Consider the following 56627-nt stretch of genomic DNA (forward strand, 5'->3'; position numbering starts at 1 on the left):
TTACCCGGCCTACGCGTGCTTTTGTAGCCCCGGTAAGCGCAGCGCCACCGGGGAACAAACCACTCAGAAGTCGTAACGCAGACGCACCAGGTTCATGTCGCCCAGGTTGTCGGTGCTGGAGGTGAACACGTGTTCGTAATCCACGCGGAAACCGTAGTCCAGCTGGACGCTGATACCTACGCCGTTGTCGATGCGCTGGTAGTTACGGCCGTTCACGTACTCAATGCGGTCGCCCATGAAGTACGGCTGAATGGATTTCACCGCATACTGACCGACCGGGAATTTGTAACCCGCAAAGTATTCAATACCCCATGCATCACCGGCGAAGTAGTCGTTAACCGACACTTTTTTGGTGGTCATGAAGTTCTGATACCAGCCGCCGCCTGCGGAGAAGGTCCAGTTATCCGGCGTCCAGCTCAGTGCGGTGCCGAGAATGTTCTGGTCGTAGGATTTGCTGTCGCCGTTGTCCGGATTACGCATGTCCGCGCGGGTGTAGTTCCACGCTGCGCCCCAGGTCAGATCGGTGGTCAGGTGGTAATCGATACCCAGTGAACCGCCGCCTTTACGCTTGTAGCGCAGGCCGTTGCCCGGCAGGTATTCGCTGTCTTCAAACAGGTAAGAGGCGTAGATGTCAGCATCGCCCACGGTTTTCTTGTACTTCAGCATCTGGCGTGAACGGTAAGAGCCGTCGTAGTCGCCGTTGATCCCGTTACCCGGCGCCTGACCAATCATGTCGTAGTCCCAGATATCGGTTTTCGCGCCCACCACGTCATAGTACACGCTGTTCTGCTGGCCGAAGGTCAGCGTACCCCAGGTGTCGCTCTTCAGACCGGTGTAGAGCATACGGCGTGAGGTGTCGTGCGCGCCGTCGGCGTAGTGGTTATCCCAGTTAAACTGCGCCGGAATGTTCACACCCAGCTCGTAGTAGGTGATCCAGCTGATGTCATCGAACAGGTAGTAGTCTGCCGCGAAACGGAAACGGGTACCGCCGTCAAAACCGTTACGCTTGTAGCCGTTTTTGCCGTCATCACCGGTCATGTTCTGGAACTGAGGACGGATGCTGCCGCCAACGGTGAAGTTCAGACGGCTCAGCGGGTTTCCCGCCTGCGGATCCTGTTTCAGAAGGGTGATTTCCGCCTGAGATGCGAAAGAAGCCAATGCCACTGCTGCGCCGATCGTTGTCGCCAGCGCTGTTTTTCTTATAGTCATTATTTTTCCTTGATAGACACGCTGCTAAATATTTAGCTGGTGAATATTAACCGGAAAAATTCGGGCTGCGTGGGCGGGTTTTTAATGTTTTGTGCTACTAAATGCATGGGTATTAACGATTAGTGCTATTAATCGATGACACACCAGCAGAAATGCCGGTGCGTCATCATCACGCAAGTAAACTAGCTGACAAACTGGCGGAACAGCGCTTTACCTTTCAACAGCCGCGTACCGAGCCAGCCACCGCACAGGGACAGCAGCACCGCGCCGCAAACGGGCAGCGTTAGCCACAGCCGCCAGTCAGGCTCCCATGGAAAATCAAAGACTTTCGTCTGAAGCACCGCCAGTGCGGTTTCCGCCCCGATGGCCGCCACCAGGCCCGCCACCAGCCCGAGCAGGGCAAATTCGCTCCACAGCGTGGCGCGCAGCAGCCGTTTACTGGCCCCCAGCGTGCGGTAGACCACCAGCTCCTGATGACGCTGACGCATGCCGACCTGCACCTGCGCCAGCAGCAGCAATAGGCCGCAGACGGTCACCAGCACCACCATCACCTCCAGGGCGCGGCTCACCTGTTCCAGCACCTGCCCGACCTGTTTGAGGATCGCGCCGATATCCAGCAGGCTCACCGTCGGAAATTCCCGGTTCAGTTGCGTCAGCATGCCGTTGCCGTTTTCCCAGCGGAAGCTGGTCAGCCAGCTCTGGGGCTGTCCGTCCAGCGCGCCCGGCGGGAAGATGAAGAAGAAATTTGGCCGCAGGCTTTCCCAGTCCACTTTGCGCAGGCTGGTGACTTTGGCGGTGAAATCCTGGGTATCACCGGTAAAGGTCACGCTATCGCCGAGCTTCACGTTCAGGCGTGTCGCCAGCCCCTCCTCCATCGACACTTCCCCCGCTTTCGGCGGCCACGTGCCGGCAACGATCGGGTTATGGTCCGGACGTTTCGCCTGCCAGGTCAGGTTGAGCTCGCGGTTGAGCGATTCATCCTTATTTCCCTCCGTCGACAGGCCGTTGATCTGCGTCAGGCGGGCGCGCACGATCGGATAGAACGATTCCGGAATAATGTGATGCTCAGACAGGAACCCCTTCAGCGGCGTCACCTGTTCGGGAGCAATGTTGATCAGGAAATAGTTCGGGCTTTCCGGCGGAAGCTGCTGCTGCCAGCGATCCAGCAGATCCCCGCGCAGCACCAGCAGAAGCGCCAGCAGCATAAACGACAGCGAAAATGCCGAGAGCTGGCTGAGGGTAGACCACGGCTGGTGCAGCAGTCGGTTAACCGCCAGCCGCACCGGCAGCGATCTCACCGTCAGCTTTTTGAGAAGATTGAGCAATAGCCAGCCCACCACGCCGCACAGCAGCGCCAGCACCACCGCGCCCGCCAGCACCGCCCACAGCAGCGTACTGCCGCCCATCAGCCAGGCCAACAGCCCGACTGCCACCGCAATAATCACCGGCAGATAGAACTTCAGCGGCCAGACGCTGGCCACCACATCCCGGCGCAGCACGCGCAGCGGCTGGGTGGCGAGCAGCAGCCGGTAGGGGCGTAACCCTACCAACAGCGAAATCACCGTCATCGCGCCGATTGCCCATAGCCACGGCCAGAGGCTGGCGGGCGGCAGCGCAGCGGGCAGGACCGGTTTGAGCAGCACCATCAGCAGCTTTTCAAACAGCAGCCCTATCGCCCCGCCGGTCAGAGCCGACAGCGCCAGCACCATCAGCCACTGGCCGACAATCAGCTTGCGCAGCTGTGCCCGGCCCGCGCCGAGAGTTTTGAGGATCGCCACCAGATCGTAACGGCTGCGGCAGTAGTGCCCCATTGCCACGGCAACGGCCGCAATGGCCAGCAGCAGGGTTAACAGCGCCGACAGCAACAGAAACTGCTGAGAACGCTCGAGGGATTTGCCGAGCGCCCCGTCATCCTGCTCCAGCCCGTACCAGCGATGTTCCGGCTTGAGCTGAGGCAGGAGCCATTTTTCATACGCCTCCAGTTGAGCAGGCGTCCCGCCAAACTTATAGCGCCATGTGACGCGGCTACCCGGCTGGACGGCGTTGGTTTTCGCCACATCAGCGGTGTTCATCAGCAGGCGCGGCGCGAGCTGGAACGGATTAAATCCGGAGTCGGGTTCCTGCACCACTTCCCCGGCAATTTTGAGGGTCGCGTCGCCGACGTCGATACTGTCGCCGGGTTTCAGGTTCAGCAGCGCCATCAGACGCGATGCCAGCAGTACCGTACCGGCCGTCGGTTTTAGCCCCGGCGGACTGGTTTGTAAATCACCATACATCGGGTAGATGTCATCCACGGCTTTTACGCTGGCAAGCTGTGGCGTGTCGCCCGCAAAGGTCATGGTCTGGAAGGTGATTTGCTCTCCCACCTTCAGCCCCTCTTTGCGCGCTTCCTCAATCCAGCCCGGCGGCACGGGGCGAGAACTTTGCAGAGCCCGGTCCCCCGCCATAAATTCCCGGCTCTGCTGGCTAAGCCCTTTCTCCATACGATCGCTGACGCTGCCGAGCGCCAGCACGCAGGCCACCGCCAGGCTCAACGCCAGCCAGACAATCAGCAGCGAGGGCGAGCGCCATTCGCGCCAGAACCAGCGGGCAATCATGCTTCCTCCTGAAGAACACCGTTCACCAGCCGCAGGCGACGGTCGCAGCGGGCGGCCAACTGCGGGTCGTGGGTAACCAGAATCAGCGTGGTGCCGTGTTCGCGGTTGAGTGAAAACAGCAGATCGGCAATTTTGTCCCCGGTTTTACGGTCGAGATTGCCCGTGGGCTCATCGGCAAACAGCACTTCCGGGCGCCCGTTAAACGCCCGGGCCAGCGCCACGCGCTGCTGCTCACCGCCGGAAAGCTGCGCCGGAAGGTGGTCGAGACGTTTTCCCAGCCCCAGCTGTTCCAGCAACGCTTTGGCGTGATCGCGGCTTTCGCGGGTATTTTCACCGCGCAGCAGGCCGGGCAGCTCAACGTTTTCCAGCGCGTTGAGGGTTGGGATCAGCATGAATGACTGAAAGACAAACCCGATATGCCGGGCACGCAGCGCGGCGCGCGCCTCTTCATCAAGCGCGTGGAGGGGCTGGCTGACCAGGTTCACTTCCCCGCTGCTGCCATCGTCCAGCCCGGCGAGAATGGCCAGCAGCGTGGACTTACCGGAACCGGATTCGCCAATCAGGGCGATGGTTTCGGCACGTTTGACAACGAGTTCAACTCCGGTGAGGATGGAAAGCTCGTGTTCTCCCTGACCGACGGACTTCTTAAGACGATGAACTTCAACAATGTTTTCCGCTGGCATTTGCCCTTCCTGTTTTTGATGCTGATGACCTTCCGCGCGGCGGCTGCGGACACGTTATTGATTCTGGGCGATAGCCTGAGCGCGGGCTATCGTATGGCCGCCAGTGCGGCCTGGCCCGCCCTGCTCAATGATAAATGGCAGTCCCGGGCGTCTGTCGTTAACGGCAGCATCAGCGGCGATACGTCGCAGCAAGGCTTATCGCGCCTGCCTGCCCTGCTTAAGCAGCATCAACCGCGTTGGGTGCTGGTCGAACTGGGCGGTAATGATGGTTTGCGCGGCTTCCAGCCACAGCAAACGGAGCAAACGCTGCGGACTATTTTGCAGACCATTAAGGCCGCTAACGCCCAGCCGCTGCTGATGCAAATTCGCCTGCCCGCTAACTACGGCCGTCGGTATAATGAGGCGTTTAGCGCGATCTATCCTAAGCTTGCCAAAGAGTTTGATATTCCGCTGCTGCCATTTTTCATGGAAGAGGTCTATCTGAAACCCCAGTGGATGCAGGATGATGGCATTCACCCCAATCGCGATGCCCAGCCGTTCATTGCCGACTGGATGGCAACCCGGCTGGCTCCTTTAGTAAAACATGACTCGTCAAACAGCTGAGAACCTGACAGGTAAAGTTATGCAAAAATCGGTCTTAATAACAGGATGTTCCAGCGGAATTGGCCTTGAAAGCGCCCTTGAACTGAAACGTCAGGGGTTTTGGGTGCTGGCGGCCTGCCGCAAACCCGAAGATGTCGAACGCATGCGAGGGCTGGGATTTACCGGCATTCTGCTGGATCTCGATTCGCCAGAGAGCGTGGAGCAGGCCGCCGATGAGGTTATCGCCCTGACCAACAACCGGCTTTACGGCCTGTTCAACAATGCGGGCTATGGCGTATACGGCCCGCTACAGACCCTCTCACGGGAACAGCTGGAGCAGCAGTTCTCCGCAAACTTTTTTGGGGCGCATCAGCTCACCATGCGCCTTCTCCCCGCCATGCTGCCGCACGGCGAAGGGCGGATTGTCATGACCTCCTCGGTGATGGGCCTGATCTCCACGCCGGGACGCGGGGCTTACGCTGCCAGTAAATATGCGCTTGAAGCCTGGTCCGATGCGTTGCGCATGGAACTGCGCCACAGCGGCATTAAGGTCAGCCTGATTGAACCGGGCCCCATCCGCACCCGCTTTACGGAAAACGTTAACCAGACGCAGGCGGACCAACCGGTCGAAAATCCCGGTATCGCGGCGCGTTTTACGCTTGGGCCAGAAGCCGTGGTTGCCAAAGTGCGCCACGCATTTGAGAGCGATACCCCTAAAATGCGCTATCCGGTGACGCTGGTGACCCATGCCGTCGGCTGGTTGAAACGCCTGCTGCCGGGGCGGATGATGGACAAAATTTTGCAGGGTTGAGTTGAAGCGACGACGCTTACCCCCATGTAAAGAGTAAACCGATAAAAGAGAATGCCGCATGTCCGTACAGAATATCGTCAACATAACTGAAGCTAACCTGCAACAGACACTCGAACAGTCAATGACTACACCGGTGCTGTTCTACTTCTGGTCTGAACGCAGCCAACACTGCCTGCAGCTGACGCCGGTCCTGGAAAGCCTTGCCGCGCAGTACAACGGTCAATTCATTCTGGCGAAGCTGGATTGTGACGCCGAACCGATGGTGGCTTCCCAGTTTGGCCTGCGTGCGATCCCAACCGTCTACCTGTTCCAGAACGGTCAGCCGGTGGATGGCTTCCAGGGGCCGCAGCCGGAAGAGGCGATCCGCGCCCTGCTGGATAAAGTCCTGCCGCGCGAAGAAGAGCTGAAAGCGCAGGAAGCCATGGCGCTGATGCAGGAAGGCAAGTACGACGAGGCGCTGCCGCTGTTAAAAGACGCGTGGCAGCTGTCGAACCAGAACAGCCAGATTGGTCTGCTGCTGGCAGAGACCCAGATTGCGCTGCACCGCCCCGAAGACGCGGAAGCCGTGCTGAAAACGGTGCCGATGCAGGATCAGGACACCCGCTATCAGGGCCTGGTGGCGCAGATTGACCTGCTGAAACAGGCGGCGGATACCCCTGAAATTCAGCAACTTCAGCAGCAGGTTGCGGACAACCCGGCGGATGCCGCGCTGGCAAGCCAGCTGGCGCTTCAGCTTCACCAGGTGGGGCGTAATGAAGAGGCGCTGGAGCTGCTGTTTAGTCACCTTCAGAAGGACCTGGGCGCCGCAGACGGTCAGGCGCGAAAGATGTTCCAGGAGATCCTGGCCGCGCTCGGCACCGGTGACGCGCTGGCGTCTAAGTATCGTCGTCAGCTGTACGCATTGCTTTACTAACAAAAATGCCCGGTGGCGCTAACGCTTGCCGGGCCTACAAAAGCCGATATTACCCCGTCTTTTTCAACTGCGTCACCACCAGCTGGTGGCGCGCATTGTAAAACTTCCGATAGGTCAGATAGCAGGCAATAATCGTCGACAGGCTCGCCGTAGAGAGCAGCATAAACGTCACCATAATCTGGTATTTAATCGCTTTTACCGGATCGATACCGGCAAAAATTAGCCCCGACATCATGCCCGGCAGGCTCACCAGACCCACGGTTTTGGCGGAATCCACCGTTGGGATCAGCGAAGAACGAATGCTGTCGCGGATCAACCGCGCCGAGGCCACCTTTGGTGTCGCTCCCAGGCTTAGCTTCTCCTGAAGCTGTTGCTGTTCACTGCTGAAGCGTTGCCCCAGATTGTTGTAGCATAACCCGACCGCCACCATCGCATTGCCCGCAATCATCCCGGAAATGGGGATCACCTGCATTGGCGTAAACTCTATCGAGCCGGAGAGCACCAGTACCGCCAGCGGTAACGCGGTCCCGGTAGTGATGGCAATAAACGACGAGAGGAACGCTTTATCGATGTATTTACTGCGTTTCTGCGCGTTCCATGCCGCGTTAAAGCAGATAAACAGCACCATCAACAGGGTCAGCACGGCATGATTGACGTTGAAGATGTATTTCAGCACATAGCCGACGATGATGAGCTGAATGACCGCGCGAACGATACTCCACAGAATATCTTTTTCCAGCCCCAGCTTCTCCCGGTAGCTGACCACAATCGCCACCAGCACCAGGACCATCGACAGCGCCAGCGATTCGTTGGTTATGTTATGTTCACCCACGGTGAGCCTCCTCCATTTTCCCGCCCTGCGGCCTGAGCGTGATGACATCATCCGCATGGCTAATTTCGTTTGAATCGTGCGTCACCCACAGCACGGCAATATCCTGTTCACGGACGTAGCGATGAATAATCTCATTGACGTTGCGCTTGTTAGCGTCATCCAGCGCGCTGGTGATTTCATCCAGCAAAAGCACCTTCGGCAGGAATTGCAGGTTACGGATCAGCGAGACGCGCTGCTTTTCCCCGCCTGACAGTTCGGCAGTCGATTTGGTCAGCGTCTCCGGCGGAAGCCCAAAACGGGTCAGATCGTCCGCAAACTTTTTCGGATCGGGCGTTTGGTTGCGGATGTGCCAGGGGAAAACCAGATTGTCGTACACCGTGTCGCCAAACAGGGACGGCGTTTGCACGCAGTATGACACCTGCTGGCGATAGCTTTCCGGTGTAAGCGTGGCGATATCTTTCCCTTCAAACAGGATGGTTCCCTCCGTTGGACTCAGTAGCGAAGCCACGATTTTCAGGAGGGTGCTTTTGCCGCAGCCGGAGGGGCCGGTTATGAGTTTAAATTCGCCCGGAGAGAGACAAAAATCGACGTGCTGAAGGATGGTGTTATCACCCACACGAAAGCCAACATCCCTGATATCCAGAAGATTTTTTTTATTATTCATTCCGATTCCGTTAACCGCTGTGATAAGAACAGCCTTTAGCATAATCCTTTCCGCTACGCTGCGCGAATAGCCTTAACCTATCGCAAGTGTTAAACTTTTTGTTCGGTAATTGTCACCTCTATAACTACAGGAAGTCAGCAACATGACACATATCTTTTATGAGTTCTCTTCCCTGAAGCCTGGTGTTCCAGATGTGGAAACATTAATGGAAGTCATCAATTCTTCTGAACTCACGCGTTTTGTCATGGGTGCAGAGGTGGTCGATTTTGTTAAGAAGGCGCTCATCGTTAACACCACGATCGGAAGCTTTAAAAACTGCTATTTTGCTTTCGATGATGGGGCTTACTTTCTCGAGTTTGACGGCAAGGGTAAATCCAGACGCTTTACTGAGGTGCCGGACTGGTTCGTTTCCCCCGCGGAATTTGCCCGCTCGCAATGGCTGATTAACCATGACCTGGCCGATGTGAAGGCGACAGCGTTTATTGACGTGCTAATGTCCTACCCGCTTAAAGAGCGCCGGGCGCACTGCAATCTGCTGTTTGGTCTGGATCTGCATAAGGTCAATGTGGTTCCGGCGCCTACAGCCCCTGCCGGAAAAATGGGCAATAAAAACGGAAAAACCACCAAGCCTCGCGTCACGGATCTCGGCTCTTTTGAGCTTTTTACCGCGTTCTTTGCACGCATGAAAACCGCCGTCAATGCAAATGAGTTCCCCACCTTACAGGTGCTGACAGGCCAGAAGGATCTTGCAAAAGCGCCGCACAGCTTAAAGCAAGGGATCAGAACCTGGTTTAAGGGGATTACCGGCGATCTGCCGCCGAACAACAAACGTGTCGGAGCGGGCAATGCAGTACTGTTCTGCGCGCCCGTTCGCGAGCAGATCCAGCAGATAGAGGCCATCGGCCTGGAAAAATACTATCAGGGCTTATCGAAAGCCATCGCTGACGCCGGGGATGGGTTTATCACCGACTTCAGCTATACCTGGTCTGAAGAGTAACGCTATGCGCCCCGCTCTCCTGGCGGGGCGTTTTAATTTTACCAGTCCGGTTCCCACCTCTTTACAGGGGCGAAATCCCGCCCGTTAACCGATATACTTACGTTCAACAAATACGCAATTTTTCTCGTTACGGCATGCAAAACAGGAGGTTTTTATGCTCATCGTTGTTCCTGTCCTTATTTTCGTTGCGCTGGTTATCGTGGGCGCAGGCGTCAAAATTGTCCCGCAGGGTTACCAGTGGACCGTCGAACGTTTCGGTCGCTACACCAATACCCTTCAGCCGGGTTTAAGCCTGATCGTCCCCTTCATGGACAGAATTGGGCGTAAAATCAACATGATGGAGCAGGTGCTGGATATTCCTTCCCAGGAAGTCATCTCCAAGGATAACGCCAACGTCACCATCGATGCGGTGTGCTTTATTCAGGTGATTGATGCGCCGAAAGCGGCCTATGAGGTGAGCAACCTGGAGCTGGCGATCGTCAACCTGACGATGACCAACATCCGTACCGTGCTTGGCTCGATGGAGCTGGACGAAATGCTCTCCCAGCGCGACAGCATTAATACCCGCCTGCTGCACATTGTTGATGAAGCCACCAATCCGTGGGGGATCAAAGTGACCCGCATTGAGATCCGCGACGTGCGCCCACCGGCAGAGCTGATTGCTTCCATGAATGCGCAGATGAAGGCCGAGCGTACCAAACGCGCCTATATTCTTGAAGCCGAAGGGGTGCGTCAGGCCGAGATCCTGAAAGCGGAAGGGGAAAAACAGTCGCAGATCCTGAAAGCCGAGGGCGACCGTCAGTCTGCCTTCCTCCAGGCAGAAGCGCGTGAACGTTCGGCAGAAGCGGAAGCCCGCGCGACGCAAATGGTTTCCGAGGCGATTGCCGCCGGGGATATCCAGGCTGTGAACTACTTCGTCGCGCAAAAATATACCGATGCGCTGAAGGAGATCGGCTCTGCGAACAACAGCAAAGTGGTGATGATGCCGCTGGATGCCAGCAGTCTGATGGGATCTATCGCCGGAATTGCCGAGTTGATCAAATACGGCGGAAACGAGCGTAAAAAATGATTGAGCTCATCGTTGCACATCCTCATGCGTTCTGGCTAAGCCTTGGCGGCTTGCTGCTGGCCGCCGAGATGCTTGGCGGCAACGGTTATCTGCTGTGGAGCGGTGTTGCCGCTGTGATTACCGGGCTGGTCGTCTGGCTGCTGCCTGTCGGCTGGGAGTGGCAGGGCGCACTGTTTGCCGTGCTGACGCTGCTGGCCGCCTGGCTGTGGTGGCGCTGGCTGAACAAACGGGTGAAGGCGCAGAAGCCGGTCGACGCGCATCTCAATCAGCGTGGGCAGCAGATCGTGGGTAAACGTTTTACGCTTGATAACGCGCTGATCAACGGACGCGGTCATATGCGCGTGGGGGACAGTTCATGGCCGGTGGTGGCCAATGATGACCTCAGCGCCGGCACGCGGGTTGAGGTCATTGCGGTAGAAGGCATTACCCTGCGGGTTAAAGCCTGTTAGGCGTGGGTTTTACGGTGGCAGCAGCCGGAAAGATTGTCGATAATCGGGCACTCGGCGCTGTCATCTCCCGGGCAGGATTCTGCCAGCTGTAGCAGTTGCTCACGCATCGCCTGTAATTCGATGATATGGCGTTCGATCTCCGCCACTTTTTCCAGCGTACGTTTTTTCACGTCGGCACTGTGGCGTTTCGGATCGTTAAACAGGTTAACCAGCTCGCCGCACTCTTCAAGGTTAAATCCTACCTGTCTTGCCTGGCGCAGTAACGTCAGTTCATCAAGATGCAGCTGCGTATAGCTGCGGTAGCCGTTCTCACTGCGCAACGGTGGCGTCACCAGCCCTTTTTCCTCATAAAAGCGAATCGCTTTGCTGGTTAAGCCGGTTTTTTTCGCAACATCGCTGATATTCACATTTCCCCCTTGACCTTCCCCTTGATGGAAGGTTTAACCTTCATAACAGTTAGCGAAAAGCAGAGTGAAGGTCAACAATTGACCAGAACATTATACGGGAGTTTTGTTATGTCTCACACTATTGACCTGACACTGGACGGCCTCTCCTGCGGCCACTGTGTCAAACGTGTTAAAGAAAGCCTGGAGCAGCGTCCTGATGTGGAAAGCGCTGAGGTGACTATCGATCATGCCGCCGTGACCGGCAGCGCCAGCGCCGACGCGCTGATTGATACCATTAAACAGGCCGGTTACGGGGCGGAGTTAAGCCACCCAAAGGCTAAACCGCTGGCAGAGTCATCATCCCCGTCGGAAGCACTGACAGCGGCCACTCCTGAGCTTCCGGTAGCTGATGATATTGATGACAGCCAACAGCTGCTGATCAACGGCATGAGCTGCGCCAGCTGTGTCTCCCGGGTACAAAACGCCTTACAGGCGGTACCGGGCGTCGCACAGGCACGGGTAAACCTGGCGGAGCGTACTGCGCTGGTGATGGGCAGTGCCTCCGCCGCAGATTTAGTGCAGGCCGTGGAGAAAGCGGGCTACGGGGCGGAGGCCATCGAAGATGATGCCGAGCGCCGCGAGCGCCAGCAGGAAACGGCTGTCGCCACCATGAAGCGCTTCCGCTGGCAGGCGATCGTCGCCCTGCTGGTCGGTATTCCGGTGATGGTGTGGGGCATGATGGGTGACAACATGATGGTCACCGCAGACAACCGCACCCTGTGGCTGGTGATTGGTCTGATTACCCTTGCGGTGATGGTGTTTGCAGGCGGACATTTCTATACCAGCGCCTGGAAGAGCCTGAAAAACCGCACCGCGACGATGGACACGCTGGTCGCGCTCGGGACGGGCGCGGCGTGGCTGTATTCGATGAGCGTTAACGTCTGGCCGCAGTGGTTCCCGATGGAGGCGCGCCATCTCTATTATGAAGCGAGCGCGATGATTATTGGTCTGATTAACTTAGGCCATATGCTCGAAGCCCGCGCGCGTCAGCGCTCGTCGAAAGCGCTGGAAAGATTACTCGATTTAACCCCGCCGACGGCCCGCGTGGTCACCGACGATGGGGAAAAAAACGTTCCTCTCTCAGAGGTGCAACCCGGTATGACGCTGCGTCTCACCACCGGTGACCGCGTGCCCGTCGACGGTGAAATCACCCAGGGCGATGCCTGGCTTGATGAAGCCATGCTGACCGGTGAGCCGATCCCCCAGCAGAAATCTCAGGGCGATGCGGTGCATGCGGGTACGGTGGTACAGGACGGCAGCGTGCTGTTCCGCGCCAGCGCCGTTGGCAGCCATACCACACTGTCACGCATCATTCGGATGGTCCGCCAGGCGCAGAGCAGTAAGCCGGAAATTGGTCAGCTTGCCGATAAAATCTCCGCCATTTTTGTGCCAGTGGTGGTCGGTATTGCCCTGCTGAGCGCGGCAATCTGGTATTTCTTCGGCCCGGCGCCGCAGATTGTCTACACCCTGGTGATCGCCACCACGGTACTGATCATCGCCTGCCCTTGTGCCCTTGGTCTGGCCACGCCGATGTCGATTATCTCTGGCGTCGGACGCGCCGCCGAATTTGGCGTACTGGTCCGTGATGCTGACGCCCTGCAACGGGCAAGCACGCTGGACACCCTCGTCTTTGACAAAACCGGCACGCTCACCGAGGGCAAACCGCAGGTAGTGGCCGTTAATACCATTGGCTGTACGGAGACGGATGCCCTGCGCCTGGCCGCCGCGCTGGAACAAGGCTCCAGTCACCCGCTGGCGCGCGCCATCCTTGAGAAAGCCGGTGATGCCCGCCTGCCGCAGGTAAGCAACTTCCGCACTCTGCGCGGTTTAGGGGTCAGCGGTGAAGCAGAAGGCCATACGCTGCTGCTGGGTAACCAGGCACTGCTAACTGAACACGGTGTTGATACGTCCGCGCTGGACGCTGAGCTGAACGCGCAGGCCTCTCAGGGCGCGACGCCGGTTCTGCTGGCGAAAGATGGTCATGTGGCGGCGCTGCTGGCCGTACGCGATCCGTTACGCCAGGACAGCGTGGATGCCTTGCAACGCCTGCACCACGCGGGCTATCGCCTGGTGATGTTAACCGGTGATAACCCGACTACCGCTAACGCCATCGCCAGAGAAGCCGGGATTGATGAGGTGATAGCCGGCGTACTGCCAGATGGCAAAGCGGACGCCATCAGGAAATTGCAACGTGATGGTCGTCAGGTGGCGATGGTCGGCGACGGCATCAACGACGCCCCGGCGCTGGCGCAGGCTGACGTAGGTATTGCGATGGGCGGCGGGAGCGATGTCGCCATTGAAACCGCGGCGATCACCCTGATGCGCCACAGCCTGATGGGCGTGGCGGATGCGCTGGCGATTTCGAAAGCCACGTTGCGCAACATGAAGCAGAACCTGCTGGGGGCCTTCGTCTATAACTCGCTCGGCATTCCGATTGCCGCCGGGATTTTGTGGCCGCTGACCGGCACCCTGCTGAACCCGGTTGTTGCGGGTGCGGCGATGGCGCTCTCGTCAATTACCGTGGTGAGCAACGCTAACCGTCTGCTGCGGTTTAAACCGAAAGCGTAGAATCCCGGAAGCAGGCCGGGTAAGCGCAGCGCCGCCCGGCTTTCGCCTATTGCGCCCCCCTTCCCCACGCGCTAGCATGAACCTTTCCGTTTATGGAGCGCGTATGGGTCTGTTTAATCGTATAAAAACATCGTTTCGCGCCCTTTTTCCCCGCCGTTATGCCTGGCCCGGTATGGATATTTCGCTTCCGGGTGGGCAGCAACTGCACCTGGTGGGAAGCATTCATATGGGCACGCAGGATATGTCCCCCCTGCCCTCCGGCCTGATTAAACTACTGAAGCGCGCCGACGCGCTGATCGTCGAAGCCGACATCTCCGGCCATGAATCGCCGTTTGCCGGTCTGGAAAGCGACCGCCCCCTGGCTGAACGTCTTAACGAGACGCAGCTGGCTGAGCTTACCCGTCTTGCGGATGAGTCCGGCGTCTCGCTCTCAATGCTCGACACCCTGCCCCTGTGGCAAATTGCCATGGTGCTACAGGCAACCCAGGCGCAGCGCCTGGGGCTGCGCGGCGATTACGGTATCGATTATCAACTGCTGAATGCGGCACGGGCGTGCAACCTGTCCGTCATTGAACTGGAAGGCACGGACAGCCAGATTGCGCTTCTTCGCCAGCTTCCTGATGACGGTAAGATGCTACTGGATGATACCCTGACCCACTGGCACACCAACGCGCGTCTGCTGCAAACGATGATTGGCTGGTGGCTGGATGCGCCGCCCGCAGACGGTAAGCTGGCGTTACCGTCGACGTTCAGTGAATCGTTGTATGATGTGCTGATGAACGCGCGCAACCAGGCGTGGCGGGAGACGCTGTATGCCCTGCCTGCCGGTCGTTATGTTGTCGCGGTTGGCGCGTTGCATTTGTACGGAGAAGGGAATTTGCCGTCGCTGCTGAAATAAAAAAATGGCCAATATTTCTATTGGCCCGTCAAAGAGGAATTTCATCGTTTTTATTATACCGAAGTGACCTTCGGCTACGCCGATTGTCGCTCAAAGTAACCATCACTGCCAATACTATTGCGCAAGATGGTGCTATTTTTTAGACAAACGTCAGGCGTATGCTGCTGGCATGAACCGTCTGTCGTAAGAAGGATAGCCATGACTCCCGCCGTTAAATTACTCGAAAAAAACAAAATTTCTTTCCGGATCCACACCTACGATCACGATCCGAACGAAACCAACTTTGGTGATGAAGTGGTGCGCAAGCTGGGGCTGAACGCGGACCAGGTTTACAAAACGCTGCTGGTCGCGGTGAATGGCGATATGAAGCACCTCGCCGTGGCAGTGACGCCCGTCGCCGGACAGCTTGATCTGAAGAAAGTGGCCAAAGCGCTGGGAGCGAAAAAGGTCGATATGGCAGACCCGATGGTTGCGCAACGCACTACGGGTTATCTGGTCGGCGGGATCAGCCCGCTCGGCCAGAAAAAGCGTCTGCCGACCCTGATCGATGCGCCTTCGCAGGAATTTGAGACGATCTATATTTCTGGCGGCAAACGCGGGCTGGATATCGAACTGGCCGCAGGCGATCTGGCGAAAATGCTGGACGCGAAATTTGCGGATATTGCGCGCAGGGATTGAGAAAATTGCCCGGTGGCGCTGCGCTTACCGGGCCTCCGATTCGAATGTAGGCCGGGTAAGGCGTAGCCGCCACCCGGCACAACACACCCGCACTACTGCCAGCTCACCTCGCCCTTCGGCTCATACGCGTTCACGTCAATCGGTGAATTTTGCTGGATAAACTGCTTTAACACTTCCGCATCAATAAACCCGGTATTTACATAGCCCGGTTTGTTATCGATATGCGGATAGCCGTCGCCGCCGGTGGCGTTAAAGCTTAACGTTGCCAGGCGGTAGGTTTTCGCCGGATCAACAGGTTCGCCTTTGATTTTGAGATCGTTGAGCTTACCGTCCTTCGCGACGAAGCTGACGTTAGCAAACTGCGGATACGCTCCGGAGTCCGGCTTCATCTGCGCCACGGCGGTCAGGTAGTCAATCACCTCTTTCCCGCTCATGTCCGCATACACCACCACGTTGCCAAACGGCTGCACTTTGAGCACGTCTTTATAGGTGATGTTTCCGCCTTCAATGGAATCACGAATACCGCCGCCGCTCATCACGCCGAAATCCGCATTCGTGCGCGCCATCTGCGCGGCCAGCACCAGACGCCCCATGTTGGTTTGTACGAAGCGGACTTTGCTGCGGTCCCCTTCCAGTCGTCCGTTAAGCGTGCCAATCTTCACGTCCAGCTGCGCTTTCCCTTTGCTCTGGAACGGCGTCAGCAGGGAGAGCATCTGCTGGTTTTCAGCGATCTCTGGCGTGTAGAGTACCCGCTCGCTTTTGCCGTCCGGGTAGGTTACTTTCTTCTTCAGGTTGACCGGGATGAGCTGATAGTGCACCAGCTTCATCTCGCCGTTACGGAATTCGAAATCCGCACGGCCTACGTATTTACCCCACTCGTGGGCCTGTACAATCCAGATCCCGTTCTGACGATCCGGCGCGCACGGCGTGCCGGGCACATAATCTACCTGCTTTTTATTCTCAGAAGCCATGCAGACCGGATCCTGCGAATGACCGCCCACAATCATCGCCAGCGAGCCCGCAGGAAGGCTGCGCGCCATCTCCACGTCGCCCGGCGCGTTAGAGCCGTGCTGACCGTTGTCGTAATGCCCCATGTGGGTGGTAGCGATAATCACATCCGGTTTTTCATTCTGCTGCAACTCCTGGATCACCAGCTTCGCTTCGTCCGCCGGTTTACGGAATTCGATGTCGGTGAAAAATTCAGGGTTGCCAATTTTGGCCGTATCGTCGGTGGTTAAGCCGATGACCGCGATCTTCAGATCCTGACGCTTAAACAGCGCCCACGGTTTAAACAGGCGCTCGCCGGTGCTTTTCTGATAAATATTGGCGGAAAGGAACGGAAATTTGGACCACTTTTCCTGCTGGCGCAATACGCTCAGCGGGTTATCAAACTCGTGGTTTCCGACCGCCATCGCGTCGTAACCAATTAAATTCATGCCGCGGAAATCAGGCTCGGCATCCTGCAAATCAGATTCCGGTACGCCGGTATTAATATCCCCGCCCGACAGCAACAGCACGCTGCCGCCCTGAGCCGAGACCTCTTTACGAATGCCGTCCACCAGCGTTTTTTGCGCCGCCAGGCCATATTCACCGTATTCGCTGCGCCAGAAATGGCCGTGATGATCGTTAGTATGCAGAATGGTAATTTTATAGGTTTTATCTTTTTCATACGCCTGCGCGGGCAGGCTTGTCAGCCCCCATGCGGCGATGAGCGCCAGCGCGACGCCACGCTTTATTAACTTCATCTTCTCTCTCCCTGACCCATAGACAAACGCAAAAATTACAGTGACTCACAAGAATAGACAAATAAGTTTTCAGAATTGCGACTTTCTTCAAATGTCACGGACGAGTATGTTAGTCGGATAATAATTACTCCCTGCATCTCTAATTACAAATTGACGTGGTATTTATGGCAATCAGTGAATCAACCCAGCCTGTTCAGGGCGTTCCGGCGTCGCCGCCGAAATCGCGCACTTCCTTCAAAGTATTAGGCGCAATCAGTCTCTCTCATCTGCTCAACGACATGATCCAGTCGCTGATTCTGGCGATCTACCCGCTGTTGCAGTCTGAGTTCTCATTAACCTTCGTGCAGATCGGGATGATTACCCTGACCTTCCAGCTGGCCTCTTCGCTGCTACAGCCGGTGGTGGGCTACTGGACGGACAAATACCCGATGCCATGGTCGCTGCCCATTGGGATGTGCTTCACCCTGAGCGGGCTGGTGCTGCTGGCCATGGCGGGCAGCTTTGAGGCGGTACTGGTTGCCGCGGCGCTGGTAGGAACCGGTTCATCGGTGTTCCATCCGGAATCGTCCCGCGTGGCGCGTATGGCCTCCGGCGGACGCCACGGGCTGGCGCAGTCTCTGTTCCAGGTGGGGGGGAACTTTGGTAGCTCCCTCGGTCCTCTGCTGGCGGCGGTAATTATCGCGCCTTACGGCAAAGGCAACGTGGCGTGGTTTGTGCTGGCCGCGCTGCTGGCGATTGTCGTCCTGGCGCAAATCAGCCGCTGGTATGCCGCGCAGCATCGCGTAAATAAGGGAAAACCTGTCGCGAAGATAACCAATCCCCTTCCGCGCAATAAGGTGATCCTTGCCGTCAGCGTGCTGCTGGTGCTGATTTTCTCGAAATATTTCTATATGGCGAGCATTAGCAGCTATTACACCTTCTATCTGATGCAAAAATTCGGATTATCGGTACAAAACGCCCAGTTCCATCTCTTTGCCTTCCTGTTTGCGGTGGCGGCAGGCACGGTGATTGGCGGCCCTGTGGGAGATAAAATCGGACGTAAATATGTGATTTGGGGCTCTATCCTCGGCGTTGCGCCGTTTACGCTTGTTTTACCGTACGCAACGCTGGAATGGACCGGAATATTGACAGTGATTATAGGTTTTATTCTCGCGTCGGCGTTTTCAGCCATTCTGGTCTATGCGCAGGAGCTGCTGCCGGGACGTATCGGTATGGTTTCCGGTCTCTTTTTCGGTTTTGCCTTTGGCATGGGCGGCCTTGGCGCCGCCGTGTTAGGGATGGTTGCAGACCACACCAGCATCTTCCTGGTCTATAAAATCTGCGCTTTCCTGCCACTTCTGGGGATGTTGACCATATTACTGCCTGACAACCGTCATAAAGCGTAACTACACGGCTGCCAAAGTTAAACTTTGGCAGCCGGATAACCTGATGCCATAAGGATTTCCTCTCCCTCCCCTCAGCAAATTTATCAAAATCTGCCTTTTTTCGTGCTTATTGCCTTTTTATTGTGATTTCAACAATTATTCATAAACATAAGCGTAAAAATTGTCATAAACTATTAATCGGCTTTTTGGTATTTGCACCAAAAATGGATCACCCATCGCGAAAGGAGACGGAATGCACCACGCCACACCGCTTATCACCACCATTGTTGGTGGACTTGTGCTCGCTTTTATCCTCGGCATGATTGCCAACAAACTGCGTATTTCGCCCCTGGTAGGCTATTTGTTAGCGGGCGTGCTGGCAGGACCCTTTACGCCGGGTTTTGTCGCAGATACCAAACTTGCACCGGAGCTGGCGGAACTGGGCGTTATCCTGCTGATGTTTGGCGTCGGACTGCATTTTTCCCTGAAGGATCTGATGGCGGTAAAGTCGATCGCCATACCGGGAGCGATCGCCCAGATAGGGGTGGCGACGCTGCTGGGCATGGCGCTTTCGGCGGTGCTGGGCTGGTCAATCATGACCGGTATCGTATTTGGGCTGTGTCTTTCAACCGCCAGTACCGTGGTGCTGCTGCGCGCGCTTGAAGAGAGGCAGCTGATAGACAGCCAGCGCGGGCAAATCGCGATTGGCTGGCTGATAGTTGAAGATCTGGTGATGGTGTTGACGCTGGTACTGCTGCCCGCCGTCGCCGGGATGATGGAAAAAGAGAATATCGGCTTCGCTTCGCTGGCGCTGGATATGAGCATTACCATCGGTAAGGTTGTGGCGTTTATTGCCATCATGATGCTGGTGGGCCGCCGTCTGGTGCCGTGGATCATGTCCCGCAGCGCCGCCACCGGCTCGCGTGAACTGTTCACGCTTTCGGTCCTTGCGTTGGCGCTGGGCATTGCCTTTGGCGCTGTCGAGCTGTTTGACGTCTCCTTTGCGCTGGGCGCATTCTTCGCCGGGATGGTGCTGAACGAGTCCGAGCTGAGCCACCGTGCCGCGCACGATACTCTGCCACTACGTGATGCGTTCGCGGTGCTGTTCTTTGTCTCCGTCGGGATGCTGTTCGACCCGATGATCCTCATCCAGCAGCCGCTGGCCGTGCTGGGTACGCTGGCAATCATCATCTTTGGTAAGTCCGTTGCCGCCTTCTTCCTGGTGCGGATGTTCGGTCACTCGCCGCGCACGGCGCTGACCATCGCCGCCAGCCTGGCGCAGATTGGCGAGTTCGCCTTTATTCTGGCTGGTCTGGGGATGGCCCTGAACCTGCTGCCACAGGCTGGGCAAAATCTGGTGCTGGCGGGGGCGATCCTCTCCATCATGTTGAACCCGGTATTGTTTGCCCTGCTGGAGAAATATCTCGAGAAGACTGAAACCCTCGAAGAGCTGACGCTGGAAGAGGCGACAGAAGAAGAGAAACAGATCCCGGTGGATATCTGCAACCACGCGCTGCTGGTCGGTTTTGGCCGCGTCGGCAGCCTGCTGGGTGAAAAACTGATGGCTCAGGGCATTCCACTTGTAGTGATTGAAACGTCACGCACCCGCGTCGACGAACTTCGCGAACGCGGCATCCGCGCGGTGCTGGGCAACGCGGCTAACGAAGAGATTATGAATCTGGCGCATCTGGACTGCGCTCGCTGGCTGCTGCTCACTATCCCGAACGGTTACGAGGCTGGCGAGATTGTCGCCACAGCCCGTGAAAAATGCCCGCATGTCGAAATCATAGCCCGCGCCCATTATGATGACGAAGTGGAGTACATTACCGAGCGCGGCGCGAATCAGGTGGTGATGGGTGAGCGTGAGATTGCGAATACGATGCTGACAATGCTGACGAAGCCGCCAGTTGAAGAGGCGGTGACGGGGTAAGTTTTGTGCGGCCTGGTCCCCTCACCCTGGCCCTCTCCCCAAAGGGGAGAGGGTGTTCAAGTTCCCTCTCCCCTTTGGGGAGAGGGCCAGGGTGAGGGGTCTTCTTTTACCTGTCCCAATACGCCTCTTCGAGGCTGTCTTCCCGTTCCGGCAGCCCACGCGTTAAGCGCGGTGAATGCTGGTTCAGCACCTGATAACTCACGCGGTTCGCGTACTTGCACACCTGCGCCAGTGAGGAATAGGTCAGCCAGTTGAAGGTGTGTTTGCTGGAATTCGGCACATTGGTTTTGTGGTAGGCGTTAGCGGTGATGTCGTGCAGCAGCGCGGCCAGCGCACCGTCGCCCGCGCCGTTAGTGTTCATGATCTTCTCGGGGCCACCCATATACGGTGCAATGTGGGAGAAGATACGCAGCGGGTTGATGCAGTCTTTATGACGCATGGCGCGGCTGAACTCGTACTGGTTAAATTCGGCGATAGCGCCCGGCAGCAGCGGGTGCTGGGTTTTCCGCTTGCTCTCTTCTTCCGTGAAGCCCGCCATGTACAGCCCGACCGGCCCGGCGGTGCAGAGCACCAGATCCACCCAGTCCAGCGCCTTATCAGACGCCAGCAGCGGATCGCTTTCGCCGGTCAGCGCTTCGGCTTCTTCTTCATTCATCGCCAGAATCGAGACGTGTTCTTTCAGGAAGGCCTGCCACCACTCCGGGTTGTCGGCAATCACGAATTTGGTGCCCAGCGTCAGAACCACAGGCACGTTGTATTTCTTCGCATACTCAATTGCCTTCATGGTTGCGTCCGGCATTGGTTCGCCCGGCTTGCAGCGCACCAGATAAGACGTCAACACCAGCGCAGACGCGCCCGCGATCACCTCTTCCGGAATACTTTCAGCGCGTAGCTTGTTCATATGGCCGGGGCTGATGGCAAAGGTACGCTCGCCGGAATCGCTTATCAGCGTAAAGCAACGACCAATCGGCCCGTCAACGCCCTGCAAATAGTTCAGATCGGTGCGGCTGGAGGTATTGCACAGGTAGCGGTAGGCGTAGCCACCGATTTCGATATTGCTGCACATCACGCCAAGCAGCACCGAGCGGTCGTCTGCCAGAACGGAGTAGTTGTGCATGGTGTTACCGATGGTGCCGCCAGCAAACTGGTGGGTGATAAGATTTTCGCGCATCAGGTCCTGATACAGCGCTTCGGCAACGTCATCCTCAATCACCAGCGAGTGCCCGGCGCTCAGACCGTAACGTGCGACAAACGCATCATCCACTTTGGCTTCAATGTCCACCAGCGTCTGATCGATACCGACCACCCAGGCAGCGCTGGTTTCGCTTTCCTGCTGAATTTGCTGTAACAGCGGATCGCGGGCATCGACGGGGAAATAGTGTTTGGACTTACGTTTACCGGGAAATTTCATGGTCTGAACTGTGCAAAGAATACGGGCCGGGAATGGTAGCACAAACCCGGCCCGTAACGCGATCAGCGGCGGGTGGTGACCAGTGACACCATCATATCGATGTGTTCAGGGGAGTCGTTAAGCGCAGGAATGTATTCGTATTTCGTTCCGCCGGCCTCCATGAAGAACTCTTTGTTCTGGACGGCAATCTCTTCCAGCGTTTCCAGACAATCCGCCGAGAAGCCCGGCGACATAACCTGAATGTGCTTCACGCCCTTCTCGCCCAGCATTTTTAGCGTTTCATCAGTATACGGGGTCAACCACGGTTCACGACCGAAGCGCGACTGGAAGGTCATCATCACCTTCTCAGGCGGCAGGCCGAGGGCGGAGACCAGCTCGCGGGTGGTATCGCGGCAACGCTGGGGGTAATCGTCCCCTTCGTTCGCGAAACGCTGCGGAATACCGTGATAGGAGAGCAGCAGCAGATCCGGCTCGCCGTGTTTTTCAAACGACGCGCGCGCGCTGCTGGCAAGCGCCTGAATGTACAGCTCGTTATCGGCGTAGTCGCGGATAAAGGTGATGCCCGGTATACGGCGGCGGGTCGCCAGAATGCGTGCCAGTTCGTCCCAGACGGCAGCCACCGTGGAGCACGAATACTGCGGATAAAGGGCCAGCACCACAATGTGTTCAACGCCCTGCGCCAGCAGAGAGTCGACGGCGCTTTCCAGGGATGGCTTACCGTAGCTCATACCGAGCGCAACGGGCATGTCCGGCAGACGGGCGGCCAGCGCCTTCTCCTGACGACGGCTGTAGACCATCAGCGGCGAGCCTTCTTCCATCCACACGGACTGATAGAGCTTTGCTACACGCGGAGAACGAATCGGCAGAATGACACCACGCAGCAGTGGCCACCACAGCAGTCTTGGGGTATCCACGACGCGCGTGTCGCTTAAAAATTGTCGCAGGTAGCGTTTTACCGCCGCTGGAGTAGGTGCTTCTGGGGTGCCCAGATTGGCAAGCAGGATGCCGGTTTTCGCCTGACTCATTCACGCCTCTTAACCATTTGATAGGCTGTCAATTGTAGCGGAAATGCGTTTAAACGAAACCCATTGCTGTAATAGGTAAGATGAGAATTTTTCTCACCCGGGGCTCCGGGTGAGAGAGGTGCGCTTAGCCGAGGATTTTTTCCAGCTCTGCACGTACGTCAGCCACGGCTTTGGTGCCGTCAACTTTCGCGTATTTGGTGTTACCCGCCTGCGCCTCTTTGGAGTAGTAGCCGATCAGCGGTGCGGTCATCTGATGGTATTCCACCAGGCGTTTACGCACGGTTTCTTCCTGGTCGTCTTTACGGGTGGTCAGCTCTTCGCCGGTCACGTCGTCTTTGCCTTCAACCTTAGGCGGGTTGAATTTGATGTGGTAAACGCGGCCAGAGGCAGCGTGCACGCGACGGCCAACGATACGGTCAACGATCAGTTCGTCCGGTACATCGAACTCCAGCACGTAATCCACGTTGATGCCCGCTTCTTTCATGGCGTCAGCCTGAGGAATGGTGCGCGGGAAGCCGTCCAGCAGGAAACCATTGCGGCAGTCTTCCTGAGCAATGCGCTCTTTTACCAGCGCGATAACCAGTTCGTCGGTCACCAGCTTGCCTGCGTCCATGATGTCTTTAGCTTGTTTGCCCAGCTCGGAGCCAGATTTAACAGCGGCACGCAGCATGTCACCAGTAGAGATTTGCGGAATACCGTATTTCTCCATGATGAACTGAGCCTGAGTTCCCTTACCCGCGCCCGGAGCGCCAAGCAGAATAATACGCATTGCGAAAATCCCCTCAAATGTCGATTCAATTTTTCAAAAGCGCTAAACAATACCACCAGAACGGGTATCGCTCAAGGAAGGCGGGGAGGCTGAAACGGTTAACGGGGGGAGATTATTTGGGTGAGTGCGAGAATGCCCCCTCACCCTAACCCTCTCCCCAAGGGGAGAGGGGACGATTATACCCTCTCCCCTTGGGGAGAGGGCCAGGGTGAGGGGTAGGTTTTGTATTACGCCAGCAGCAGCGCATTCACACGTTTAATGAACAGGTTAGGATCTTCCAGGGTGCCGCGCTCGGCCAGCAGGGACTGATCCAGCAGCAGTTCAACCCACTCCGCAAAGCGGGCGTCGTCCTGGGTATCCGCCGCGCGTTTCACCAGCGGATGATCCGGATTAAGCTCAAAGATATATTTCACTTCCGGCACGGCCTGGCCCGCCGCCGCGAACAGTTTCGCCATCTGGGTGCTCATTTCGTCCGCATCGGTGGTGACAATGGCTGGCGTATCGGTCAGACGGTGCGTGAAGCGCACCTCTTTCACGCGGTCGCCCAGCAGGGTTTTCACGCGCTCAACGAACGGCTCCAGCGCCTTCTCGGCTTCCTTCGCGCTGTCGTCCACTTCATCCGCCAGCTTATCGATAGACTCGTCGGCTTTAGCAACGGACTGGAAGGATTTACCGTCGAACTCGGTCAGGTAGTTCATCATCCACTCGTCGATGCGGTCAGACAGCAGCAGCACTTCGATGCCTTTCTTACGCAGCAGCTCCAGATGCGGACTGCTCTTCGCTGCCGCATAGCTGTCGGCGGTGATGTAGTAGATCTTCTCCTGCCCTTCTTTCATGCGGGAGACGTACTCTTCCAGCGATACGGTCTGGGCGGAGGAGTCGTTGTGCGTAGAGGCGAAGCGCAGCAGTTTAGCGATAGCTTCCACGTTCGCGGTGTCTTCCGCCGGGCCTTCTTTCAGCACCAGGCCGAACTGTTTCCAGAAGGTCTGGTATTTTTCCGCATCGTCTTTCGCCAGTTTTTCCAGCATCTGCAACGCTCGCTTGGTCAGGGCGTTACGCAGGTTACGGGTGACGGTGCTGTCCTGGAGAATTTCACGGGAGACGTTCAGCGGCAGATCGTTGGAATCTATCAGGCCACGCACAAAGCGCAGGTAGTTCGGCATGAACTGCTCGGCGTCGTCCATGATGAAGACGCGCTGCACGTACAGCTTCAGGCCGTGCTTGTGATCGCGGTTCCACATGTCCCACGGCGCCTGCGCCGGAATGTACAGCAGGCTGGTGTACTCCTGCTTCCCTTCCACACGGTTGTGGCTCCAGGTCAGCGGGTCGGTAAAGTCGTGGGCGATGTGCTTGTAAAACTCGTTGTACTCGTCGTCTTTAATTTCAGCTTTGTTGCGCGTCCACAGCGCCTGCGCCTTGTTGATTTTCTCCCAGGAAACCACGGTTTCGCCGTCTTTCTCTTCCTGTTTTTCAATCTCCACCGGCAGCGCGATGTGGTCAGAATATTTGCTGATGATGGAGCGTACGCGCCAGTCGTTCAGGAAATCGTCTTCGCCTTCGCGCAGGTGCAGAGTGATTTCGGTGCCGCGATCCGCTTTGGTGATATCATCAACGGTGTATTCGCCTTCCCCTTTGGATTCCCACAGCACGCCGTTTTCGGCGCTGTCGCCCGCGGCGCGGGTGCGCACGGTGACTTTATCCGCCACGATGAATGCCGAGTAGAAGCCTACGCCGAACTGACCGATCAGCTGGCTGTCTTTCGCCTGGTCAGAGCCCATGGACTCGAGGAACGCTTTGGTGCCGGATTTAGCGATGGTGCCGAGATGGTCGATCACCTCGTCGCGGTTCATCCCGATGCCATTATCGGCAATCGTCAGGGTGCGGTTCTCTTTATTAAAAGAGACGCGCACGCGCAGTTCGCCATCGCCTTCGTACAGATCCGGGTTGGACAGCGCACGGAAGCGCAACTTGTCCGCCGCATCGGAGGCGTTGGAAATCAGCTCACGCAGGAAGATTTCTTTGTTGGAATACAGGGAATGGATCATCAGGTGCAGAAGCTGTTTTACTTCTGACTGGAAACCACGGGTTTCTTGTCCTTTCATCTAAGTCGACCTCAACAATGCCATTTAATGGGGTTGTAAAACGTTGAGTGAGAGATGGGGATAAGGGGGGGAATTTTCAAGCGGAGGCCGCGCACGCAGCCTCCGTTTGGTCAGAAAATAATCTTGTGTCGTCCGGCCAGCGAGTGCGACAGCGTGGTGCCGTCGACCATCTCCAGCTCACCGCCGACCGGCACGCCGTGGGCGATGCGGCTGGCGTCAACGCCGTACTGCGCGCACAGCTCGGCGATGTAGTTGGCGGTTGCCTCCCCTTCCACCGTCGGGTTGGTGGCGAGGATCACCTCTTTGATCGTCTCGGACTCAAGACGCTGTTCAAGACGATCGAGACCGATATCATCCGGGCCGATGCCGTCCAGCGGGGAGAGATGCCCCATCAGCACGAAATAGCGGCCGGAAAACTGCCCGGTTTGTTCGATGGCGTAGATGTCCGCCGGACTCTCCACCACGCAAATCTGACCGTTTTCCTGACGACGCGGGTTCGTGCAGATGTTACAGACGTCCTGCTCGGTAAAGGTCCGGCAATCCGCACAGTGACCAATTTCTGACATGGCGCGGGTCAGAGCCTGCGCCAGGCGCATCCCGCCGCTGCGGTCGCGCTGCAATAGCGTAAACGCCATACGCTGCGCCGACTTCGGGCCAACGCCCGGCAGGCAGCGCAGTGCTTCCATTAACTGCGTGAGCAGCGGACTGGTTTGCATCAGAATGGCATCTTAAAGCCCGGCGGCAGTTGCATACCGCTGGAAACAGAGGCCATTTTCTCTTTCTGGGTTTCGTCGATACGGCGAGCGGCATCGTTAAACGCGGCTGCAACCAGATCTTCCAGCATCTCTTTGTCGTCTTCGAGCAGGCTCGGGTCGATTTCAACGCGACGGCAGTTGTGCGCACCGTTGATGGTCACCTTGACCAGACCGGCACCCGATTCACCCGTGACTTCCAGCTGAGCGATCTCTTCCTGCATCTTCTGCATTTTTTCCTGCATCTGCTGAGCCTGCTTCATCAGGCCACCCAGACCGCCTTTTCCACCAAACATAGGCTTCTCTCTTCTTTCACGTTAAGGATTACAACCGTAAGTCAGACTCACGATCAAAGGGGGCGAATACTCTCTTCATCCAGATCGGCGTCGAAGAACCGGCGCAGGGTCTGGATGTTGTTATCCGCGATAATCGACTCGCGCGCCTGCGCGAGCTTCTCTTCATAAATCGCCTGTCGCCACTCGAGCGGCGTTTTCACCGCCGGATTATCATCTTCAATGATAGTCAATTCAACCGGCACACCCTGTAATGCGGTAAGCGCCTCGGCCAGCGCCTTTTGCGCGCCTGGGGAGTTGAGGTGCCGCTGGCCAGGGCGCAGGTGCAGACGCACCTGATTGCCTTCCTGCTCTTTCCAGGCATTCAGCGCGACCTGCTCCACCAGCTTCGGCAGTTGAAGTTTGCTGACCTCAGCGGCCCAGGCGTCGCGCTCGATGGACTCTTCCGCGAGCTTCGCGGACAGCTCCGGCGTTTTTTCATGCTCAAGCGCCTTTTTCAGCGCTTTTGGCGTGGCGACCACTTCCTTGACCGTTTCAACAACGGTAGTCGCCTTCCAGCGGTATGCCTCTTCTTTCGCCGGGGCTTTTTGCTCGAGCGCGGACGGTGCCGGACGCGACTGCACGCGCTCCGTTACCGAGGCCAGTCGTTCAAGCGCGGCGTTGTTCACCGGCCGCGCTCTTGCAGGCGCTGCCGGTTCACTCTTTTTTGGTTTGGTTGCTCCCTGCGCACGTTGCAACTGGCTTCGTGCGGCAAGCACCGAACTGGTGGCATCCGACAGCGGCACGTTCTGCGGCGGCGGCGATGCCGGTTGCGGTGGCACCTGCTGCGGTGACATTACCGCGGTCGGCGCAACCGGCGCAAAGGACTGCCGGGGCGTTTCCGGCTCCGGCAATGGCTTGCGCGGATGGAAGGCCAGCGCGCGCAGCAGCGTCATTTCAACGCCCATCCGGCGATCCGGTGCAAACGGCAGCTCTTTGCGGCCAATCAGCAGCGTCTGATAATAAAGCTGAACATCAGCCGGCGGCACGGTGCGCGCAAGTTCACGCATCCGCTGTTCAATGGTCGCCATGTCCGCGCCAATGGCCGACGGAGACAATTGCAGCATCGCCACGCGATGCAGCAGGCTGAGCATCTCGACCAGCAGCGCTTCCCATTCAATGCCACGGGCGGCGGCATCGTTGACGAGGGTCATTACCCGCTCACCGTTGGCGGCGATCATCGCTTCGATAAGCGACAGCGCCTGATCGTCATCCAGCGTGCCGAGCATGGTGCTAACCGCGTCAGTGGAAAGCTTACCGTCACCGCTGGCAATTGCCTGGTCAGTCAGGCTCAGCGCATCACGCAGGCTGCCGTCCGCCGCGCGGGCCAGCAGCTGCAGGGCGCGCGGCTCGTGAACGATCTTCTCTTCATCAAGAATGTGTTCAAGCTGAGCGCGGATCTGCTCAACGTCCAGCGCCTTCAGATGGAATTGCAGGCAGCGCGACAGGATCGTGACCGGCAGCTTTTGCGGATCGGTGGTCGCCAGCAGGAATTTGACATGCGCAGGCGGCTCTTCCAGCGTTTTCAGCAGGGCGTTGAAGCTGTGGCGCGACAGCATGTGCACTTCATCGATCAGATAGACCTTGAAGCGGCCGCGCGCCGGGGCGTACTGCACGTTGTCGAGCAGATCGCGGGTGTCTTCCACCTTGGTGCGCGAGGCGGCGTCGATCTCGATCAGATCGACAAAACGCCCCTGCTCGATCTCACGACAGTTGTCGCACACGCCGCACGGGGTGGCGGTGATCCCGGTTTCGCAGTTCAGACCTTTTGCCAGCAGACGGGCAATAGAGGTTTTACCGACGCCACGGGTGCCGGAGAAAAGATAGGCGTGATGGATGCGACCTAGCGACAAGCCGTTCGCCAGGGCCGTCAGCACATGTTCCTGACCGACAACGTCAGCAAAGGTTTGTGGTCGCCATTTACGGGCTAACACCTGATAACTCATGGGCAGGCTCTGCAACGCTGGAAGGTGAATTAATGGAGGGGAATGCTATCACAACCTCACCCATTGAGCGAGGTTGTGAGATACGGGATTAATGTCCCGGGAAAGGCACCAGGCTGTAGCTGGTAATACCCTGTTTTTCCAGGCGCTGCTCGCCGCCGAGATCGAACAGGTTGATGATGAAGGCCGCGTCGGTCACTTCCCCGCCCAGACGACGGATCAGCTTCACGGTCGCTTCGATGGTGCCGCCGGTTGCCAGCAGATCGTCCACCACCAGCACTTTGTCGCCTGGCTTGATGGCATCAACGTGAATTTCCAGCTGATCGGTGCCGTATTCCAGCTCATAGCTCTCAGCAATGGTTTCACGCGGCAGTTTGCGCGGCTTACGCACCGGCACAAAACCCACGCCCATCGCCAGCGCAACCGGTGCGCCGAACAGGAAGCCACGGGCTTCGGTACCTACTACTTTGGTGATCCCGGCGTTTTTATAACGCTCAACCAGCAGTTCAATGCTGAGGGCGTACGCTTTCGGGTCTTCCAGCAAGCTGGTGACATCACGGAAAAGAATGCCAGGCTTTGGATAATCCTGGATACTTTTGATGCTATTTTTCAGATATTCAAGCTGCTGTGCAGTTGCGGTCATCGGTTTGTGCCTAAATGAAACAGTGTTACTCACGGCGCGCGACGAGTCGGTCAAAGTAACAGTTGTTTAACCTTTGACCAGGCGCACCTGTGCTCGAAAACGGTCGAATTTACTGGCTGTGCGCCATAATTGCAACCGCCATGATGAGGCTTCAGTGCTTTTGTTGCTTTTCATCAACCACGGGGATCCGCCACATGAAGATCAGCAGGCACGCCAGGATCGCCAGCAGCAGAATGCGCACCCACATCATTTTCACCAGCCATAACGAGACGGCGAAGGTGATCAGGATGAAGGCAATGGCGCGCGGCTTGGCCCCGGGCGGCATGGCCCGGTGTTTTTGCCAGTGCCGCAGGTAGCCGCCAAACCACGAACGGTACAGGAGCCAGTGGTGAAAACGCGGCGACGAGCGGGCGAAGCACCAGGCGGCCAACAGGATGAACGGGGTGGTCGGCAGCAAGGGCAATACGATGCCCAGCGTACCCAGCACTACCGCGAGCCAGCCAATGATGATTAAAATAGTACGCTGCATAATGCGAATCGTTATCAAACTGAACGGCTACTTTACCACTGGAGAGCGCATTGAAAACAGCACTGCTTCTTGAGAGGCTGCAAAATCAGCTGATCGCGCTGCGGGCGCAGGCCACACCGCTGATGGGACATGCTACGCTGAAACCGCGCTTTGATCGGCAGCTCTTCCGCACCCGCAGTACCGTCATTCAGGATTACCTTGCTGAAATGCAGACCAACCTCGACGAGCTTCGCCACGCGGTTGAGAGTGAACAGCAGGAACAGGTGGTGTGGCTTGCGGAGCATCTTACCGAGCAGATCACCGCCCTGCACCGCGAAATCGCCGCCTGGCCGCTACGGGCGTGGGACAGCGCCTCGCCTGGGCTCGGAAAATGGCAGCGCAAGCGGCTGGAGAACCAGGAGTTTGAGCGGCGTCTGTTTGAGATGAAGTGTGAGCGCGAAGCCCGCCTGACCACCAGCGAAACGCTGCAAGAGCAGCAGTTATTAATGCGTGAAATCAGCGCGCTGGAAGGCCGCATCGTCCGCTGCCGTCAGGCGCTGGATGAGATTGAACGCGTCATTGAACGCCTGACCCGTTAACAGGAGCCACTAATGTCACTGGAAAATGCCCCCGACGAGGTCAAGCTGGCCGTCGATTTAATTATGCTGCTGGAGAATCACGAGATCCCGGCGGAGACGGTGCTGAAAGCGCTGGAGATTGTGCGGCGGGATTTTGAGGGAAAGGTGAAGGCCGGTTGCCCTCACCCGCACCCTAGCCCTCTCCCTGGAGGGAGAGGGGACCGTTAGGTGCGGTTTGAAAGATCTGCACTGATTCGCTTTTTACCCTCTCCCCTCTGGGGAGAGGGCAGGGTGAGGGGCGGAGTTTTCGTCACCCTTAATCTCGCGCTTCACTTCCGTATGTTCGTCACCTTTCTCGTTACGCAGGTGAACTTCAAGCTGGTTGAAGGCGATATTAATGTTGTTTTCACGGCACAGACGGTCAATGGTGCGGTTCAGCTCATCGACGGTGTAGCTGCGATCGCGTAGTTCGCGTACGTACAGGCGCAGCTCATGATCCAGCGTGCTTGGCCCGAAGGTGGTGAAGAACACGTCAGGCGCAGGATCGTGCATCACTTTAGGATGTGATTTCGCGGCTTCCAGCAGGACCTCTTTCACTTTATCCAGATCTGAACCATAGGCCACCCCGAGTCGGACCACCACGCGCGTCGTAGTATCCGAAAGCGACCAGTTGATCAGTCGCTCGGTCACGAAGGCTTTGTTCGGGATGATCACCTCTTTACGATCGAAGTCAGTGATGGTGGTCGCACGAATACGGATCTTGCTGACGGTTCCGGAGAAGGTGCCGATGGTGACGGTATCGCCGATACGCACCGGACGTTCGAACAGGATTATCAGGCCAGAAACAAAGTTACCGAAGATCTCCTGCAAGCCGAAGCCCAGACCTACCGACAGCGCCGCCGCCAGCCACTGGAGTTTATCCCACGAGACGCCCAGCGAGCCGAATACCGTCATCGCCCCGACAATAATAATGACGTAGTTCAGGATGGTGGTAATGGCATACGACGCCCCCTGACGCAGGTTCAGCCTTGAGAGCACCAGCACTTCCAGCAGACCAGGCAGGTTGCGGATCAACGCCCAGGCCACCACCGACGACACCAGCGCAAAGAGCAGGCTGCCCATGGTGACGCTTTTCATTACCGCAGCGCCCGCTTCGGTACCGTTGTATTGCCAGAGGGTGATACTGTCGAGGTAGGCGAAGACGGTAATTAAATCAGACCAGATGGCCCAGAACATCACCGCAAACAGCGCAATCATCACCAGCATGGTAATACGCATCGTTTGCTGGTTGACCTGCTCCAGGGCAATGGTCGGCTCTTCCTGCGGCTCCGCCCCTTCAGCCCCCTCTTTAACCTGATGCTGTCGACGGGCAACAGCGCGACGATACGCAATGCGGCGCGCCGCCACGCTCAAACCGCGCAGCACGGTCTGGAACAGCAGGTTCCACAGGATCACCAGATACACGGTTTCAATCCAGCGGCCTGACAGACGAAGCGTGGTATAGAAGTAACCCGTTGCCGTCAGCACCATCAGCGCCAGCGGAATGATCGCCAGCACCGTTACGGTAACCAGACGAAGATTGTGGGACTCTTTATCACGCCAGCTGTCGCGGCACATCGGCCACATCAGGACGGCTATCAGCAGCAGGTTCAGCATAATTACCAGCTGTCCCAGCACGTCATCCATCAGATGCAGCGGCGAAAGCTCGGCCACAACGGACCAGAAGTGCAGCGGCAACAGCGCGAGGCTGATACGTACAATCTGGCGACGCCAGTGGCTGGTGAGTTTCTCCGGCATGTTGAAGTGTCGGACCGCGACGCCATCTTTTTCCAGCACTTTCCAGCACAGACCAAACACCAGCCAGAACAGCGCCAGCTTTTTGCTGAACGCCCACAGCAGGTCGCTGATATTGAGCTGCATGGTCAACAGGATCAGGCCGACGGCGAGGATCAGCAGGCAGACCGGCAGAGCACGGATCAGATCGATCAGGATCGCTTTCGGGGTGTGCAGCTGGCTGTCGTTACGCAGTTGCCCCACTTCCGAGGCCAGCTTCGCCTGGTACTGCTTCAGCCATTTCAAACGCCAGCGTATTACTCCGGCGATGAGCAGCAAAGGCAGACCCGCAAGGAAGGCAATCATTACCGCAGGCCAGGCTTTCTCCCAGTTCACGGTAATTTTCATGCTTTTGATCTGGGATTTCAGCGTTTCAGGGAAAGATTTAAACCAGTCCCAGTCCATGGGTTTGTTGCTGTTCACCCAGAAAATCTGCTGGGTCAGGATCTCCTGGAGGCTTTTAGACACGCTCACCAGCTGCTGCTGGTTGATTTGCAGGTTAATCGCCATCATCAGCTGGTTGCCCAGCTGCTTATTAAGCTGATCGAGCAGTTCGCGGCGCATATCCACAACCTGCAACAGCGCGTCGTGAACTTCACCGTTTACTTCACTTGAATGGCCTTCTTCCACTTTGGCAACAAACGTATCGCTCTGGAACAGGGCATCGCGCTGCTGGTTAACGTCAAACTGTTCAAGACGCAAATCCGCAATGCGGTTGGTCATGTCTTCCAGCTCGTCGGCGGACGGCAGCGTCTGCTGCTGCTGGTAAAGAATGCGCGACAGCAGCAGGCTTCCCTTCAGGACGGCAATCTGCTCTTTGACATTGCGCTCAGCCTGCAAAGCGCGATCCAGCCAGTTTTTGACTTTAATATTCTGCTGCACCAGCGCGCTGCCGTTTTCAGTCGCCTGAATCAGGCGCTCGCTCAGCTGATGGTTAATTTCCAGCTCCTGCTTCACCAGCGGATTGGCCTGGATACGCGCCGTTTCGTCTGGCGAGACCGCTTCCTGCGCCGTTTTTTCGGTCAGCGTCAGGCGCTTGCTGTTCACCGCCTCCTGCAACAGCTGAAGCTGATGCTCGAGCCGGTTGATATTCGCGTTCACGTAGTCACGCTGTTTTTGCAGCGCATCCTGCAACACCGTGTTGCCTTCCAGACTCTTACGCTGCTGTTCAATCTCCGCGTTCAGCAGCGTCTGCTGGATGTTCAGCAGCGTTTGCTGGGTCGGTCGAAGCGCCCCTTCCCCCACGGTAATGCCATTCAGACGGTTACGTATCTGCTGTAGCTGTTGCGATGCAGAATACATGGCGTTCTGCACGCGCTCAGGCTGGGTTTGCAGCGAAACCAGCTGGCTGTTATAGGTCGAGAGATCGGACTGCGCCGTTTGCAGATCGTCCAGCAGCTGCGCCACGCGCGACTCGAGCTGGCGCAACGAAAGCGTGGCAAGCGTTTTTCGGGTTTCATCGTCGTTATCAACGTCGCTAAGCGCGTTCAGGGCCTCCGTTGCTTTACGCATGTTCTCCGGCGCCTGAGCGACCTTCTGCCGCAACTGGGCCGTTTCGGCTTTGATGCGATCGATCTTATCCAGCGTATCCAGGGTTTCCGTCAGGTCCTGCTGAACGAGCTTTTCCTGGGCGGAGAGATCTTTTTGTTTATTCAGGGTGTCGAGTTGCGACTGAACCTCGGCACGCGTCGGGACGTCACTGCCGTTGTCTGCACGGGCCCAGGAATGCGGTGCGGCTGCAAAGAAAAACAGCAGGATCAAAAAAACGGCCAGAACAGAATGTGTCGAGCGATAGGTGTGCAGCATAGTCGTGAATGTGATCTGAGAAATGACCGAAAATAGTCGGGCGTGAAGAATATCACGCCCGGCTTAAGCAGAATAGCGGGAAGGTAATCCTCTAAGACATTTCCTGGAAAGATTCAGGCAGTAAGCGGCGCTCCCTCGCTGCGGAGGGTCGGGCAAAGCTGGCACATCTCCAGGAAAATCGCGACGTAGCTGCGCGCCTCTGATTTCAGATCGAACGACTGCGGGGCGAAAAGCCAGTTTTCCATCAGGCCGGAAATATAGCTGCGCATCAGGATCGCCGCCCGGCGCGTTAACAGCGTAGCGGGAAGCATGTCGGCCTGCATACATTCCTTAAGAACTTGCTCGATGCGATCGTAGCTTTCCAGACACAGGTCGCGCTGCGCCTGCTGAACCACCGCCATTTCGCCAACAAACTCACATTTATGGAAGATGATTTCCATCATCAGACGTCGGCGTTCTTCCACAACAGTCGCTTCAAGGATATATACTAATATTTCTCTTAATACTGAGAGTGGATCGTGAGGGAATTTTGCCCGATACTCACTCTCAAGATCGCTGATGCTGGACTCTGAAAGCTCCCAGATTTCACCAAACAGATCTGACTTGTCTTTAAAATGCCAGTAAATCGCTCCCCGCGTGACGCCCGCGGCCTGAGCAATCTGCGCCAGCGAGGTTGCCGAAACACCCTGCTGTGAGAACAAACGCATTGCCACATCCAGAATGTGTTGTCGGGTTTCCAGCGCTTGTTGTTTGGTTTTTCGTGCCATACGTTGATGAATTTACAGGAGTCAGATTTACATACATTTATGAATGTATGTACCATAGCATGACGATAATATAAACGCAGCAATGGGTTTTTAGACTCAGGACCCTTGATCAATTTGAAATCGGACACTCGAGGTTTACATATGAACAAAAACAGAGGGTTAACGCCTCTGGCGGTCGTTCTGATGCTCTCAGGCAGCTTAGCGCTTACAGGATGTGACGACAAAGAGGCTCAACAAGGAGCTCAGCAGGTGCCAGAAGTTGGCGTCGTGACGCTCAAATCCGAACCTCTCCAGATGACAACAGAACTACCGGGCCGCACCAGCGCCTATCGCATTGCAGAAGTACGTCCGCAGGTGAGCGGTATCATCCTGAAACGTAACTTCACCGAAGGCGGTGATGTGAAAGCAGGTGAGTCTCTTTATCAGATTGATCCAGCAACCTATCAGGCGTCTTATGAGAGCGCTAAAGGCGATCTGGCGAAAGCAGAAGCGGCAGCCAAAATTTCGCAACTGACGTTGAATCGTTACAAGAAACTGCTCGGCACGCAGTACATCAGCCAACAGGATTACGATTCTGCCCTGGCCGATGCACAGCAAGCCAATGCAGCCGTTGTGGCGGCGAAAGCGGCGGTAGAAACCGCGCGTATTAACCTCGCCTACACCAAAGTGACCTCCCCTATCAGCGGTCGCATTGGTAAATCAGCCGTCACGGAAGGTGCGCTGGTGCAGAACGGTCAAACCAACGCGCTGGCCACCGTGCAGCAGCTTGACCCGATCTACGTTGACGTTACACAGTCCAGCAACGATTTCCTGCGTCTCAAACAGGAGCTTGCCAGCGGACAACTGAAACAGGAAAACGGTAAAGCCAAAGTTGAACTGGTTACCAACGACGGTATCAAGTTCTCACAGACAGGCACACTGGAATTTTCTGATGTGACCGTCGATCAGACCACCGGCTCTATCACCATCCGGGCTATTTTCCCGAATCCGGATAAAACCCTGCTGCCGGGTATGTTCGTACGCGCCCGTCTTGAAGAAGGGACTAACCCAAGCGCCATTCTGGTTCCGCAGCAAGGTGTGACCCGTACGCCACGCGGCGATGCGAGCGCGCTGGTTGTGGGTGCCGATAACAAAGTCGAAACACGCAATATCACTGCAACGCAGGCGATTGGCGACAAGTGGCTGGTAACGGAAGGTCTGAAAGATGGCGATCGCGTGATTATTACTGGTTTGCAAAAAGTTCGTCCTGGCGCGCAGGTCAAAGCTCAGGAAGTGAAATCTGACGACAAACAACAAGCGTCGGCCGCTGGCCAGTCAGAACAAACCAAGTCTTAACTTAAACAGGAGCCGTTAAGACATGCCTAATTTCTTTATCGATCGCCCCATATTTGCGTGGGTGATCGCCATTATCATCATGCTGGCCGGGGGACTTGCGATCCTGAAGCTGCCTGTTGCGCAATATCCAACGATTGCGCCGCCGGCAGTGACGATCTCCGCAACCTACCCGGGCGCTGATGCCAAAACGGTGCAGGACACTGTTACGCAGGTTATCGAACAGAACATGAACGGTATCGATAACCTGATGTACATGTCCTCAAACAGTGACTCAACCGGTACAGTTCAGATTACCCTGACCTTTGAATCCGGTACGGATGCGGACATTGCGCAGGTTCAGGTGCAGAACAAACTGCAGCTGGCGATGCCCCTGCTGCCGCAGGAAGTGCAACAACAGGGTGTGAGCGTCGAGAAATCGTCCAGTAGCTTCCTGATGGTTGTCGGCGTGATTAACACCGATGGCACCATGACGCAGGAAGATATTTCCGACTACGTGGGCGCCAACATGAAGGACGCCATCAGCCGTACGTCTGGTGTGGGTGACGTTCAGCTGTTCGGTTCACAGTACGCGATGCGTATCTGGATGGATCCGAATAAGCTGAACAACTTCCAGCTAACCCCGGTTGACGTGATCAGCGCAATTAAAGCGCAAAACGCCCAGGTTGCAGCCGGTCAGTTAGGCGGCACGCCGCCGGTGAAAGGCCAGCAGCTTAACGCGTCTATCATCGCGCAAACGCGTCTGACCTCGGCGGATGAGTTCAGTAAAATTCTGCTGAAGGTGAATCAGGACGGTTCGCAGGTTCGCCTGCGTGACGTGGCGAAAGTGGAGCTGGGTGGCGAGAACTACGACGTTATTGCGAAGTTCAACGGTAAACCGGCTTCCGGTTTAGGTATCAAACTGGCGACTGGGGCGAACGCCCTGGACACCGCGACGGCTATCCGTGCAGAACTGAAGAAGATGGAACCTTTCTTCCCGTCAGGTCTGAAAATTGTTTACCCGTATGACACCACGCCGTTCGTTAAAATTTCGATTCACGAAGTGGTTAAAACCCTGGTTGAGGCGATCATCCTCGTCTTCCTGGTAATGTACCTGTTCCTGCAAAACTTCCGCGCAACGCTGATCCCAACCATCGCCGTGCCGGTTGTACTGCTCGGCACCTTCGCGGTTCTGGCGATATTTGGCTATTCGATAAACACCCTGACGATGTTCGGGATGGTGCTCGCCATCGGCCTGCTGGTGGATGACGCCATCGTAGTGGTCGAAAACGTTGAGCGTGTGATGGCGGAAGAAGGCCTGCCGCCGAAGGAAGCAACCCGTAAATCAATGGGCCAGATCCAGGGCGCGCTGGTCGGTATCGCGATGGTTCTGTCTGCGGTATTTATCCCGATGGCCTTCTTCGGGGGTTCAACCGGTGCGATTTACCGTCAGTTCTCTATTACCATCGTTTCCGCGATGGCGCTGTCGGTGCTGGTAGCCCTGATCCTGACGCCAGCCCTGTGTGCGACCATGCTGAAGCCGATTAAGAAAGGTGGCCACGGCGAGCACAAAGGGTTCTTCGGCTGGTTTAACCGCATGTTTGATAAGAGTACGCATCACTACACCGACAGCGTGGGGAACATCCTGCGCAGCACCGGTCGTTATCTGCTGCTCTATATCATCATCGTGGTGGGCATGGCTTTCCTGTTTGTTCGTCTGCCAAGCTCGTTCCTGCCAGATGAAGACCAGGGCGTGTTCCTGAGCATGGCTCAGCTTCCGGCGGGTGCGACGCAAGAACGTACGCAAAAAGTGCTGGATGAGATGACCGACTACTTCCTGACCAAAGAGAAAGACAACGTCGAATCCGTGTTTGCGGTCAACGGCTTTGGCTTCGCGGGTCGCGGTCAGAACACCGGTATTGCCTTCGTTTCTCTGAAAGACTGGTCCGAACGTCCGGGTGATGAGAACAAAGTTGAAGCCATTACCAACCGGGCCATGGGTACCTTCTCACAGATTAAAGATGCGATGGTCTTCGCCTTTAACCTGCCAGCGATTGTTGAACTGGGTACGGCGACCGGCTTCGACTTCCAGCTGATTGACCAGGGCGGTCTGGGCCACGAAAAACTGACTCAGGCGCGTAACCAGCTATTTGGCGAGGTGGCTAAACACCCTGACCTGCTGGTGGGCGTGCGTCCTAACGGTCTGGAAGATACGCCGCAGTACAAGATCGATATCGACCAGGAAAAAGCACAGGCGCTGGGTGTGTCCATCAGTGACATCAATACCACGCTGGGTGCAGCCTGGGGTGGCAGCTACGTCAACGACTTCATCGACCGTGGTCGCGTGAAGAAAGTGTACGTCATGTCCGAAGCGCAATACCGTATGCTGCCGAACGATATCAACAACTGGTACGTTCGCGGCAGCGATGGCCAGATGGTGCCGTTCTCCGCCTTCTCAACTTCGCGCTGGGAATACGGTTCGCCGCGTCTGGAGCGTTATAACGGCTTGCCATCGATGGAGATTCTCGGTCAGGCGGCGCCGGGCCGAAGCACCGGTGAAGCCATGAACCTGATGGAAGAGTTGGCCAGCAAACTGCCTGCGGGTATTGGCTACGACTGGACCGGTATGTCCTATCAGGAACGTCTGTCCGGTAACCAGGCCCCTGCCCTGTACGCCATTTCACTGATTGTGGTGTTCCTGTGTCTGGCGGCACTGTATGAGAGCTGGTCGATTCCGTTCTCCGTTATGCTCGTGGTTCCGCTGGGGGTTATCGGTGCGCTGCTTGCCGCAACCTTCCGTGGGCTGACTAACGACGTTTACTTCCAGGTGGGCCTGCTGACAACCATTGGCTTGTCGGCGAAGAACGCGATACTTATCGTCGAATTCGCCAAAGATCTGATGGAGAAAGAAGGTAAAGGCCTGATTGAAGCAACGCTTGAAGCCGTTCGTATGCGTCTGCGTCCAATCCTGATGACGTCCCTGGCGTTTATCCTCGGCGTTATGCCGCTGGTTATCAGCTCAGGCGCAGGCTCCGGCGCACAGAACGCGGTAGGTACCGGTGTAATGGGTGGTATGGTCACTGCGACCGTTCTCGCCATCTTCTTTGTACCGGTGTTCTTCGTGGTGGTACGTCGCCGCTTTAGCCGCAAAAATGAAGATGTGGAGCACAATCATTCGGTGGAACATCACTGATACCGGTTTCACATGATAAAAAGGCCGCATTTGCGGCCTTTTTCATGTTCAGAAAAATTCATAAAATAGTCTTATTGTCGTTTTATTTATTTTCACCCGTCCTGATAAGACTTATCATATTAATCCGATAAGCTAATCGTAGAATTCAGCATTCTTTTAATATCAATTCATCGCCTAAAATATTCGGACAAATCCTAAATCATCGTAAATGCCGAAGACATCTGAATCCGGACTTCAAATGAAACATTGCGCTAACTCAATGAATCTTAAGGAACGGGTTAAAAAAAGGGTTTCTCTCGATAAAAGTGTTCGCGTCTGAGGTCACATTTGCGTAAGCGCTCGCAAGGAAACGTTTTAATTGTAATTTTTCGTAATAGCGCGGTGAAATCCTGATCAGAGTGGCTTATAGTTAGTGTTATCAGGAACACAGCTCCCGTGTGGCTAAGCAAGTTGTATCCATCCCGACATGATGTTCGGTGAGTAAAAAATCACTCAGAAGGGGATGCGCTATGGACGAGTACTCGCCAAAAAGGCATGATATCGCGCAGTTGAAATTTCTCTGCGAATCCTTGTACCATGACTGCCTTGCCAATCTTGAAGAAAGTAACCATGGCTGGGTGAACGATCCAACGTCTGCTATCAATTTACAGCTTAATGAGCTGATCGAGCATATCGCAACCTTCGCACTTAATTATAAAATTAAGTACAATGAAGATAATAAGTTGATAGAGCAAATTGATGAATACCTGGACGACACCTTTATGTTGTTCAGCAGCTACGGCATTAACGCACAGGATTTGCAGAAATGGCGTAAATCAGGAAACCGTCTATTTCGCTGCTTCACGAATGTCAGCAGAGCTAATCCGGTTAGTCTTTCCTGTTAAAATTATTACAAATACTAAGGTGAATTTTATGTCTGATAAACCATTAACTAAAGTCGATTATTTGATGCGCCTGCGACGCTGTCAGTCAATTGACACGCTCGAACGTGTTATTGAGAAAAATAAATACGAGCTGTCTGATAATGAACTGGCGGTATTTTATTCAGCTGCCGACCATCGTCTTGCTGAACTGACCATGAATAAACTCTATGACAAGATCCCCTCTTCGGTATGGAAATTTGTTCGTTAGTCGTTGAAGAGAGACTTTAAGGCACTACGCCCGTTGTTAAGCTGAATTTACCTTTCGTATTACGCTTCAAGTGCAAACGCCAGGTCCCCGTATAAAACGTATTTATACGCTAGAATGTTGTGACTCCCGTCACAGCCACTTTTAGGGAACGTTCCCTTTCTGGCTAATCCTCTTTACGCTACGTAAAACGATTCCAGAGAGGTTCCCATGAGTGAAGAAAAACAGAAGATGATTGCCGGTGAATATTATCGCCCCGGCGATGACACGCTGAGGGCTGACCGTTTACGCGCTCGTCATATTGTTCACCGTTATAACCATACCGCACCCGATGAGAAGGCCGAACGTCGCGCCTTATTAGCTGACCTGCTGGGTCAAAGCGAAGGCGCTTATATTGAGCCGAGCTTCCGCTGCGACTACGGCTATAACATCTATCTGGGCAACAATTTTTACGCCAACTTCGACTGCGTCATGCTGGACGTCTGCCCTATCCGCTTTGGCGATAACTGTATGCTCGCACCGGGGGTGCACATTTATACAGCCACACATCCTCTGGACGCGACCGAACGTAACAGCGGGCTGGAGTACGGTAAATCGGTCACCATAGGCCATAACGTCTGGATCGGCGGACGCGCGGTGATTAATCCGGGCGTGACCATTGGCGATAATGCGGTTATCGCTTCCGGCGCGGTAGTGACCAAAGACGTGCCGGCCAATGCGGTAGTGGGCGGGAATCCGGCGAAAATCATTAAAATGATCTAAGCGCATCCTGAGTAACTGTTATGCTTTTTCCTGGCATAACTGTTACTTTCATCGCATAAACCCCTCTCATAAAATAGGCAGATCACCTGTATTTTTAACACTCATAAAGGCAAAAAATGACAGAGATACAGCGCCTGCTTACCGCCACCATCGACGAGCTCAATACCCGCGAAAAGCGCGACAATCGTCCGCGCTTTAGCATCAGCTTTATTCGCAAACATCCCGGATTGTTCGTCGCCATGTACGCCGCCTGGCTGGCAACGCTTATCGTCATGCTGAAGTCTGAAACGCTGGTCGATTCCGTCTGGCTGCTGGTTGTGCTGTTCGTGGTGTTTAACGCGTTTTTCTTTTTCGACGTCAATCCACGTTACCGGTATGAAGATATCGACGTACTCGATTTCCGCGTCTGCTACAACGGGGAGTGGTACAACACGCGTTACGTGCCGAAGGAGCTGATCGACAGCATCCTGCACTCGCCGGCTGTCGAAGCCGGGCAAAAAGAGAAGTTGCAGAAAATGGTCATCACCAAGGGCCAGCTCTCTTTTTATGATGTCTTTACCCTTTCCCGCCCCGCTGCTGTGTAATGAGCGCCTGAAGACGTCGAATACCCGGCGCAAACTGCGAAGCAGAGGTATTGCCGTAACCTAAAACCAGACCGGTTTGCCCCTGCGTCGTCTCAAGGTAGTACCCGCTCAGCGCAGCGGGTGCCAGCTGAAACGCTCTTGCCTGCTCCACCAGCCGCTGGTCGTCGATACCGTCAATCGCCAGCGCCAGGTGCATCCCTCCTTCTCCGGCAAGAACACGGTGCGGCGTATGAAGCTCTGCGCTTAGCACCTCCCGCAGCTGGCGGTATCGCTTACGATAAAGTCGGCGCATGGCGGCAAGATGTCGCGCATAGTGGCCTTCCTCAATAAATAGCGCCAGGGTGCGCTGTTCAGCGCGATGCCCGCCGCGCAGCAGCGAGCCGATGGCCGGACGCGCCGCCTTCGCCAGCGCTGGCGGTAATACCATGAACCCCATTCTGAGCGACGGAAACAGCGTTTTGCTGAACGTCCCCAGATACACAACGGGCGCATTGTTGACCATTCCCAGCATCGCCGGTACGGGCTCACCGGCATAACGGAATTCGCTGTCGTAATCGTCCTCAATGATCCACGCGCTGTGCTGCCGGGCCAGTTCCAGCAGCGCCAGACGCCGCCGCGCGCTGAGCACGCTTCCGTAAGGGAACTGATGCGATGGCGAGGTAAAAATCAGCGTGGGTGAAGGCGCACACAACCCTTCCCAGCACATCCCCTCGTCATCAACCGGTATGCCGCTCATCGCCAGGCCGGTTTTGACGAAAGCGCTTTTAGCACCGCTATAGCCGGGATTTTCAACCCAGGCGACATCCCCCGGCTCGCTTAACAGCATCGTGCACAGATTGACGCCCTCCAGTGCCCCTTCGGTTATCAAAATCTGGCTGGCATCGCAGTCAATGCCGCGGGAGAGCGCAAGATGGCGGGCAATGGCGGCCCGTAGCGTCGGCTCGCCGGCCGGGTCGCCATACCCTAACAGGGCGCTCCCCTCCTCGCGCAGGACGCGATCGTATAACCGCCGCCACAGCGGCAAGGGGAAATAGTTGATGGCAGGCGTTCCTGGCGTAAATGCCATCACCGGAGTGTCGCGCGGCACAGGCGCGGGCAGCAGGGCAACACGTTTTGTCAGCCTGACGTCCGGGTCCGGTAATGTCCGGGCAATCGTACGATGAGCGAATTGCCCCACCCGCGTACCCTGGCGGCTACGCAGCAAATAGCCTTCGAGCGTGAGCTGGTCCAGCGCCGCATTAACGGTGTTTCGGGACACCGAGATCTGCTGCGCCAGCGTTCGCGAGCCGGGCAAATGACTGCCGGACCGAAGCCTTCCGCACAGTATGGCCTCCCGCAAAGCAAGGTAGAGCGCGCGCTGGAGCGTTTCTTCCCCACGTTTTTTCAGCGCAGCATGGAGCAGGGTGTATAGCTCATCACCCGGTATATTCATCTTTACCTCCTCGTGGTACCAGCAAAACATAGCCTGGTGGTTCTTTTTAAGGAACCAGTAATTCACTAATCTGGAGATCTTTTCAACATCGTGGAAATAAAGATGAGTGTATTCAATGAGTTTGGACAACCTGTAGGGGAAAGCCTTGCCGACTGGCAGCCTCGCCCGCCCCCGTCCCGGGTGGTACTTCAGGGTCGCTATTGTCGGCTTGAGCCGCTGCGCGTGGAGCATGCCCACGCGTTGTTCTCTGCGTATTCCCTGGCCGGAGATACCCGAAGCTGGACGTGGCTGCTGCGTGAACCCGATGCCACCGCAGAAGAGTTTGCCGAATGGGTGGCGAGCGTGAGCAAATTATCCGATCCCATCCACTTTAGCGTTATCGATAACCAGACCCAATCTCCTGTCGGGACGCTGTCCCTTATGCGGATCGATCCTAAAAACGGCGTTGTAGAAGTGGGACATGTTCACTTCTCGTCACTGTTAAGCCGCACGCCCATGTCGACAGAAGCGCAGTATCTGCTGATGCGGTACGTGTTCGATACCCTGGGCTACCGACGTTATGAATGGAAGTGCAACAGCCTGAACGAACCCTCCCGCAAAGCGGCCCTGCGTCTTGGGTTTCAGTTTGAAGGGCGTTTTCGCCAGGCGCTGGTCATTAAAGGCCGAAACCGGGACACCGACTGGTTTTCAATTCTCGACAAAGAGTGGTCAGCGCTGGCGAGCGCGTTTGAAAGCTGGCTTGCCACCGACAATTTTACCGTCGATGGCAAACAGAAAAGATCCCTGGAAAGCTGGCGAGAAATGCGCGTCTAGCGTCTTTTTTTACGCCCCTGCACCGCCTTAAAGCACGGGTTAGATTTGCAAATCACGTATAAGCGTCCCTTGCGTTTGACTATCTGGCAATCCGGGTGACGCTGTTTTGCACTGCGCAATGAGTTAAGCACCTGCATGATTAGCCTCGCTTCGCATCAAGAAAGCCACCAAAACGCTTGCGGAAGCGTGCCGCGCTGCCATCCGTCGAGAAGGTCTTCTGCTTCCCGGTATAAAACGGATGTGATTTAGAGGAGACATCAAGAGTAACGTAGGGATACGTTTTCCCCTCAAGTTCAATTTCACGGTCTGTCTTAATCGTTGAGCCAACTTTAAAATATTCATTAGCCGTGGTGTCGTGAAACACAACGGTGCGATAGGTTGGATGGATATTCGGTTTCATCTCTGGCCTTCATGTATTGTTATAACATAACAAGATACTATCTGAGCTTTGCTGCAAAAACAACCCCTGTGACGCACAGCCTGTTTTTGAAAGGTTTTCAAATACTGCCAGAGACTGTTACATGCTATAACTATATCATTTAGCGATAAAAAATTTTTCCTCTGGCACGCAAACTCCATGCCCTGGTCGGGCATATGGAAAGGATACAGCAGCATGCGAACCCGACATCTGGTCAGCCTGGTGACAGGCGTACTGATCTTCTCTGTGCTGGTCCCTGTGTGCCTCAGTATCTGGCTGGCGCATCGTCAGGCAGAGGCGAAATTTGTGGATGCGCTGGACAGATATGCCTCGCGCGCCCTGATCCGTACCGACAGAGTCGTTGCGCAGGCAAAACAGGCGCTCACGCACCTACAGTTGTTCAACGCCCCGCCCTGCACTCCTCCGCACTTACGCGAAATGCGTCGTGTCGCGTTCTCATGGCGCTATATTCAGGAAGTGATGTATATCGATAACCTGAAGCCGCTCTGCTCCTCTCTGGAACAATCCAGTAATACGGCGATCTTACCGCCCCCGATGCGGATCACCGCAGACGGATATAGCGCGTGGCTCACCTCGCAAAACGACCTCGGCATTCACCGTTATATGGCCGTTCTGGGGAAAGGACATTATCTGGTAATGGTCGATCCGGAGTCGCTTGTGGATGTTGTCCCGTTCGGTGACATTTCGATGGATGCCGCCCTGGTGGGAAGCGAAACCCATCGGATATTTGCCAGAAGCAATATTCTCGACCCGTATATTCTTTCTGTCGTTAAGGAGCAGCAGGACGTTAAGCGCGTGCAATACAACGGCTCGATGTACGTGTTGAAACCGGTGCCAGAACTGGGGCTTACGGTTATTGCCTGGGCATCGTTAAAACCGCTCGCGGCATCCTGGCATCAGCAGCTGATCATCTGGCTACCGGCAGGCATACTGATAAGCCTGGTTGCAGCCCTTATTGTGCTTCGCATCCTCCGCCGTTTGCTTTCCCCGCGTAACCGGCTGATCGACGCGATCAACAACCGGGAGATCGAGGTTCACTATCAGCCCATTGTGGCGCTATGCAGTGGAAAACTGGTGGGTGCAGAAGCGCTGATGCGCTGGCCGCAGCCAGATGGCAGTGACCTGTCGCCTAATCTCTTTGTTCCCCTGGCGGAGCAGACGGGGCTTATTTCAACGCTGACACAGCTGGTGGTGAATAAGGTGTTTGAGGATTTAGGTGCCTGGCTGCATCATCACCCGGAACTGCACATTTCTGTCAACCTTTCGCCAGCCGATTTAACGTCCCCCGAGCTGCCTCGCCTGCTGAGTCAATTGCTCAACAAATGGGGCGTCCACCCGCGCCAGATCGCCCTTGAATTGACCGAGCGCGGCTTTGCCGATCCTGCCGTCAGCGCCCCTGCCATCGCTGCGTTTCGGCGCTCCGGGCATGCCATCTACATTGATGATTTTGGTACGGGTTACTCCAGCCTGAGCTATTTGCAGGATCTTGATGTCGATACCCTGAAGATTGATAAATCCTTTGTGGACGCGCTGGAGTATAAGAACGTGACTCCCCACATCATCGAAATGGCCAAATCGCTTAAGCTGGCGATGGTCGCAGAAGGCATTGAAACTGAAGGGCAGCTCGAATGGTTGCATCGCCACGGCGTGCAGTACGGACAGGGCTGGTATTTCAGCAAGGCGCTGCCTAAAGAAGATTTCATTCGCTGGGCCGAGCACAACCTCAGGAAATAAACCCATTGCGCGGTGTTACGTGCGGCCACGACAGTGGCCGCACGTTTCAGCTCAGCCGTTCTGCTGCCAGCTAAACGTGTAGCGCAGCCGACGGTTTTGCAGAATGAAGGCGGGGGCTACGCTCGGGCTCCATGAGTCGTCCCCCCCCACGCCCATGTGGAAGGCATCAAGATTCAACCAGCAGCCATCCTCTTCCCGTAGCAAATGGTGATGCGTTGTCGTATGCAGTTGCTGCTGGCTGTAACGGCTCAGGGAGAAATGGAACTGTCCCTGGAAGTGATGTGAGCCAAACGTCAGCTCACGGGTGTCGCAGCGTAAACCGTTCTCCGTCGGGAAGATATACGGCGTCTGCATGGCGTCCAGCGGTAACGCCCAGCGCCCCTGCTGCGCCGCCAGTTTTCTGTCCGGATAGTTCTCCAGCGGGCCCAGCCCCAGCCAGCGCACCGTTTGCGGGATATCCGCCAGCATAACGCTCAGGCCAACACGAGCGGGCTCAGGAATGTCAGACGCCACCGTCACCTGCACATCCCCGTGCAGTAACCCGTGGTCATCAATCCGCCAGACCTTGTAGCTGATAAACAGCGCTTTACCCTGATGCTCCCAGACGTGCTGCGTGGTCACCACCACCTCACGGGTATGCTGTTCCGCTTCACACTGGATAAGGCGCGAGGATATCTCATACATCCCTGCCGCTTTCCAGCGTTCCACCCACGCGTTCGGATCGATGCGGGTCGCCTCGCTGATGCCAATGTCATTATCCAGCGGCGCGCGGGTAAAGTTATCCGTTAGCGGGGAACGGAGCGTTTCAGCGCCCGCGTTCCACCACTGGGTCAGGTTGCCGGTGAGACGGCTAAACTGCCAGCGCTGCTGCTGATGAGTGATGTCCAGTACCTCTTCCTGCACCGTTAACTGTGGTGGGGTTCCGTCTGCTTTCGGTGGCGTAAGGTACAGCGGAGCCGGGAGCGGCCACTGATCCCAGGCACAACGGTGGCCGGACGGCGACCACGGCGTGGCCTGCGGCTGAACGATCTCCACGTTGAGCCAGACCTCGCCCGGTTCAGCGCCGAATTCAGTCTGCGGGATCTCAACGCGCTGTGTCCCCTGGGGCGCAACAGAAAGGGTTATTTCGCCGGAAGCCAACACCACACCGTCACGCGCCACCGACCATCGCAGACTCTCGTTGTCAGTATGACGGAACAGATAATCGCTCTGGATATCGACGACCAGCGGAGCGGTGCTCACCAGCGTAAAGGTAAAGAACTGCTGGGCACGCTGTGCCTCGTAAAGGGCGGGATGCGGGGTGCGATCGGGAAACACCAGCCCGTTGAGGCAGAACTGACGATCGTTGGGCTTATCGCCAAAATCGCCGCCGTAGGCCCAGAATGCCGTGCCGTCTTCCGCTTTTTTCGTCAGCGCCTGATCGACCCAGTCCCAGACAAAGCCGCCCTGCAACCGGGGATGGCTGCGGAATGCCTGCCAGTAGCTGGCAAAGCCGCCAAAGCTGTTACCCATCGCGTGGGCATACTCGCACAGGATCAGCGGACGGGTTTCGTCCGGCATACCAATCCACTTTTTAATCGACCACTTTGGCACCGCCGGGAACGGCTGATCCTGATCGACGCGGGCATACATCGGGCAAATAATATCAGTTGCCGCCGTACTGGCCCCCCCGCCTTCGTACTGCACCGGCCGCGTGGGATCGGTGGTTTTCAGCCAGCGGTACAGCGCATCGTGATTCGCCCCATGCCCGGACTCATTCCCCAGGGACCAGATGATGATGGACGGATGATTCCGGTCCCGCTGCACCATACGCGTTACGCGTTCGCTCATGGCAGGCAGCCAGCGCGGATCGTCCGCCAGGCGGCTCATCGGCACCATGCCATGGGTTTCAATATTCGCCTCATCGACCACGTACAGGCCGTAGCGATCGCAAAGCGTGTACCACAGAGGGTGATTCGGATAATGCGAGCAGCGCACGGCATTGAAGTTATGCTGCTTCATCAGTTCGATGTCGCGGCGCATGGTCGCCTCATCCATCACCTGCCCCTTCTCAGGATGATGTTCATGACGGTTCACGCCGCGGATCAGCAGCGGTTTGCCGTTAAGCTTCAGCAGGCCGTTGCTGATTTCGACGCGTCTGAAACCGACATCGCAGGCTTCAGTCTCCAGCATGTTGCCCTGCACATCCCGAAGCGACATGGTCAAACGATAGCGTTCCGGTGTTTCAGCGCTCCACAGCACGGGATTGTTCACGGGTATCGCCACCGTGAGCCGCTCCGCCCAACTGCCGCGTTCGTCCACGATGGCCGATCCGGGCTGTTGCGTGATTTGCGCGCAGGCTTCGCCGTTACGCCACAGGGTAAACGCCACCTCGCATTCGGCATAGCGTAAGCCTTCCAGCGCAACGTCAACCCGGAGCAGCGCCCGATCGCATTCGGCATTCAGATCGGTCACGATCTGATAATCGGCAATCCGCGTTTCCGGCTTGTGCAGCAGCGAGACGTCACGGAAAATGCCGCTCATCCGCCACATGTCCTGATCTTCCAGGTAGCTTCCGTCGCACCAGCGTAACACCATCACCGCCAGGCGGTTCTGCCCCGGTCGCAGCACCGCGCTGAGGTCGAACTCCGCAGGCAGACGGCTGTCCTGGGAATAGCCCATCCACTGGCCGTTACACCACAGATGAAAAGCTGAATTCACCCCATCAAAGATAATGCGGGTTTGCCCGCTGAGCAGCCAGGCATCATCCATCTCAAATGTGAGCGAGTAACAACCGGTTGGGTTTTCAGCCGGTACATAGGGCGGGTTCACATTTATCGGATAGGTGACGTTGGTGTAGATGGGGGTATCGAATCCCTCCATCTGCCAGTTCGACGGCACGGGCATCTCAACGGCATCAGACAGATCGTCCGTTACCCATGCCTCGGGCACTTGCTCTGGTGCCGGGAAAAAGCTGAATCGCCAGATGCCGTTAAGCAGACGCTCGCTCAGCGAAGGCTTATCCTCCCGGGCGAGGGTTTCATCGCGCCAGCTATGAAAAGGCGCGTGTGCGGCCAGACGATTCCACTGCGTCACGCCCGGGTTTTCCCAGTCACGACGAGCCAGAATTGCGCTGAGGGTCAGCGGCAATGTGGAAGACATATCAACCTCTTTACGAAGCGCTCACAATTTTAGTCAACATGCCCTGGTAAACGGTAGCGGTAAAGACTTTGATCGTCGCCAGGCGAGCACGATCACAAAAGTGCTAGCTGCGCGCCAGTTTCTCCGCCAGCAGCGCCAGCGTTCTTAGCTGTTGCGCCAGATCTTCACGATCGGCCTGTTGTACGGCGCGCGGCGCGGTGGAATGACGAACGATCAACGTAACGGGAAGTTGTTGTTGCCAGGGTTCGGCGTGACGGGCAGTTGCCAGCAGCCACTCCACGCTGCGTTCACCGGCCTCGCGGAACGCCTGCCGAACGGTGGTCAGCGGAGGGGAAAACCACGCGCTGTCAGCCGTATCATCAAACCCGACAACCGAGATCTGCCCCGGTACCGCAACGCCTTTTTCCGCACAGGCGCGTAAAACGCCAAGCGCCATCTGATCGTTCGCCACAAGGATCGCCTCCGGCAGCTGTGCGCCCGCCAGGAGCTGATGCCCTTTCTCGTAGCCTGAAGCCGCGCTCCAGTCGCCCTGCGCCACCGCAAACGCCTCCACGCCAGCCTGAGCCAGCGTAGTTTTCCATCCCGCCAGGCGAGCCCGGGCAGAGACAGAACTTTCCGGCCCGGCGAGCAGCGCAATTCGCCGGTGCCCCAGCGAAAGCAGATGCTCCGCCCCCAGGCCAGCGCCCTGTTCAGCATTGAAAACGAGGCTGTTAACCCGAGCTGTGGGGGAAACATCAAGAAAAAGAACCGGGGTCGGCGAGGCCATTTCCTGAAGCATTTCTGCCTGAGCATCTTCCAGCGGAACGTTCACCAGCAGCGCCTCCACGCGCTGCGCCAGTAACTCCTGCAAAGCAGCCTGACACTGCGCGGGCTGCTCCACCATAGAGATGAGCACGCCTGCCCCCTGCTCCACTGCCCGGGATTTTACAGCTGAGGCGATTTGCGACGGCGCATGCAGCGCCAGATCGCTGGTCATCAGCCCCAGCGTGCGAGTGCGTTTCCCGGCCAGCTGCTGCGCGCCACGGTTAGGTACATAGTGTAGAGCCGCCATGGCCTGTCGGACCTTTTCCCGCGTACGGGCAGAAACGTGTTCCGCGTCGTTAATCACCCGGGAAACGGTCTGATAAGAAACGCCCGCTACGCGGGCAACGTCATAAAGAGTGATCGCTTTCATAGATTCTGGCGTCGTAAAAGGTAGTCACTATTCTGACACAGTTACGCCATTATAGCCTGTGAGCGCTTCGCAAAATTAAGCAATCCGCTCCGGCTGCGCGGCTTTCTGCATGCGCGGTCTCTGGCGAAACCACGGCAAACAAAGCTGGATCAGCGGGCCGATGGTTAACGCATATAGCACGGTTCCGACGCCAAACGCTCCCCCGAGGAGATAGCCGACGATCAACACGGTCACCTCGATTGCGGTACGCACGCTGCGGATCGACCAGCCCAGCCGGGCGTGTATGCCGGTCATCAGACCGTCGCGCGGGCCTGCGCCAAAACCCGCGCCGATATACATTCCGGTGGCAAGGGCGTTAACCACAATGCCGGAAACCAGCAGGGTGATGCGCACGGGCAGCGAGGTGAGTTCCGGGATCAATGCCATTGACGCATCTGCCGCCAGGCCAATACAAATCACGTTACTGACCGTACCCAGCCCCGGAAGCTGACGCAGCGGGATCCATAGCAGCAGCACCGCAGCCCCGGTTAAAATCATCACCGTGCCGATGCTCATTCCGGCCTGGATGGCGACGCCAAGGTGAAAAACATTCCAGGGATCAACACCCAGATCCGAACGAATAAACATCGCGGTTGAAAGTCCGTAAAGGGCTAAACCGACATAAAGTTGTACCAGACGACGCACCATTTTCTCTTCTCCGAAGAACCAGCTTCCATCTTCGCTGAAAATGGCACTATGATTAATGTCCAGTTTTCAAATAGTGGACTGCACATGTCATCACGTCGTTTTGGAAGCCAGTCTCTGGTTCGCCTGTTAGGGCACTGGCAACAAACCTCTTCCCGCACCCCGCGGTGGCGCCAGCTGGCTGACGCGTTACGCCTGTTAATTCTGGATGGCAGGCTGGCGCTAAACACGCGCCTGCCCGGAGAGCGGGAACTGGCCGCCGCACTGGACGTCAGCCGCACCACCATCAGCAGCGCGCTGGCGCATCTGCGTGAAGAGGGTTTTCTGGAGAGCCGTCACGGCAGCGGTTCCCGGGCGATCCTGCCAGACAGCCGGGCCGTGCCCACGCTTTCCACTGCCAGGGCGGCGCTGGATCTCTCAACCGCCGCGCTCAACGCAGGGCCAGAGATCCATCAGGCCTACACCCACGCGCTGACGACCATTACGCCGAATCTGGCGCTGACCGGGTACGATCAGCTTGGGCTTCCAGCGCTGCGTGAAGCTATCGCCGCCCGCTACACCGCACGCGGTCTGCCCACCCGGGCAGACGAAGTGATGGTGGTGAACGGTGCCGTCAGCGGCTTCGCCCTGATCTTAAGAATGATGACCGGGCCCGGGGATCGCGTGGTGGTGGATCATCCCACCTACCCGCTGGCGATAGCCGCGATTCAGGGGGCGCAATGCCGGCCCGTGGGCGTCTCGCTGCCAGAAACGGGCTGGGATACCGATGGTTTTGCCGCAACGCTTGCCCAGACCGCCCCGCGTCTGGCCTATCTAATGCCGGATTTTCATAATCCGACCGGGCGCTGCATGGATGCCGCGACGCGTCAGACCATAACCGACATCGCCGCGCAAACCCGCACCACGCTGGTGGTGGATGAAACCATGGTCGATCTCTGGTTCGATGCTCCCCCGCCGCCGCCGCTGGCCGCCTTTAACCCGGAGGCCGCGGTGATTACGCTGGGTTCCGCAGGCAAAAGCTTCTGGGGTGGGCTTCGTCTCGGCTGGATCCGCGCCTCGTTCCGCACTATCGCCACGCTCGCACAGACGCGCGATACGCTGGATCTGGGCTCTCCGGTGCTGGAACAGCTGGCCACGCTGTGGCTTATCGAAAACAGTGAAACCTTCCTGCCTGCCCGGCGGGAAATGCTGGCAGAACGGCGTGACCGCTGCGGCCAGATGTTACGGAAGCATTTCCCCGAATGGCGGTTTCAGGAAGCGGAGGGAGGACTTTCATACTGGATTGAACTCCCCGGCATGCTGGCGACTCAACTGGCGGCACGTGCGGAAACGACAGGCATCATTATGGGCACCGGCACGCGCTTTGGGCTTTCAGGCGCGTTTGACCGCTACCTGCGTATGCCCTTCTCACTCAATTCGCCAGAACTTGAAGAGGCATTACTGCGTATCAAACCGCTGTGGCTTGCCTTAAATAAAAGTACACCGCCAGTAAAACGGAGCCTGGTGTAAATTATTCGCCAGAAACAATAAAAACTGCTGACTGTAACGCATGCAGTCAGCAGTTTTCATGAAGAACAACTTAATGTTGAGGAGGAATCGGGAAGCCTTTCAGCGAAATAATGAAATTTTCACCTTCTTTCTTTATTTTTGCACCGGTATCACACCAGTCAGACGCAATTCGAAAGAACTCATCACTTCCTACATTCCAGCCAAGACGAACATGTTTCACATAGCCCGAACGTAACAGATTGCAGGCCTCGTTGTAATCGCTGGCAGTCGATAGTTGTTGTTTCATTTTCTCTTCTTCAGAAGTTTACGTAGTGCTTTGATTTCTTTAGGAGTAAATGGATTTACGCTCTCTTCTTCCGTATGCTGATTATCAACATCCTCTTCCGATACTCCCGCCTCTTCTACTGCTTCAAATGCCAGCAGCAGCAGTTTCTCTGTGGTCACGCTTAAATTCTCATTATTGTCTTCCGCATAGTGGCGGAGTCTTTCTTTTAGCGCTTCATCAATTTTAACGTTTAAAACCGCAGTTACCATGATTGTCACATCCTTTCGGAACACGTGTTTAATTTAATACACGAAGATAAGTTTGTTATCCAGATATATATTTTTTTGCTTATGACAACAAAAAGACGCCCGATAATAAAATGACAGTCTATTATTACAGGTTTATGACATTATTATTTCAGTTCAATGAAGGATATATTGCACGAACAAAATAGGCACATAATTGAGAAGGTTTATATAGGGGGAAACTTCAGAGAAGAACACAAATGGGTGGGGGCCCTGCCAGCTACATCCCGGCACCCACGTCGTCTGCCCTGGCTGCTTCCTTCCGGACCTGACCTGGTGAACAGAGTAGCGTTGCGGGAGAACCAACAGAGCCCCCATTGAGAGCGTTGATAACCAACGCGCTGGCGCATTATCCCTGTGGAGCACCTCAATTGCAAGCCGCTGGCAACTGGATGCTGGATTATTGCGCAAACTGACCCGACAATCTTCTTTATCTTCGTATAACATTACCCTTCGCTGATTTCCCGCTGGAGAAACAATGGACGAACATGACACTTTCCCACAGCGAGTGTGGCAAATCGTGGCCTCGATTCCGGAAGGCTGTGTCACGACCTATGGGGAAGTCGCCCGACTGGCGGGCTCTCCGCGCGCAGCGCGTCAGGTTGGCGGCGTGCTAAGAAGGCTTCCGGAGGGAAGTACGTTACCATGGCACCGGGTCGTTAATCGCCATGGCGCCATTTCCCTCACCGGGCCAGACCTGCAGCGCCAGCGTCAGGCATTACTCTCAGAAGGGGTACAGGTGTCCGGGACGGGACAGATAGATATGCAGAAGTATCGCTGGGAATACTGACGCCCTCTCCCGTCAAGATGAAGAGGGCGAAAGAAAGTTACAACTGTGTTGGCGGTGTAGGCAAGGTTGGCTGATTGGTCTGCGTTGCCACAGGCACTTCAGTCTGCTGCACCGGGACCAGGGTCAGGTCGATTTTGGTGCCCCCTTTGTTGACCGCTTCCTGCACGGTATCGGTGATAAAGACCAGCTTATCGTTGATCGTTACCGCCGCGCTCAGGAGGATACGCGCGTTAGGCTGAACGTCAGACGGGTTGTACGGCAGCACGAAGCTGAACGGCGCCTGTTTACCCTCTGTACGAACTGCACGCTGTGCAAGGACTTTAGACGGTGCATCCGCCAGAGACGCATCGGATAACGTGACCGTTAAAACCGCGTCCGGCGGCAGAGCGACTTTCTGTTTGATCCAGATGGTACCGGACACGTTAGGCTGTCGAATAGCTTGCTGTGAAAGGGTGTTAATCCCGTTTGGGGTCGCCGTTGGTACCGCTACATCGGCACTCTTATCCGCACAGGCGGACAACGCCACCGCCATTGCAACACCGCTTAACATAGGCACGAGTTTCATTGAAGTCTCCTTATCATCAATGCACCGGCGGGATCGATCCCATCCGATGTCGTTTTATTCACATAACGTAAACAAGTGTGGCACAAATCACGGATTTATGCCTAATTTTGCCCAGGTATTAAGATAATTCTACCCATCGGACCACTATCGTTTCTGCGTTATACTCAGCGTATCTTTCGCCACGGCGTTTATTGAGGACCACTATGAGTCAGGCACTGAACAATCTGCTGACATTGCTGAACCTGGAAAAAATAGAAGAAGGGCTTTTTCGCGGACAGAGCGAAGATTTAGGCTTACGCCAGGTTTTTGGGGGCCAGGTCGTGGGGCAAGCGCTATATGCCGCTAAGGAGACCGTTCCGGCAGACCGTCTGGTGCACTCATTCCACAGCTACTTTTTACGCCCCGGTGACAGCGCTAAACCGATTGTGTACGACGTGGAAGTTCTGCGTGACGGCCAAAGCTTCAGCGCTCGCCGTGTGGCGGCCATCCAGCATGGGAAGCCCATCTTCTACATGACCGCCTCCTTCCAGGCGCCAGAGCCGGGCTATGAGCATCAAAAACAGATGCCGTCCGCCCCATCGCCGGACGATCTGAAATCGGAAACCGAAATTGCCCGCGCACTCGCACATCTGCTGCCGCCGCAGGTAAAAGAGAAGTTTCTGTGCGATAAACCGCTGGAGATCCGCCCGGTCGAATTTCATAACCCAATGAAGGGGCATACTGCTGAGCCCACCCGCCAGGTGTGGATCCGCGCCAACGGCAGCGTACCGGCAGACTTGCGCGTGCATCAGTATCTGCTGGGTTATGCGTCGGATTTCAACTTCCTGCCGGTTGCGCTACAGCCGCACGGCGTGGGATTCCTGGAAAAAGGGATGCAGGTCGCCACGATTGACCATTCCATGTGGTTCCACCGTCCATTCGATATGAATGAATGGCTGCTTTACAGCGTGGAAAGTACCTCTGCGTCCAGCGCGCGCGGCTTTGTACGCGGGGAGTTTTACACTCAGGATGGCGTGCTGGTGGCTTCTACCGTGCAGGAAGGTGTGATGCGTAATCGCGGGTGATGTAAAAAGCCCGGTGGCGCTGCGCTCACCGGGCCTGCGAATTGTGCTTTTTCAGGCCGGGTAAGGCGAAGCCGCCGCCCGGCAAGGCACTCAAATTATGCGTTATAGGCATTCTCGCCGTGGCTGTTGACGTCCAGGCCTTCGCGCTCCTGCTCTTCCGGTACGCGCAGCCCCACGGTCATATCGGCCAGCTTGTAGCCGATAAAGGCCACAACGCCCGACCAGACAACCGTAATCGCGATACTTTCAAGCTGGACCAGCACCTGATGCATCATGGTCACGCCTTCAGCATAACCCACGCCGCCCAAAGATTGTGCAGCAAAGATACCGGTCATGATACAGCCGATAATGCCGCACACACCGTGTACGCCGAATACATCACACGGATCGTCAACGCGCAGAATACGTTTCAGTGCGGTAACGCCCCACAGCCCCGCCAGACCCGCGACGATACCGATCAGCAATGCGCCGCCCACGCCCACGTAACCGCATGCTGGCGTAATACCTACCAGACCGGCAATCGCCCCAGAACAGGCACCCAGCAGGGATGGCTTGCCGCGAACGGCCCACTCGCCAAATACCCATGAGAGGATGGCCCCGGCAGTTGCCACCACGGTATTCACGAAGGCCAGCGCGGCGATTTCGTTAGCGGCGCTGGCTGAACCTGCGTTGAAGCCGAACCAGCCAAAGTAGAGGATGGCGGTGCCGGTAAAGACCATCGGCAGGTTGTGCGGCTTAAATGCTTCTTTCCCGAAGCCCACGCGCTTGCCAATCAGGTATGCGCCTACCAGGCCGGCTACGGCGGCGTTGATGTGAACAACGGTGCCGCC

General features: G+C 56.4%; 52 protein-coding genes, 1 other RNA gene and 1 other annotated feature (1 of these 54 running past the window's edge). Of the genes, 24 read left to right on the forward strand and 29 right to left on the reverse strand.

The genetic code is table 11. The annotated features are described in order from the left end of the window. Nucleotides 1-63 precede the first annotated feature (63 nt). From IPZ49_RS17305 to ybbA, 3 genes are all read right to left on the reverse strand, one after another. The gene (locus tag IPZ49_RS17305) at nt 64-1209 is read right to left on the reverse strand and encodes a porin (protein WP_063146576.1); all 1146 of its coding nucleotides are present in this window, start codon (nt 1207-1209) and stop codon (nt 64-66) included. A 182-nt stretch (nt 1210-1391) separates the two neighbouring features. Next, on the reverse strand, nt 1392-3806 hold the full coding sequence (gene ybbP / locus IPZ49_RS17310; protein ID WP_063146577.1) for a putative ABC transporter permease subunit YbbP: 2415 nt from the start codon (nt 3804-3806) through the stop codon (nt 1392-1394). Further along, nucleotides 3803-4489 carry a putative ABC transporter ATP-binding protein YbbA gene (gene ybbA / locus IPZ49_RS17315; RefSeq protein ID WP_038415550.1) on the reverse strand — a complete coding sequence of 229 codons (687 nt, stop codon included), beginning with the start codon at nt 4487-4489 and terminating at the stop codon, nt 3803-3805. The genes ybbP and ybbA overlap by 4 nt, the downstream gene beginning before the upstream one ends. Between ybbA and tesA the strand changes: the two genes are divergently transcribed. The 3 genes from tesA to IPZ49_RS17330 are packed head-to-tail and all read left to right on the forward strand — an operon-like array spanning nt 4460 to nt 6795. Continuing rightward, on the forward strand, nt 4460-5092 hold the full coding sequence (gene tesA / locus IPZ49_RS17320) for a multifunctional acyl-CoA thioesterase I/protease I/lysophospholipase L1 (RefSeq protein WP_003858933.1): 633 nt from the start codon (nt 4460-4462) through the stop codon (nt 5090-5092). The genes ybbA and tesA overlap by 30 nt on opposite strands. After that, nucleotides 5073-5882: an SDR family oxidoreductase gene (locus IPZ49_RS17325; RefSeq protein ID WP_087878403.1), complete on the forward strand. Its 810-nt coding sequence runs from the start codon at nt 5073-5075 to the stop codon at nt 5880-5882. The genes tesA and IPZ49_RS17325 overlap by 20 nt, the downstream gene beginning before the upstream one ends. A 58-nt stretch (nt 5883-5940) precedes the next feature. After that, a complete protein-coding gene (locus IPZ49_RS17330; RefSeq protein ID WP_022647291.1) occupies nt 5941-6795 on the forward strand; it encodes a co-chaperone YbbN in 855 nt (284 codons plus the stop codon). 49 nt (nt 6796-6844) lie between these two features. On the opposite strand, the gene fetB is transcribed toward IPZ49_RS17330, so the two are convergent. Both fetB and fetA read right to left on the reverse strand, forming a co-directional pair. After that, nucleotides 6845-7627 (reverse strand): iron efflux ABC transporter permease subunit FetB, encoded by a 783-nt coding sequence (gene fetB, locus IPZ49_RS17335; RefSeq protein ID WP_063146578.1) that lies wholly within the window; start codon nt 7625-7627, stop codon nt 6845-6847. Continuing rightward, entirely contained in the window at nt 7620-8291 is a 672-nt protein-coding gene (fetA, locus tag IPZ49_RS17340) for an iron efflux ABC transporter ATP-binding subunit FetA (RefSeq protein ID WP_023305606.1), read from the reverse strand. Before fetA ends, fetB begins: the two co-directional genes overlap by 8 nt. Before the next feature lie 142 nt (nt 8292-8433). Here fetA and IPZ49_RS17345 point away from each other — a divergent pair, with 142 nt between their 5' ends. The 3 genes from IPZ49_RS17345 to IPZ49_RS17355 all read left to right on the forward strand — a co-directional run bounded on the left by IPZ49_RS17345 (nt 8434) and on the right by IPZ49_RS17355 (nt 10806). Next, on the forward strand, nt 8434-9288 hold the full coding sequence (locus IPZ49_RS17345; RefSeq protein WP_022647288.1) for a hypothetical protein: 855 nt from the start codon (nt 8434-8436) through the stop codon (nt 9286-9288). Between the two features lie 154 nt (nt 9289-9442). Further along, entirely contained in the window at nt 9443-10357 is a 915-nt protein-coding gene (locus tag IPZ49_RS17350; RefSeq protein ID WP_063146579.1) for an SPFH domain-containing protein, read from the forward strand. Then, nucleotides 10354-10806, forward strand: coding sequence for an NfeD family protein (locus IPZ49_RS17355; protein ID WP_063146580.1), 453 nt, complete (start codon nt 10354-10356; stop codon nt 10804-10806). The genes IPZ49_RS17350 and IPZ49_RS17355 overlap by 4 nt, the downstream gene beginning before the upstream one ends. Here IPZ49_RS17355 and cueR read toward each other — a convergent pair. Next, nucleotides 10803-11213 (reverse strand): Cu(I)-responsive transcriptional regulator, encoded by a 411-nt coding sequence (gene cueR / locus IPZ49_RS17360; protein WP_017383222.1) that lies wholly within the window; start codon nt 11211-11213, stop codon nt 10803-10805. The two genes, IPZ49_RS17355 and cueR, sit on opposite strands and share 4 nt — an antisense overlap. A 108-nt stretch (nt 11214-11321) precedes the next feature. Here cueR and copA point away from each other — a divergent pair, with 108 nt between their 5' ends. From copA to ybaK, 3 genes are all read left to right on the forward strand, one after another. Beyond that, entirely contained in the window at nt 11322-13820 is a 2499-nt protein-coding gene (gene copA / locus IPZ49_RS17365) for a copper-exporting P-type ATPase CopA (protein ID WP_063146581.1), read from the forward strand. Nucleotides 13821-13923: 103 nt separating this feature from the next. Beyond that, nucleotides 13924-14718: a TraB/GumN family protein gene (locus IPZ49_RS17370; protein ID WP_023299471.1), complete on the forward strand. Its 795-nt coding sequence runs from the start codon at nt 13924-13926 to the stop codon at nt 14716-14718. A gap of 198 nt (nt 14719-14916) precedes the next feature. After that, entirely contained in the window at nt 14917-15396 is a 480-nt protein-coding gene (gene ybaK, locus IPZ49_RS17375; protein ID WP_010428207.1) for a Cys-tRNA(Pro)/Cys-tRNA(Cys) deacylase YbaK, read from the forward strand. Between the two features lie 92 nt (nt 15397-15488). On the opposite strand, the gene ushA is transcribed toward ybaK, so the two are convergent. Next, nucleotides 15489-17141 (reverse strand): bifunctional UDP-sugar hydrolase/5'-nucleotidase UshA, encoded by a 1653-nt coding sequence (gene ushA / locus IPZ49_RS17380; protein WP_023305601.1) that lies wholly within the window; start codon nt 17139-17141, stop codon nt 15489-15491. A gap of 164 nt (nt 17142-17305) precedes the next feature. On the opposite strand from ushA, the gene IPZ49_RS17385 reads away from it, so the two are divergent. After that, a complete protein-coding gene (locus tag IPZ49_RS17385; protein WP_193762856.1) occupies nt 17306-18526 on the forward strand; it encodes an MFS transporter in 1221 nt (406 codons plus the stop codon). A gap of 232 nt (nt 18527-18758) precedes the next feature. Next, the gene (ybaL, locus tag IPZ49_RS17390; protein WP_063146582.1) at nt 18759-20435 is read left to right on the forward strand and encodes a YbaL family putative K(+) efflux transporter; all 1677 of its coding nucleotides are present in this window, start codon (nt 18759-18761) and stop codon (nt 20433-20435) included. A 106-nt stretch (nt 20436-20541) separates the two neighbouring features. Here ybaL and IPZ49_RS17395 read toward each other — a convergent pair whose 3' ends face one another. The 9 genes from IPZ49_RS17395 to IPZ49_RS17435 all read right to left on the reverse strand — a co-directional run bounded on the left by IPZ49_RS17395 (nt 20542) and on the right by IPZ49_RS17435 (nt 29941). Then, on the reverse strand, nt 20542-21846 hold the full coding sequence (locus IPZ49_RS17395) for an inosine/guanosine kinase (protein WP_063146583.1): 1305 nt from the start codon (nt 21844-21846) through the stop codon (nt 20542-20544). 62 nt (nt 21847-21908) lie between these two features. Further along, nucleotides 21909-22871, reverse strand: coding sequence for a ferrochelatase (gene hemH / locus IPZ49_RS17400; protein ID WP_017383216.1), 963 nt, complete (start codon nt 22869-22871; stop codon nt 21909-21911). Between the two features lie 124 nt (nt 22872-22995). Continuing rightward, entirely contained in the window at nt 22996-23640 is a 645-nt protein-coding gene (gene adk, locus IPZ49_RS17405) for an adenylate kinase (RefSeq protein ID WP_022647279.1), read from the reverse strand. A 227-nt stretch (nt 23641-23867) separates the two neighbouring features. Further along, on the reverse strand, nt 23868-25742 hold the full coding sequence (gene htpG / locus IPZ49_RS17410) for a molecular chaperone HtpG (RefSeq protein ID WP_015571245.1): 1875 nt from the start codon (nt 25740-25742) through the stop codon (nt 23868-23870). 110 nt (nt 25743-25852) lie between these two features. Next, on the reverse strand, nt 25853-26458 hold the full coding sequence (gene recR, locus IPZ49_RS17415) for a recombination mediator RecR (RefSeq protein WP_006809843.1): 606 nt from the start codon (nt 26456-26458) through the stop codon (nt 25853-25855). Continuing rightward, nucleotides 26458-26790 (reverse strand): YbaB/EbfC family nucleoid-associated protein, encoded by a 333-nt coding sequence (locus IPZ49_RS17420; RefSeq protein ID WP_003858972.1) that lies wholly within the window; start codon nt 26788-26790, stop codon nt 26458-26460. Before IPZ49_RS17420 ends, recR begins: the two co-directional genes overlap by 1 nt. 53 nt (nt 26791-26843) lie before the next feature. Further along, a complete protein-coding gene (gene dnaX, locus IPZ49_RS17425; RefSeq protein ID WP_023299467.1) occupies nt 26844-28772 on the reverse strand; it encodes a DNA polymerase III subunit gamma/tau in 1929 nt (642 codons plus the stop codon). Next, nucleotides 27450-27514, reverse strand: a sequence feature (DnaX frameshifting element). (Overlaps the previous gene by 65 nt.) 88 nt (nt 28773-28860) lie before the next feature. Next, on the reverse strand, nt 28861-29412 hold the full coding sequence (gene apt / locus IPZ49_RS17430) for an adenine phosphoribosyltransferase (RefSeq protein WP_000127359.1): 552 nt from the start codon (nt 29410-29412) through the stop codon (nt 28861-28863). A gap of 151 nt (nt 29413-29563) precedes the next feature. Then, nucleotides 29564-29941 (reverse strand): DUF454 family protein, encoded by a 378-nt coding sequence (locus IPZ49_RS17435; protein ID WP_001189855.1) that lies wholly within the window; start codon nt 29939-29941, stop codon nt 29564-29566. Nucleotides 29942-29991: 50 nt separating this feature from the next. On the opposite strand from IPZ49_RS17435, the gene priC reads away from it, so the two are divergent. Next, nucleotides 29992-30519 carry a primosomal replication protein N'' gene (priC, locus tag IPZ49_RS17440; protein ID WP_022647276.1) on the forward strand — a complete coding sequence of 176 codons (528 nt, stop codon included), beginning with the start codon at nt 29992-29994 and terminating at the stop codon, nt 30517-30519. A 12-nt stretch (nt 30520-30531) separates the two neighbouring features. Next, entirely contained in the window at nt 30532-30726 is a 195-nt protein-coding gene (gene rsmS, locus IPZ49_RS17445) for a pleiotropic regulatory protein RsmS (RefSeq protein WP_022647275.1), read from the forward strand. Between the two features lie 33 nt (nt 30727-30759). Here the strand turns inward: rsmS and mscK are convergent, their stop codons facing one another. Together mscK and acrR are read right to left on the reverse strand one after the other, a co-directional pair. Continuing rightward, entirely contained in the window at nt 30760-34137 is a 3378-nt protein-coding gene (gene mscK / locus IPZ49_RS17450) for a mechanosensitive channel MscK (protein ID WP_048966012.1), read from the reverse strand. A gap of 113 nt (nt 34138-34250) precedes the next feature. Further along, entirely contained in the window at nt 34251-34904 is a 654-nt protein-coding gene (acrR, locus tag IPZ49_RS17455; protein WP_032624732.1) for a multidrug efflux transporter transcriptional repressor AcrR, read from the reverse strand. A gap of 141 nt (nt 34905-35045) precedes the next feature. Here acrR and acrA point away from each other — a divergent pair, with 141 nt between their 5' ends. From acrA to IPZ49_RS17485, 6 genes are all read left to right on the forward strand, one after another. Beyond that, on the forward strand, nt 35046-36239 hold the full coding sequence (acrA, locus tag IPZ49_RS17460) for a multidrug efflux RND transporter periplasmic adaptor subunit AcrA (protein WP_022647272.1): 1194 nt from the start codon (nt 35046-35048) through the stop codon (nt 36237-36239). A gap of 22 nt (nt 36240-36261) precedes the next feature. Beyond that, nucleotides 36262-39408: a multidrug efflux RND transporter permease subunit AcrB gene (acrB, locus tag IPZ49_RS17465; protein ID WP_023299464.1), complete on the forward strand. Its 3147-nt coding sequence runs from the start codon at nt 36262-36264 to the stop codon at nt 39406-39408. A 509-nt stretch (nt 39409-39917) separates the two neighbouring features. After that, on the forward strand, nt 39918-40292 hold the full coding sequence (gene tomB, locus IPZ49_RS17470) for an Hha toxicity modulator TomB (RefSeq protein WP_006809850.1): 375 nt from the start codon (nt 39918-39920) through the stop codon (nt 40290-40292). A gap of 28 nt (nt 40293-40320) precedes the next feature. Next, complete coding sequence (locus tag IPZ49_RS17475; protein WP_015571250.1) at nt 40321-40539, forward strand: HHA domain-containing protein; 219 nt, start codon at nt 40321-40323, stop codon at nt 40537-40539. Between the two features lie 207 nt (nt 40540-40746). After that, entirely contained in the window at nt 40747-41298 is a 552-nt protein-coding gene (maa, locus tag IPZ49_RS17480; protein WP_063146584.1) for a maltose O-acetyltransferase, read from the forward strand. Between the two features lie 116 nt (nt 41299-41414). Continuing rightward, entirely contained in the window at nt 41415-41882 is a 468-nt protein-coding gene (locus tag IPZ49_RS17485; protein ID WP_022647269.1) for a YlaC family protein, read from the forward strand. Here the strand turns inward: IPZ49_RS17485 and IPZ49_RS17490 are convergent. Continuing rightward, nucleotides 41854-43314: a PLP-dependent aminotransferase family protein gene (locus IPZ49_RS17490; protein ID WP_063146585.1), complete on the reverse strand. Its 1461-nt coding sequence runs from the start codon at nt 43312-43314 to the stop codon at nt 41854-41856. The genes IPZ49_RS17485 and IPZ49_RS17490 overlap by 29 nt on opposite strands. A gap of 102 nt (nt 43315-43416) precedes the next feature. Between IPZ49_RS17490 and IPZ49_RS17495 the strand changes: the two genes are divergently transcribed. After that, nucleotides 43417-44127, forward strand: coding sequence for a GNAT family N-acetyltransferase (locus IPZ49_RS17495; protein WP_063146586.1), 711 nt, complete (start codon nt 43417-43419; stop codon nt 44125-44127). On the opposite strand, the gene ykgO is transcribed toward IPZ49_RS17495, so the two are convergent. Both ykgO and IPZ49_RS17505 read right to left on the reverse strand, forming a co-directional pair. Beyond that, nucleotides 44124-44264, reverse strand: a complete 141-nt coding sequence (gene ykgO / locus IPZ49_RS17500; protein WP_063146587.1) for a type B 50S ribosomal protein L36 — start codon at nt 44262-44264, stop codon at nt 44124-44126. The genes IPZ49_RS17495 and ykgO overlap by 4 nt on opposite strands. A gap of 2 nt (nt 44265-44266) precedes the next feature. Then, nucleotides 44267-44527, reverse strand: coding sequence for a type B 50S ribosomal protein L31 (locus tag IPZ49_RS17505; RefSeq protein ID WP_015571255.1), 261 nt, complete (start codon nt 44525-44527; stop codon nt 44267-44269). A gap of 213 nt (nt 44528-44740) precedes the next feature. Between IPZ49_RS17505 and IPZ49_RS17510 the strand changes: the two genes are divergently transcribed. Continuing rightward, entirely contained in the window at nt 44741-46300 is a 1560-nt protein-coding gene (locus tag IPZ49_RS17510; RefSeq protein ID WP_058676947.1) for an EAL domain-containing protein, read from the forward strand. 51 nt (nt 46301-46351) lie between these two features. On the opposite strand, the gene IPZ49_RS17515 is transcribed toward IPZ49_RS17510, so the two are convergent. From IPZ49_RS17515 to IPZ49_RS17525, 3 genes are all read right to left on the reverse strand, one after another. Continuing rightward, complete coding sequence (locus IPZ49_RS17515) at nt 46352-49441, reverse strand: beta-galactosidase (protein WP_063146588.1); 3090 nt, start codon at nt 49439-49441, stop codon at nt 46352-46354. 103 nt (nt 49442-49544) lie between these two features. Further along, nucleotides 49545-50615, reverse strand: a complete 1071-nt coding sequence (locus tag IPZ49_RS17520) for a LacI family DNA-binding transcriptional regulator (RefSeq protein ID WP_045622300.1) — start codon at nt 50613-50615, stop codon at nt 49545-49547. Between the two features lie 75 nt (nt 50616-50690). Continuing rightward, nucleotides 50691-51302: a YitT family protein gene (locus IPZ49_RS17525; protein WP_022647263.1), complete on the reverse strand. Its 612-nt coding sequence runs from the start codon at nt 51300-51302 to the stop codon at nt 50691-50693. 84 nt (nt 51303-51386) lie between these two features. On the opposite strand from IPZ49_RS17525, the gene IPZ49_RS17530 reads away from it, so the two are divergent. Then, on the forward strand, nt 51387-52808 hold the full coding sequence (locus IPZ49_RS17530) for a PLP-dependent aminotransferase family protein (protein WP_063146589.1): 1422 nt from the start codon (nt 51387-51389) through the stop codon (nt 52806-52808). A gap of 70 nt (nt 52809-52878) precedes the next feature. On the opposite strand, the gene IPZ49_RS17535 is transcribed toward IPZ49_RS17530, so the two are convergent. The 3 genes from IPZ49_RS17535 to ffs all read right to left on the reverse strand — a co-directional run bounded on the left by IPZ49_RS17535 (nt 52879) and on the right by ffs (nt 53686). After that, nucleotides 52879-53094, reverse strand: a complete 216-nt coding sequence (locus tag IPZ49_RS17535; RefSeq protein ID WP_006809861.1) for a hypothetical protein — start codon at nt 53092-53094, stop codon at nt 52879-52881. Then, nucleotides 53091-53342, reverse strand: coding sequence for a hypothetical protein (locus tag IPZ49_RS17540; RefSeq protein ID WP_022647261.1), 252 nt, complete (start codon nt 53340-53342; stop codon nt 53091-53093). Before IPZ49_RS17540 ends, IPZ49_RS17535 begins: the two co-directional genes overlap by 4 nt. Before the next feature lie 247 nt (nt 53343-53589). After that, an RNA gene (gene ffs, locus IPZ49_RS17545) (signal recognition particle sRNA small type) lies at nt 53590-53686 on the reverse strand. Nucleotides 53687-53856: 170 nt separating this feature from the next. On the opposite strand from ffs, the gene IPZ49_RS17550 reads away from it, so the two are divergent. Next, nucleotides 53857-54168 carry an MGMT family protein gene (locus IPZ49_RS17550; protein ID WP_063146590.1) on the forward strand — a complete coding sequence of 104 codons (312 nt, stop codon included), beginning with the start codon at nt 53857-53859 and terminating at the stop codon, nt 54166-54168. Between the two features lie 37 nt (nt 54169-54205). On the opposite strand, the gene IPZ49_RS17555 is transcribed toward IPZ49_RS17550, so the two are convergent. Continuing rightward, nucleotides 54206-54733, reverse strand: a complete 528-nt coding sequence (locus tag IPZ49_RS17555; RefSeq protein WP_022647259.1) for a YbaY family lipoprotein — start codon at nt 54731-54733, stop codon at nt 54206-54208. Between the two features lie 203 nt (nt 54734-54936). Here IPZ49_RS17555 and tesB point away from each other — a divergent pair, with 203 nt between their 5' ends. Continuing rightward, nucleotides 54937-55797, forward strand: coding sequence for an acyl-CoA thioesterase II (gene tesB / locus IPZ49_RS17560; RefSeq protein WP_022647258.1), 861 nt, complete (start codon nt 54937-54939; stop codon nt 55795-55797). 95 nt (nt 55798-55892) lie between these two features. Here tesB and amtB read toward each other — a convergent pair whose 3' ends face one another. Beyond that, a protein-coding gene (gene amtB, locus IPZ49_RS17565; RefSeq protein WP_022647257.1) for an ammonium transporter AmtB crosses the window boundary here: on the reverse strand, nt 55893-56627 show its 3' portion. The gene runs 552 nt beyond the window's last position; only the last 735 of its 1287 coding nucleotides appear in the window; its start codon lies beyond the right edge, outside the window; it ends in the stop codon at nt 55893-55895.

The sequence above is a fragment of the Enterobacter cloacae complex sp. S2 genome (assembly GCF_015159675.1).
GTDB classification, from domain to species: domain Bacteria; phylum Pseudomonadota; class Gammaproteobacteria; order Enterobacterales; family Enterobacteriaceae; genus Enterobacter; species Enterobacter intestinihominis.

Excerpts from the sequence above, each read along its gene's own strand:
- IPZ49_RS17305 (WP_063146576.1), bottom strand. The coding sequence starts at position 1,209 with ATGACTATAAGAAAAACAGCGCTGGCGACAACGATCGGCGCAGCAGTG.
- ybbP (WP_063146577.1), bottom strand. The coding sequence starts at position 3,806 with ATGATTGCCCGCTGGTTCTGGCGCGAATGGCGCTCGCCCTCGCTGCTG.
- tesA (WP_003858933.1), top strand. The coding sequence starts at position 4,460 with ATGAACTTCAACAATGTTTTCCGCTGGCATTTGCCCTTCCTGTTTTTG.
- ybbA (WP_038415550.1), bottom strand. The coding sequence starts at position 4,489 with ATGCCAGCGGAAAACATTGTTGAAGTTCATCGTCTTAAGAAGTCCGTC.
- IPZ49_RS17325 (WP_087878403.1), top strand. The coding sequence starts at position 5,073 with ATGACTCGTCAAACAGCTGAGAACCTGACAGGTAAAGTTATGCAAAAA.
- IPZ49_RS17330 (WP_022647291.1), top strand. The coding sequence starts at position 5,941 with ATGTCCGTACAGAATATCGTCAACATAACTGAAGCTAACCTGCAACAG.
- fetA (WP_023305606.1), bottom strand. The coding sequence starts at position 8,291 with ATGAATAATAAAAAAAATCTTCTGGATATCAGGGATGTTGGCTTTCGT.
- IPZ49_RS17345 (WP_022647288.1), top strand. The coding sequence starts at position 8,434 with ATGACACATATCTTTTATGAGTTCTCTTCCCTGAAGCCTGGTGTTCCA.
- IPZ49_RS17350 (WP_063146579.1), top strand. The coding sequence starts at position 9,443 with ATGCTCATCGTTGTTCCTGTCCTTATTTTCGTTGCGCTGGTTATCGTG.
- IPZ49_RS17355 (WP_063146580.1), top strand. The coding sequence starts at position 10,354 with ATGATTGAGCTCATCGTTGCACATCCTCATGCGTTCTGGCTAAGCCTT.
- copA (WP_063146581.1), top strand. The coding sequence starts at position 11,322 with ATGTCTCACACTATTGACCTGACACTGGACGGCCTCTCCTGCGGCCAC.
- IPZ49_RS17370 (WP_023299471.1), top strand. The coding sequence starts at position 13,924 with ATGGGTCTGTTTAATCGTATAAAAACATCGTTTCGCGCCCTTTTTCCC.
- ybaK (WP_010428207.1), top strand. The coding sequence starts at position 14,917 with ATGACTCCCGCCGTTAAATTACTCGAAAAAAACAAAATTTCTTTCCGG.
- ushA (WP_023305601.1), bottom strand. The coding sequence starts at position 17,141 with ATGAAGTTAATAAAGCGTGGCGTCGCGCTGGCGCTCATCGCCGCATGG.
- IPZ49_RS17385 (WP_193762856.1), top strand. The coding sequence starts at position 17,306 with ATGGCAATCAGTGAATCAACCCAGCCTGTTCAGGGCGTTCCGGCGTCG.
- ybaL (WP_063146582.1), top strand. The coding sequence starts at position 18,759 with ATGCACCACGCCACACCGCTTATCACCACCATTGTTGGTGGACTTGTG.
- IPZ49_RS17395 (WP_063146583.1), bottom strand. The coding sequence starts at position 21,846 with ATGAAATTTCCCGGTAAACGTAAGTCCAAACACTATTTCCCCGTCGAT.
- hemH (WP_017383216.1), bottom strand. The coding sequence starts at position 22,871 with ATGAGTCAGGCGAAAACCGGCATCCTGCTTGCCAATCTGGGCACCCCA.
- adk (WP_022647279.1), bottom strand. The coding sequence starts at position 23,640 with ATGCGTATTATTCTGCTTGGCGCTCCGGGCGCGGGTAAGGGAACTCAG.
- htpG (WP_015571245.1), bottom strand. The coding sequence starts at position 25,742 with ATGAAAGGACAAGAAACCCGTGGTTTCCAGTCAGAAGTAAAACAGCTT.
- recR (WP_006809843.1), bottom strand. The coding sequence starts at position 26,458 with ATGCAAACCAGTCCGCTGCTCACGCAGTTAATGGAAGCACTGCGCTGC.
- IPZ49_RS17420 (WP_003858972.1), bottom strand. The coding sequence starts at position 26,790 with ATGTTTGGTGGAAAAGGCGGTCTGGGTGGCCTGATGAAGCAGGCTCAG.
- dnaX (WP_023299467.1), bottom strand. The coding sequence starts at position 28,772 with ATGAGTTATCAGGTGTTAGCCCGTAAATGGCGACCACAAACCTTTGCT.
- apt (WP_000127359.1), bottom strand. The coding sequence starts at position 29,412 with ATGACCGCAACTGCACAGCAGCTTGAATATCTGAAAAATAGCATCAAA.
- IPZ49_RS17435 (WP_001189855.1), bottom strand. The coding sequence starts at position 29,941 with ATGCAGCGTACTATTTTAATCATCATTGGCTGGCTCGCGGTAGTGCTG.
- rsmS (WP_022647275.1), top strand. The coding sequence starts at position 30,532 with ATGTCACTGGAAAATGCCCCCGACGAGGTCAAGCTGGCCGTCGATTTA.
- mscK (WP_048966012.1), bottom strand. The coding sequence starts at position 34,137 with ATGCTGCACACCTATCGCTCGACACATTCTGTTCTGGCCGTTTTTTTG.
- acrR (WP_032624732.1), bottom strand. The coding sequence starts at position 34,904 with ATGGCACGAAAAACCAAACAACAAGCGCTGGAAACCCGACAACACATT.
- acrA (WP_022647272.1), top strand. The coding sequence starts at position 35,046 with ATGAACAAAAACAGAGGGTTAACGCCTCTGGCGGTCGTTCTGATGCTC.
- acrB (WP_023299464.1), top strand. The coding sequence starts at position 36,262 with ATGCCTAATTTCTTTATCGATCGCCCCATATTTGCGTGGGTGATCGCC.
- tomB (WP_006809850.1), top strand. The coding sequence starts at position 39,918 with ATGGACGAGTACTCGCCAAAAAGGCATGATATCGCGCAGTTGAAATTT.
- IPZ49_RS17475 (WP_015571250.1), top strand. The coding sequence starts at position 40,321 with ATGTCTGATAAACCATTAACTAAAGTCGATTATTTGATGCGCCTGCGA.
- maa (WP_063146584.1), top strand. The coding sequence starts at position 40,747 with ATGAGTGAAGAAAAACAGAAGATGATTGCCGGTGAATATTATCGCCCC.
- IPZ49_RS17485 (WP_022647269.1), top strand. The coding sequence starts at position 41,415 with ATGACAGAGATACAGCGCCTGCTTACCGCCACCATCGACGAGCTCAAT.
- IPZ49_RS17490 (WP_063146585.1), bottom strand. The coding sequence starts at position 43,314 with ATGAATATACCGGGTGATGAGCTATACACCCTGCTCCATGCTGCGCTG.
- IPZ49_RS17495 (WP_063146586.1), top strand. The coding sequence starts at position 43,417 with ATGAGTGTATTCAATGAGTTTGGACAACCTGTAGGGGAAAGCCTTGCC.
- ykgO (WP_063146587.1), bottom strand. The coding sequence starts at position 44,264 with ATGCAGGTGCTTAACTCATTGCGCAGTGCAAAACAGCGTCACCCGGAT.
- IPZ49_RS17505 (WP_015571255.1), bottom strand. The coding sequence starts at position 44,527 with ATGAAACCGAATATCCATCCAACCTATCGCACCGTTGTGTTTCACGAC.
- IPZ49_RS17510 (WP_058676947.1), top strand. The coding sequence starts at position 44,741 with ATGCGAACCCGACATCTGGTCAGCCTGGTGACAGGCGTACTGATCTTC.
- IPZ49_RS17515 (WP_063146588.1), bottom strand. The coding sequence starts at position 49,441 with ATGTCTTCCACATTGCCGCTGACCCTCAGCGCAATTCTGGCTCGTCGT.
- IPZ49_RS17520 (WP_045622300.1), bottom strand. The coding sequence starts at position 50,615 with ATGAAAGCGATCACTCTTTATGACGTTGCCCGCGTAGCGGGCGTTTCT.
- IPZ49_RS17525 (WP_022647263.1), bottom strand. The coding sequence starts at position 51,302 with ATGGTGCGTCGTCTGGTACAACTTTATGTCGGTTTAGCCCTTTACGGA.
- IPZ49_RS17530 (WP_063146589.1), top strand. The coding sequence starts at position 51,387 with ATGTCATCACGTCGTTTTGGAAGCCAGTCTCTGGTTCGCCTGTTAGGG.
- IPZ49_RS17535 (WP_006809861.1), bottom strand. The coding sequence starts at position 53,094 with ATGAAACAACAACTATCGACTGCCAGCGATTACAACGAGGCCTGCAAT.
- IPZ49_RS17540 (WP_022647261.1), bottom strand. The coding sequence starts at position 53,342 with ATGGTAACTGCGGTTTTAAACGTTAAAATTGATGAAGCGCTAAAAGAA.
- IPZ49_RS17550 (WP_063146590.1), top strand. The coding sequence starts at position 53,857 with ATGGACGAACATGACACTTTCCCACAGCGAGTGTGGCAAATCGTGGCC.
- IPZ49_RS17555 (WP_022647259.1), bottom strand. The coding sequence starts at position 54,733 with ATGAAACTCGTGCCTATGTTAAGCGGTGTTGCAATGGCGGTGGCGTTG.
- tesB (WP_022647258.1), top strand. The coding sequence starts at position 54,937 with ATGAGTCAGGCACTGAACAATCTGCTGACATTGCTGAACCTGGAAAAA.